At 71.6% G+C, this 57,516-nt stretch carries 44 protein-coding genes (1 of these 44 only partly in view); 17 read left to right on the forward strand and 27 right to left on the reverse strand.

Annotated features, from left to right (window positions below):
• Positions 1–578: 578 nt before the first annotated feature.
• Positions 579–2,501: an ABC transporter ATP-binding protein gene (locus ACK4UM_RS05600; protein WP_409796687.1), complete on the reverse strand. Its 1,923-nt coding sequence runs from the start codon at positions 2,499–2,501 to the stop codon at positions 579–581.
• A gap of 132 nt (positions 2,502–2,633) precedes the next feature.
• On the opposite strand from ACK4UM_RS05600, the gene ACK4UM_RS05605 reads away from it, so the two are divergent.
• From ACK4UM_RS05605 to ACK4UM_RS05645, 9 genes are all read left to right on the forward strand, one after another.
• Positions 2,634–3,530, forward strand: coding sequence for a protein-L-isoaspartate O-methyltransferase family protein (locus tag ACK4UM_RS05605; RefSeq protein ID WP_409796689.1), 897 nt, complete (start codon positions 2,634–2,636; stop codon positions 3,528–3,530).
• 99 nt (positions 3,531–3,629) lie between these two features.
• Positions 3,630–4,631: a LacI family DNA-binding transcriptional regulator gene (locus ACK4UM_RS05610; protein WP_409796892.1), complete on the forward strand. Its 1,002-nt coding sequence runs from the start codon at positions 3,630–3,632 to the stop codon at positions 4,629–4,631.
• A gap of 165 nt (positions 4,632–4,796) precedes the next feature.
• Positions 4,797–6,122 (forward strand): ABC transporter substrate-binding protein, encoded by a 1,326-nt coding sequence (locus tag ACK4UM_RS05615; protein ID WP_409796691.1) that lies wholly within the window; start codon positions 4,797–4,799, stop codon positions 6,120–6,122.
• A gap of 66 nt (positions 6,123–6,188) precedes the next feature.
• A complete protein-coding gene (locus tag ACK4UM_RS05620) occupies positions 6,189–7,136 on the forward strand; it encodes a carbohydrate ABC transporter permease (RefSeq protein ID WP_409796693.1) in 948 nt (315 codons plus the stop codon).
• A complete protein-coding gene (locus tag ACK4UM_RS05625; protein ID WP_409796695.1) occupies positions 7,133–8,071 on the forward strand; it encodes a carbohydrate ABC transporter permease in 939 nt (312 codons plus the stop codon). Before ACK4UM_RS05620 ends, ACK4UM_RS05625 begins: the two co-directional genes overlap by 4 nt.
• Positions 8,068–8,256, forward strand: coding sequence for a hypothetical protein (locus ACK4UM_RS05630; RefSeq protein WP_409796697.1), 189 nt, complete (start codon positions 8,068–8,070; stop codon positions 8,254–8,256). Before ACK4UM_RS05625 ends, ACK4UM_RS05630 begins: the two co-directional genes overlap by 4 nt.
• A gap of 2 nt (positions 8,257–8,258) precedes the next feature.
• Positions 8,259–9,356: an ABC transporter ATP-binding protein gene (locus ACK4UM_RS05635; protein WP_409796699.1), complete on the forward strand. Its 1,098-nt coding sequence runs from the start codon at positions 8,259–8,261 to the stop codon at positions 9,354–9,356.
• The gene (locus tag ACK4UM_RS05640) at positions 9,349–10,359 is read left to right on the forward strand and encodes an ABC transporter ATP-binding protein (RefSeq protein ID WP_409796701.1); all 1,011 of its coding nucleotides are present in this window, start codon (positions 9,349–9,351) and stop codon (positions 10,357–10,359) included. The genes ACK4UM_RS05635 and ACK4UM_RS05640 overlap by 8 nt, the downstream gene beginning before the upstream one ends.
• A complete protein-coding gene (locus tag ACK4UM_RS05645; RefSeq protein WP_409796703.1) occupies positions 10,356–11,993 on the forward strand; it encodes a dihydroxyacetone kinase subunit DhaK in 1,638 nt (545 codons plus the stop codon). Before ACK4UM_RS05640 ends, ACK4UM_RS05645 begins: the two co-directional genes overlap by 4 nt.
• Positions 11,994–12,274: 281 nt before the next feature.
• Here ACK4UM_RS05645 and ACK4UM_RS05650 read toward each other — a convergent pair whose 3' ends face one another.
• From ACK4UM_RS05650 to ACK4UM_RS05665, 4 genes are read right to left on the reverse strand one after another with little or no spacing between them, the layout of a single operon-like run.
• The gene (locus tag ACK4UM_RS05650) at positions 12,275–13,036 is read right to left on the reverse strand and encodes an NUDIX hydrolase (RefSeq protein WP_409796705.1); all 762 of its coding nucleotides are present in this window, start codon (positions 13,034–13,036) and stop codon (positions 12,275–12,277) included.
• A 15-nt stretch (positions 13,037–13,051) separates the two neighbouring features.
• Positions 13,052–14,122 carry an ABC transporter ATP-binding protein gene (locus ACK4UM_RS05655; RefSeq protein ID WP_409796706.1) on the reverse strand — a complete coding sequence of 357 codons (1,071 nt, stop codon included), beginning with the start codon at positions 14,120–14,122 and terminating at the stop codon, positions 13,052–13,054.
• Positions 14,122–15,897 carry an ABC transporter permease gene (locus ACK4UM_RS05660; protein WP_409796708.1) on the reverse strand — a complete coding sequence of 592 codons (1,776 nt, stop codon included), beginning with the start codon at positions 15,895–15,897 and terminating at the stop codon, positions 14,122–14,124. The genes ACK4UM_RS05655 and ACK4UM_RS05660 overlap by 1 nt, the downstream gene beginning before the upstream one ends.
• Before the next feature lie 18 nt (positions 15,898–15,915).
• Positions 15,916–17,952 carry an extracellular solute-binding protein gene (locus ACK4UM_RS05665; RefSeq protein ID WP_409796710.1) on the reverse strand — a complete coding sequence of 679 codons (2,037 nt, stop codon included), beginning with the start codon at positions 17,950–17,952 and terminating at the stop codon, positions 15,916–15,918.
• Positions 17,953–18,138: 186 nt separating this feature from the next.
• Between ACK4UM_RS05665 and ACK4UM_RS05670 the strand changes: the two genes are divergently transcribed.
• The 3 genes from ACK4UM_RS05670 to ACK4UM_RS05680 all read left to right on the forward strand — a co-directional run bounded on the left by ACK4UM_RS05670 (position 18,139) and on the right by ACK4UM_RS05680 (position 22,596).
• Positions 18,139–19,158 carry an ABC transporter substrate-binding protein gene (locus ACK4UM_RS05670; protein ID WP_409796712.1) on the forward strand — a complete coding sequence of 340 codons (1,020 nt, stop codon included), beginning with the start codon at positions 18,139–18,141 and terminating at the stop codon, positions 19,156–19,158.
• Complete coding sequence (locus ACK4UM_RS05675; RefSeq protein ID WP_409796714.1) at positions 19,155–21,356, forward strand: ABC transporter permease; 2,202 nt, start codon at positions 19,155–19,157, stop codon at positions 21,354–21,356. Before ACK4UM_RS05670 ends, ACK4UM_RS05675 begins: the two co-directional genes overlap by 4 nt.
• A 226-nt stretch (positions 21,357–21,582) precedes the next feature.
• Positions 21,583–22,596: an ABC transporter ATP-binding protein gene (locus ACK4UM_RS05680; RefSeq protein WP_409796716.1), complete on the forward strand. Its 1,014-nt coding sequence runs from the start codon at positions 21,583–21,585 to the stop codon at positions 22,594–22,596.
• 10 nt (positions 22,597–22,606) lie between these two features.
• On the opposite strand, the gene ACK4UM_RS05685 is transcribed toward ACK4UM_RS05680, so the two are convergent.
• The 4 genes from ACK4UM_RS05685 to ACK4UM_RS05700 all read right to left on the reverse strand — a co-directional run bounded on the left by ACK4UM_RS05685 (position 22,607) and on the right by ACK4UM_RS05700 (position 27,157).
• Positions 22,607–24,253 (reverse strand): ABC transporter permease, encoded by a 1,647-nt coding sequence (locus ACK4UM_RS05685; RefSeq protein WP_409796718.1) that lies wholly within the window; start codon positions 24,251–24,253, stop codon positions 22,607–22,609.
• A gap of 45 nt (positions 24,254–24,298) precedes the next feature.
• Positions 24,299–25,255 carry an ABC transporter substrate-binding protein gene (locus ACK4UM_RS05690; RefSeq protein WP_409796720.1) on the reverse strand — a complete coding sequence of 319 codons (957 nt, stop codon included), beginning with the start codon at positions 25,253–25,255 and terminating at the stop codon, positions 24,299–24,301.
• A gap of 3 nt (positions 25,256–25,258) precedes the next feature.
• Positions 25,259–26,341, reverse strand: coding sequence for an ABC transporter ATP-binding protein (locus ACK4UM_RS05695; protein WP_409796722.1), 1,083 nt, complete (start codon positions 26,339–26,341; stop codon positions 25,259–25,261).
• A 66-nt stretch (positions 26,342–26,407) separates the two neighbouring features.
• Positions 26,408–27,157, reverse strand: coding sequence for a hypothetical protein (locus tag ACK4UM_RS05700; protein WP_409796724.1), 750 nt, complete (start codon positions 27,155–27,157; stop codon positions 26,408–26,410).
• Between the two features lie 173 nt (positions 27,158–27,330).
• Here ACK4UM_RS05700 and ACK4UM_RS05705 point away from each other — a divergent pair, with 173 nt between their 5' ends.
• Entirely contained in the window at positions 27,331–28,692 is a 1,362-nt protein-coding gene (locus ACK4UM_RS05705; protein ID WP_409796726.1) for a polysaccharide biosynthesis/export family protein, read from the forward strand.
• On the forward strand, positions 28,689–29,657 hold the full coding sequence (locus ACK4UM_RS05710) for a glycosyltransferase family 2 protein (protein ID WP_409796728.1): 969 nt from the start codon (positions 28,689–28,691) through the stop codon (positions 29,655–29,657). The genes ACK4UM_RS05705 and ACK4UM_RS05710 overlap by 4 nt, the downstream gene beginning before the upstream one ends.
• A 329-nt stretch (positions 29,658–29,986) precedes the next feature.
• Here ACK4UM_RS05710 and ACK4UM_RS05715 read toward each other — a convergent pair whose 3' ends face one another.
• From ACK4UM_RS05715 to ACK4UM_RS05730, 4 genes are all read right to left on the reverse strand, one after another.
• Positions 29,987–31,426, reverse strand: a complete 1,440-nt coding sequence (locus ACK4UM_RS05715) for an undecaprenyl-phosphate glucose phosphotransferase (protein WP_409796730.1) — start codon at positions 31,424–31,426, stop codon at positions 29,987–29,989.
• Between the two features lie 331 nt (positions 31,427–31,757).
• A complete protein-coding gene (locus ACK4UM_RS05720) occupies positions 31,758–33,020 on the reverse strand; it encodes an O-antigen ligase family protein (protein WP_409796732.1) in 1,263 nt (420 codons plus the stop codon).
• Complete coding sequence (locus ACK4UM_RS05725) at positions 33,017–34,003, reverse strand: glycosyltransferase family 2 protein (protein WP_409796734.1); 987 nt, start codon at positions 34,001–34,003, stop codon at positions 33,017–33,019. The genes ACK4UM_RS05720 and ACK4UM_RS05725 overlap by 4 nt, the downstream gene beginning before the upstream one ends.
• Positions 34,000–35,145 carry a glycosyltransferase family 2 protein gene (locus ACK4UM_RS05730; RefSeq protein ID WP_409796736.1) on the reverse strand — a complete coding sequence of 382 codons (1,146 nt, stop codon included), beginning with the start codon at positions 35,143–35,145 and terminating at the stop codon, positions 34,000–34,002. The genes ACK4UM_RS05725 and ACK4UM_RS05730 overlap by 4 nt, the downstream gene beginning before the upstream one ends.
• Positions 35,146–35,360: 215 nt before the next feature.
• Here ACK4UM_RS05730 and ACK4UM_RS05735 point away from each other — a divergent pair, with 215 nt between their 5' ends.
• From ACK4UM_RS05735 to ACK4UM_RS05745, 3 genes are read left to right on the forward strand one after another with little or no spacing between them, the layout of a single operon-like run.
• Positions 35,361–36,167 carry a family 16 glycosylhydrolase gene (locus tag ACK4UM_RS05735; RefSeq protein ID WP_409796738.1) on the forward strand — a complete coding sequence of 269 codons (807 nt, stop codon included), beginning with the start codon at positions 35,361–35,363 and terminating at the stop codon, positions 36,165–36,167.
• Entirely contained in the window at positions 36,164–37,171 is a 1,008-nt protein-coding gene (locus ACK4UM_RS05740; protein ID WP_409796740.1) for a glycosyltransferase family 2 protein, read from the forward strand. Before ACK4UM_RS05735 ends, ACK4UM_RS05740 begins: the two co-directional genes overlap by 4 nt.
• Positions 37,168–38,358: a glucosyl transferase gene (locus ACK4UM_RS05745; RefSeq protein WP_409796742.1), complete on the forward strand. Its 1,191-nt coding sequence runs from the start codon at positions 37,168–37,170 to the stop codon at positions 38,356–38,358. Before ACK4UM_RS05740 ends, ACK4UM_RS05745 begins: the two co-directional genes overlap by 4 nt.
• Before the next feature lie 338 nt (positions 38,359–38,696).
• Here ACK4UM_RS05745 and ACK4UM_RS05750 read toward each other — a convergent pair whose 3' ends face one another.
• The 14 genes from ACK4UM_RS05750 to ACK4UM_RS05815 all read right to left on the reverse strand — a co-directional run.
• A complete protein-coding gene (locus ACK4UM_RS05750) occupies positions 38,697–40,901 on the reverse strand; it encodes a GumC family protein (RefSeq protein ID WP_409796744.1) in 2,205 nt (734 codons plus the stop codon).
• 188 nt (positions 40,902–41,089) lie between these two features.
• Positions 41,090–42,217, reverse strand: coding sequence for a glycosyltransferase (locus ACK4UM_RS05755; RefSeq protein ID WP_409796746.1), 1,128 nt, complete (start codon positions 42,215–42,217; stop codon positions 41,090–41,092).
• Between the two features lie 229 nt (positions 42,218–42,446).
• The gene (locus tag ACK4UM_RS05760; protein ID WP_409796748.1) at positions 42,447–43,460 is read right to left on the reverse strand and encodes a phosphoribosyltransferase family protein; all 1,014 of its coding nucleotides are present in this window, start codon (positions 43,458–43,460) and stop codon (positions 42,447–42,449) included.
• Positions 43,460–44,974 (reverse strand): lipopolysaccharide biosynthesis protein, encoded by a 1,515-nt coding sequence (locus ACK4UM_RS05765; RefSeq protein WP_409796750.1) that lies wholly within the window; start codon positions 44,972–44,974, stop codon positions 43,460–43,462. Before ACK4UM_RS05765 ends, ACK4UM_RS05760 begins: the two co-directional genes overlap by 1 nt.
• A 403-nt stretch (positions 44,975–45,377) precedes the next feature.
• On the reverse strand, positions 45,378–47,198 hold the full coding sequence (locus ACK4UM_RS05770) for an ABC transporter ATP-binding protein (RefSeq protein WP_409796752.1): 1,821 nt from the start codon (positions 47,196–47,198) through the stop codon (positions 45,378–45,380).
• Positions 47,195–48,337 (reverse strand): glycosyltransferase family 2 protein, encoded by a 1,143-nt coding sequence (locus ACK4UM_RS05775; protein WP_409796754.1) that lies wholly within the window; start codon positions 48,335–48,337, stop codon positions 47,195–47,197. Before ACK4UM_RS05775 ends, ACK4UM_RS05770 begins: the two co-directional genes overlap by 4 nt.
• The gene (locus tag ACK4UM_RS05780; protein ID WP_409796756.1) at positions 48,334–49,254 is read right to left on the reverse strand and encodes a glycosyltransferase family 2 protein; all 921 of its coding nucleotides are present in this window, start codon (positions 49,252–49,254) and stop codon (positions 48,334–48,336) included. Before ACK4UM_RS05780 ends, ACK4UM_RS05775 begins: the two co-directional genes overlap by 4 nt.
• A gap of 14 nt (positions 49,255–49,268) precedes the next feature.
• Positions 49,269–50,318, reverse strand: a complete 1,050-nt coding sequence (locus ACK4UM_RS05785) for a polysaccharide deacetylase family protein (protein ID WP_409796758.1) — start codon at positions 50,316–50,318, stop codon at positions 49,269–49,271.
• Positions 50,315–51,940 carry a glycosyltransferase gene (locus ACK4UM_RS05790; RefSeq protein WP_409796760.1) on the reverse strand — a complete coding sequence of 542 codons (1,626 nt, stop codon included), beginning with the start codon at positions 51,938–51,940 and terminating at the stop codon, positions 50,315–50,317. The genes ACK4UM_RS05785 and ACK4UM_RS05790 overlap by 4 nt, the downstream gene beginning before the upstream one ends.
• A 34-nt stretch (positions 51,941–51,974) precedes the next feature.
• Entirely contained in the window at positions 51,975–52,952 is a 978-nt protein-coding gene (locus ACK4UM_RS05795; protein ID WP_409796762.1) for a glycosyltransferase family 8 protein, read from the reverse strand.
• 304 nt (positions 52,953–53,256) lie between these two features.
• Positions 53,257–53,721, reverse strand: coding sequence for a hypothetical protein (locus ACK4UM_RS05800; protein WP_409796764.1), 465 nt, complete (start codon positions 53,719–53,721; stop codon positions 53,257–53,259).
• Positions 53,718–55,184, reverse strand: coding sequence for a GMC oxidoreductase (locus tag ACK4UM_RS05805; protein ID WP_409796766.1), 1,467 nt, complete (start codon positions 55,182–55,184; stop codon positions 53,718–53,720). Before ACK4UM_RS05805 ends, ACK4UM_RS05800 begins: the two co-directional genes overlap by 4 nt.
• Positions 55,185–55,260: 76 nt before the next feature.
• Positions 55,261–56,169 (reverse strand): diacylglycerol/lipid kinase family protein, encoded by a 909-nt coding sequence (locus ACK4UM_RS05810; RefSeq protein ID WP_409796768.1) that lies wholly within the window; start codon positions 56,167–56,169, stop codon positions 55,261–55,263.
• Between the two features lie 129 nt (positions 56,170–56,298).
• Positions 56,299–57,516, reverse strand: partial view of a short-chain fatty acid transporter gene (locus tag ACK4UM_RS05815; protein WP_409796770.1) — the 3' portion only. 93 nt of this gene lie beyond the right edge of the window; the window shows 1,218 of its 1,311 coding nt (coding positions 94–1,311); its start codon lies beyond the right edge, outside the window — the gene reads right to left on this strand; the stop codon is at positions 56,299–56,301.

Consider the following 57,516-nt stretch of genomic DNA (forward strand, 5'->3'; position numbering starts at 1 on the left):
GCGCCGCCGTCGGCGCGGCGGTCGGCGACACCCGCGGCGCCCTCGTCGGCGGCGCGCTCGGCGCCGGCGCCGGTGCCGTGATCGGCGCGGGCACCGCTCCGACGACCGCGGGCGCCTGCCCGGCGGGCTACTTCCTCGCCCGCGACGGCTTCTGCTACCCGCGCTGAGCGCCCGCTCGCGAGAGCGACGAAAGAAGAGCCCGGGACCCCGCGTCCCGGGCTTTTTCGCGCCCGCGCGCGGAGCGGGACGGCACGAGCGCGAGGCGAAGACGCCGCCGCTCTCCTTCCCCCGAGAGTCTGTGAATCGTTCGGAAGGCTGTCATCCCGGGCCGCGAAGCGGACCCGGGACCCATAACCTCGACGATTGTCCGAGCGCGCATGCCGCGCTCGCTGCTCGACCTTTGCGCAGCTTTCGTTTGAGAAACGCAGCCTACAGGCTGCGACTGACACGTCGTGGGTATGGGTCCCGGATCGCCTTCGGCGTCCGGGATGACACCGCAACGAAAAATTTTCAAACTCCGAGGGGAAGGAGAGGGCCGTCGCGTCGCGTCCGCCCCGGAATGACGGAGTGGGAAGCGATCAGCGCGGCTCGTTCGGCCCGGAAAGCGCCTCCTCCGGCAAAAAACCCCGGGACTGGCGCTCCCACAGGCGGGCGTAGACGCCGCCGCGCGCGAGGAGCGCCGCATGGCCGCCCTCCTCGACGATGCGGCCGCGATCGAGCACGATCAGCCGGTCGAGCGCGGAGATCGTCGAGAGGCGGTGGGCGATGGCAATGACGGTGCGCCCCTCCATCAGCCGCACGAGCGCCGCCTGGATCGCCGCCTCGGTCTCCGAATCGAGCGCGGAGGTCGCCTCGTCGAGGACGAGGATCGGCGCGTCCTTGAGGAGCACGCGGGCGATCGCGATCCGCTGCCGCTGCCCGCCCGAGAGCTTGATGCCGCGCTCGCCGACATGGGCGTCGTAGCCTCTGCGCCCGCTCGAATCGACGAGATCCTCGATGAACGCGTGGGCGTGCGCCGCGCGCGCCGCCGCCTCGATCTCGGAGGGGCTCGCGCCGGGGCGGCCATAGGCGATGTTGTCGGCGACCGAGCGGTGGAGCAGCGAGACGTCCTGCGTGACGACGCCGATCTGCGCGCGCAGGCTGTCCTGGGTGACGCGGGCGATGTCCTGCCCGTCGACGAGGATGCGCCCGCCCTCGAGATCGTGCAGGCGCAGGAGGAGCGAGACGATCGTCGACTTGCCCGCGCCCGAGGGCCCGACGAGGCCGATCCGCTCGCCCGCGGCCACGTCGAGCCGGAACCGCTCCAGCACCTGCGTCTCCCCGCCGTAGCGGAAGGTGACGTCCTCGAAGCGGATCGCGCCGCCGCCGCGCGGCACCACGAGCGGCACTGCGTCAGGCCGATCGACGACGGTGCGGGGCGCGGCGACCGTGCGCATCGCCTCCTTGAGCGTGCCGACATTCTCGAAGAGCGCGTGCATCTGCATCATCACGCCGCCCGCGATCGAGGTGAGACGCAGCGCGAGCGCCAGCGCGGCCGCGGCGCCGCCGGGGGTGAGCGCGCCGTCGCGCCACAGGAGGAGCGCCGTCGCCGCGAGGCCGGCGACGAGGAGGCCGTTGAGCAGGGACAGGATTCCGAAGGTGCCCGTCACGAGCCAGCTCGCGTCGAGCCCCGCGCGCAGCGAGCGCTCGAGCGCCGCACGCACCCGGTCGCGCTCGAGCTCGCCGCGGGCGAAGAGCTTGAGCGTGGAGACGTTCGCCACCGTGTCCACCACCTGCGCGGTGAGGTTCGAGCGCGCCGCCGAGCGCCGCTCCGACACCGCCATCGCGCGCGGAACGAACAGCCGCGCGAGGACGAGGAAGCCTGCCGCCCACAGGACGATCGGCACGAGAAGGAGGGGGGCGAGCGCGGCGAGCAGCGCCGCCGTCGAGACCACGAAGATGCCGATCGTCACGAGGGAATCGAGCACCGTCATGACGATGCCGCGCAAGGTGCCGCCCACCTGCAGGATGCGCTGGGAGACGCGCCCGGCGAGATCGCTCTGGAAATAGCCGAGCGCGTGGCCCATCGCGTAGCGGTAGGATTGCCATTGCATCCCTGCCACGAATTGCGGCGTCACCACCTGCGAGGAGACCACGCTGCGGGCGAGCTGCAGAGCCGGCTGGAGCACGATCACGAACAGGCCGAGCGCGACGAGCGTGCCCGCATGGCCAGACAGCCCGGCTTCGGGCGGCGTCTGCGCGAGGAGATCGACGAAGGCGCCGATCGCGATCATCAGGAGCGCGTCGGCGATGCCCACCAGCATCGAGAGCCCGGCGAGGAGAAGGAGCCAGGGCCGCGCCGGCCGGCTCGCCCGCCACACGAAGAGCGGCAGCGACATCCCCGGCTCGACGAGCGCCCCGGGCGGCTGCGCGAACGGATCGATCCGCGTCTCGACGAGGCGGCGCAGGCGGGAGGGGGGAGGGGAGGGCGAGGGATCGTCGTCGGGGCGGGGCGCGGGCATGAGGACAGACGACCGGAGCTTTGCGGCAGGGATGAGACGATCCCCCGAGATTGATCTATGTTGCTTGCGGCAATCTCGGCGGGCGCGTTAGTCTCGGCGCAACGGTGCGCTCTTCGGCCAGGATCCTTGCCCATGACCCCTAACGCCCCCCAAACCCGCCCCCCGCTCCCCGCCACCCCCGACGAGATGGCCTTCCTGCGGCGCGCCTTCGCGCGCCTCGTCGTCGCGAAGGTTGGCGTCGACGATCCCCGCATCGAGGCGGCGTTCGCGGCGGTGCCGCGGGAGGCCTTCCTCGGGCGCAGGCCTTGGCATCTGCCGACGCGCGGCGCGCCGGTGATGCTGCCGCCCGATCCGGTGCTCGCCTATCAGGACGCGGTGATCGCGCTCCTGCCGGGGCGGGGCATCAACAACGGCGAGCCGTCGCTGCATGCGCGGATGATCGCGGCGCTCGGCCTGCGCGAAGGCGAGCGCGTCGCGCATCTCGGCGCGGGGACGGGCTATTTCAGCGCGATCCTCGCCCGGCTCGTCGGCGAGAGCGGGCACGTGCTCGCGGTCGAGCACGAGGCCGGGCTCGCCGGCCATGCCGAGCGGACGCTCGCGGGCGATCCCCAGGTGCGCGCGATCGCCGGCGACGGTCTGGCGCTCGATCTCGAGGGCTTCGACGCGGTCTATGTCAGCTTCGCGGTGGAGGATTACCCGAAGACGTGGCTCGCGGCGCTCGCGCGCGGCACCCGCATCCTCGCGCCGCTCGGGGCGCGCACGGACGGGCCGGGGCACACCTTCGCCACGGGCGCGGCCTATCTCCTCGCGCCGGGCGAGGGGGGCGTCGCCGCGCGCTTCGTCTCGCCGGCCTTCTTCATCTGCGCGGAGGGCGCCGAGCCCGTCGCGCCGGACCATCGCGCCCGCCTCGCCCGCGCCTTCGCCGAGGGCCGCCCCCGCGACGTCTCGCGGCTCGTGCTCGGGAGCGCGGTCGCGGAGGGGGAGGGGGACGTCTTCTTCGCGGGGGAGGATTGGGCGCTGTGCCGGTGAGGGCTCGGCCGGGCGGCGTGCGCGCCGATTGACGTACCTCGGGGCGGCCTTTATCCAGATCCGGAGGAGGGTGCCGCCATCAAGCCCACGATCCACGACATCGCCCGCGAGGCCGGCGTCAGCCTAGCAACCATTGATCGCGTGCTCAATGGCCGCCCCGGCGTGCGTCCGGCGACGATCGAACGCGTCAACGCGGTCGTCGAGCGGATGGGCTACGTGCGCGACACCTCGGCGGCCAATCTCGCGCGGCAGCGGCGCTACACCTTCGCGATCCTCCTGCCGGAAGCCCGGAGCCAATTCGTCGAATCGATCCGCGCCGCCCTGCGCGAAGCCTATGCGAGCCAACTCGCGGATCGCGTCCTCCTGCGCGTCGTCTCGGTGCCCGCGCAAGATCCCCACGCGATCGTGCGGGCGCTGCGCGCGCTCGATCCGAAAGCGCTCGACGGCATCGCGCTGATGGTGCCCGAGAGCCCGCAGGTGCGCGACCAGGTGGCGCGGATCAAGCAGAGCGGGCTCCCCGTCGTCGCGCTCGCCTCCGACCTGCCGAACTCGCCGCGCGACTATTTCGTCGGCATCGACAACGTCAAGGCGGGCCGCACCGCGGCGCTCCTGATGGGCAAGTTCCTGAGGCGCGACGGGGAGATCCTCGTCGTCACGAACTCGATCCGCGCCCGCGACAGCCTCGAGCGGCGGCTCGGCTTCGACGCGGTCATGCAGAGCGATTTCCCGCTCCACGCCGTCCTGCCCACCGTCGAATCCTTCGACGATCCCGCGCGCATGGAGGACGTCGTCTTCGGCCAGCTGATCCGGCGCCCGCGCCTCGTCGGCATCTACTCGATGGGCGCGGGCAACCAGCAGGTTCTCAACGCCCTGCGCCGGAGCGCGCGGGCGGCCGAGGTCTCGGTGATCGTGCACGAGCTCACCCCGCCGACGCGCGCCGGGCTCCTCTCGGGGGAGATCGACGCGGTGATCGCGCAGAATGCGGGCCATCTCGTGCGCGGGACGCTGCGGGTGCTGCGCAGCCTCAGCGACGGGCTGCCGATCTTCGAGCCGCAGGAGCGGATCCGGATCGAGATCGTCACGCGCGAGAACCTACCCTGAATTGAGACGCCGACCGGCTCCCGCGGCCGCTCGCTCCGGCGCAGGCGCGGGGTCCATCACGATTTCCTTGCAATGAGGTACGTACATCATTTAAGTGGAGAGGCTGCCGATCCGCACAAGGCAGCCGGTGCCGCCTGAAGGCGGCGGGAAAGACGGGAGGATACGATGTCCGGAGCAAGCAAGCTTCTGGCCGCGACGGCGCTCGCCGGTGCCCTCGGGCTCGGCGCCACGAACGCGCAGGCCGCCACACTCACCCTCTGCTGGGCGGCCTGGGACCCCGCCAACGCGCTGATCGAGCTCTCGCGCGACTTCGAGGCGAAGACCGGCAACACGATGCGGTTCGAGTTCGTACCCTGGCCGAACTTCGCCGACCGCATGCTGAACGAGCTCAATTCGCGCGGCCAGCTCTGCGACCTGATGATCGGCGACAGCCAGTGGATCGGTCTCGCGGCCGAGTCCGGACATTACGTCAAGCTGAACGAGTTCTTCGAGGCGGAAGGCATCAGCATGGATGCCTTCATCCCCGCCACCGTCACCGGCTATGCCGAATGGCCGAAGGGCACGCCGAATTACTGGGCGCTTCCCGCCTTCGCGGACGTGGTCGGCTGGACCTATCGGCGCGACTGGTTCGCGCGCCCCGAGCTGCGCGAGGAGTTCCGCGCCAAGCACGGCCGCGAGCTCGAGGCGCCGAACACGCTCGCCGAGCTCAAGGACATCGCGCAGTTCTTCCAGGGCCGCGAGATCGACGGGCGCACCGTCTACGGCGCCGCGATCTATACCGAGCGCGGCTCGGAAGGCATCACGATGGGCGTGACGAACGTCCTCTACAATTACGGCTTCACCTACGGCAGCCCCGATAACCCCTACGACCTCGAGGGCTACGTCAACTCGCCGGGCGCGGTCGAGGGGCTCGAATTCTACCGGGCGCTCTACGAATGCTGCACGCCGCCGGGCTCGTCCGACTGGTACATGTCCGAGACGATCGACGCCTTCCGCTCCGGCCAGGTCGCGCTGCAGATGAACTTCGCCTTCATCTGGCCCGGCGTCGACCAGGATCCGAACGTCGGCGGGGATCGCTCGGGCTATTTCCCGAACCCGGCGGGACCTGCGGGGCATTTCGCCCAGCTCGGCGGCCAGGGCATCTCGGTCGTGTCCTATTCGCAGAACCGCGAGGCGGCGCTCGAATACATCAAGTGGTTCGCCCAGCCCGAGATCCAGCAGCGCTGGTGGGAGCTCGGCGGCTTCTCGGCGCTCAACGCCGTCGTCGAGGCGGACGGCTTCGCGCAGAGCCAGCCCTACGCGCAGACCTTCCTCGATTCGATGGCGATCGTGAAGGATTTCTGGGCCGAGCCCACTTATGCCGAGCTTCTGCTCGCCATGCAGAACCGCGTCCACCGCTACGTCGTCGCCGGCGAGGGCACGGCGCAGGAAGCGCTCGACGCGCTCGTGCGCGACTGGACCGAGATCTTCGAGGACGACGGCAAGCTGTAACGGGATTGCGGGCGCCCCGTCGCGGGCGCCCGCCACCGCCGTACACGAGATCCGAAGGATAACGGCATGCTGCACGCAACGGCGGCACGCGTCGCGGAGGCGACCCCTCCGCGCATCGCGCGCAAGGTCCGCGGGCTCTCCGACCGCGCGATCGCGTGGGTCTTCATCGCCCCCACCATCGTTCTTCTCCTGGCCGTCAACATCTTTCCGCTGATCTGGACGATCTATCTCAGCTTCACGAACTACCGCGCCAACCGGCCGAACGCCGAGGTGCAATGGGTCGGGCTGCAGAACTACCAACGCATCCTCACCGATCCCGAGATCTGGCAGACGATGCAGGCAACGGCGCATTTCCTCGCCTGGACGCTCGTCCTGCAGGTGCTGATCGGCTTCGCGCTCGCGTGGCTGATCAACTCGAGATTCCGCGGCAACGACCTGTGGACGACGATCATCGTCTTGCCGATGATGCTCTCGCCCGCCGTCGTGGGCAATTTCTGGACGCTGCTCTACCAGCCGCAGATCGGCATCTTCAACCACGTCGTCTCGTTCTTCACGGGCGCCGACCCGACGAGCTTCAGCATGATCGGCGACGTGCGGCTCGCGCCCTGGTCGATCGTCATCGTCGACACCTGGATGTGGACGCCGTTCGTGATGCTGATCTGCCTCGCGGGCCTGCGCTCGATCCCGGATTCGATCTACGAGGCCGCCGAATGCGACCGCGCGTCGAAATGGCGGCAATTCTGGACGATCACGGTGCCGATGGTGCTGCCCTTCCTGATGCTCGCGGTTTTGTTCCGCGGCATCGAGAACTTCAAGATGTTCGATCTCGTGGTGCAGCTGACCGGCGGCGGTCCGGGCTCCACGACCGAGCTCACATCGATCAACCTCAAGCGCGAAGCCTTCGAGAAATGGCGCACGGGCTTCGCGTCGGCCTATGCGGTGATCCTGTTCGTCACCGTCTTCGGGCTCGCCTCCATCTACGTCAAGGCGCTCAACCGGGTGAAGAGCCGATGAGCACGCATTCCATCACCGAGCCCTCCGCGCGGCTGAAATGGATCGCCGGCACCCTTGTGGTGGCCTATGCGCTCGTCACGCTGATGCCGCTCCTGTGGATCGTGGCGACGGGCTTCAAGTCCTCGACCGACGCGATCGCCTATCCGCCGAAGGTGCTGTTCGAGCCGACGCTCGAGGGCTACGTGAACCTGTTCACGACCCAGAACCGGGCGAGCGCCGAGCAGCTCGCCCAGAACCCGCCGCAGACCTGGTACGAACGGATCGTCCACGAGAAGGGCATGGTCGTCAGCGGGCCGTCGCGCTTCGGCGAGCGGTTCATGAACTCGGTGATCATCGGGTTCGGCTCGACCTTCCTCTCCGTCTTCCTCGGCACGCTCGCGGCCTATGCCTTCTCGCGCTACCGGGTGCCGCTCAAGGACGATCTCCTGTTCTTCATCCTCTCGACCCGGATGATGCCGCCGATCGCGGTGGCGATCCCGATCTTCCTCATGTTCCGCGCCGCCGGCCTGTCGGACACGCATGCGGGGATGATCCTTCTCTACACGGCGGTGAATCTCTCGCTCGCGGTCTGGCTGCTCAAGGGCTTCATCGACGAGATCCCGCGCGAATACGAGGAGGCGGCGCTCATCGACGGCTATACCCGCTTCCAGGCCTTCGTGAAGGTGGTCCTGCCGCAGGCGGCGACCGGCATCGCCTCGACCGCGATCTTCTGCCTGATCTTCGCCTGGAACGAATACGCCTTCGCCGTGCTGCTGACCTCCGGCACGGCCCAGACGGCGCCGCCCTTCATCCCGACCATCATCGGGGTCGGCGGGCGCGACTGGCCGGCGGTGGCGGCGGGCGCGACGATCTTCCTCGTGCCGGTGATGGTCTTCACGATCCTCCTGCGCCGCCACCTCCTGCGCGGCATCACCTTCGGGGCGGTGCGCAAATGACGGGCTTCTGGAACGGTCTCCTCGGCTTGCGGCGCGGCCCCTGGGAGCGCGTCGCCTCCCTCACGATCGCGCTCGGCGTGGTCATGCTGATGCAGCCATTCGTTCTGTGGGCCTTCACCTGGTCCTTCGTCGTGACGCTGACGGGCACGGTAATGTTCGTCGTCGTCAGCCACTTTCGGGAATGATCATGGCCGAGATCGTGGTCCAGAACCTGCGCAAGGAATTCGGCACCTTCACCGCCGTGAAGTCGTCGAGCTTCCGCATCGAGGACGGCGAGTTCTTCATGCTGCTGGGGCCTTCCGGCTGCGGGAAGACGACGACGCTCCGGATGATCGCCGGGCTCGAATTGCCGACGTCCGGCGAGATCTTCATCGACGGCGAGGAGGTCGGCCGCAAGCCCGCGCGCGAGCGCGACATCGCCTTCGTGTTCCAGATGTTCGCGCTCTATCCGCACATGAACGTGCGCCGCAACATCGCCTATCCCCTCGCGAGCCAGGGCCTGGCGCGCGCCGCCATCCGCGAGAAGGTGGCCGAGGTCGCGCGCATTCTCGACATCGAGGCGATCCTCGACCGGCCCGTCGGCGGCCTCTCGGGCGGGGACCGGCAGCGCGTCGCGCTCGCCCGGGCGATCGTGCGCAATCCGAAGTGCTTTCTCATGGACGAGCCGCTCGGCGCGCTCGATGCCGAGTTCCGCGAGCGGATGGCCGAGGAATTGCGCGCGCTGCACGACCGCATGGGCGCCACGACGGTCTACGTCACCCACGATCAGCTCGAGGCCATGCAGATGGGCGACAAGATCGTGGTGATGAACCACGGCGTCATCGAGCAGATCGCGACGCCGCAGGACATCTACGACAAGCCCGCGACGCTCTTCGTCGCGAGCTTCATCGGCTCGCCGCCGATGAATTTCGTGCGCTTCCACGGCAAGGTGCGTCCCGGCGACAGCCGGGTCGACCTGCAGCATCACGCGGTCGGCGTGCCGAGCATGCGCGAGGCCTTCGAGGGCGACATGGTCTTCGGCGTGCGCCCCGAGCACGTGCGGCTGACCGACGACGCGCCCCATCGCGGCCGCGTCATCGCGACCGAATATCTCGGCACGACGCAGATCGTCACGATCGAGACGGCGGGCGGGCAGATCAAGGCGCGCATCGCCTCCGATCGCCCCGCGCGGGTCGACGAGACGATCGGCCTCGCCTTCGACCCCGGCACGATCACGCTCTTCGACGCGCAGACGGGACACGCTCTGCGCTCGGAGCTCAACGAGGGTGTGCTGCGCCATGGCTGACGTGCGGCTCGAGAACGTCACGAAGTCCTTCGGCGCGGTCACGGCCGTCGCAGGCATGTCGCTCGCCGTCGCGGATCGGGAGTTCGTGGTGCTGCTCGGCCCGACCGGCGCCGGCAAGACCACGACCCTGCGGCTCATCGCCGGGCTCGAGCGGCCGGACGAGGGGGACATCCGCATCGACGGCCGCTCCGTGCTCGCGGAGACGCCCGCGCAGCGCGACGTCGCGATGGTCTTCCAGCAATATTCGCTCTACCCGCATATGAGCGTGCGCCAGAACCTCGCATTCCCGTTGCGCTCGCCGGTGCTGCGCACGCCCGAGGACGAGATCCGGCGCAAGGTGCAGGAGGTCGCGGAAGTCCTCCACATCGCCCACAAGCTCGACAACAAGGCGACCGCGCTCTCGGGCGGCGAGATGCAGCGCGTCTCGATCGGCCGCGCCCTCGTGCGCGACCCCGCGATCCACCTGATGGACGAGCCCCTGAGCTCGCTCGACGCGAAGCTGCGGGCGGATCTGCGCGTCGAGCTCAAGCGCATCCACGCCGATCTCGGCGCTACCTTCCTCTACGTCACGCACGACCATACGGAAGCCATGACCATGGCGACCCGCATCGGCGTCCTCGACGAGGGTCGGCTCGTGCAGGTGGGCACGCCGCGGGAGGTCTACGAGGATCCGGTGAGCGTCGAGGTCGCGGCGCGGCTCGGCCAGCCGCGCATCAACATCCTCCCCGCCGATCTCTTCGCCGGCGGCCCCGGCCGGGCGCGCTTCATGGGGCTTCGTCCCGAGCATATCGCGCAAGGTTCGGGGCGGCCGAGCGCGGTCGTGCGCGTCGAGCGGCTCGGCGACCAGACCCGGCTCCACCTGCGCCTCGACGGGCACGAGATCGTGACGCTCGCCGAGGTCCACACCGCGCTCGCGCCCGGCGACACGCTGCTCGTCGAGCCCCGCAAGCCTCTGTTCTTCGACGCCGACGGCGCCCGCCTTTCCTCAGGAGGAACCCCATGAGGCAGTTCATCAACGCCAAGGAAACCCTCGTCACCGAAGCGCTGGACGGTCTCCTGCGCACGGCCGGCGGGCGGCTCGCGCGGCTCGACGGCTATCCGCACATCAAGGTCGTGGTGCGCAGCGATTGGGACCGCTCGCGCGTGGCGCTCGTGTCGGGCGGCGGCTCGGGGCACGAGCCGAGCCATGCGGGCTTCGTCGGGCGCGGCATGCTCACGGCGGCCGTCTGCGGCGAGGTCTTCGCCTCGCCCTCGGTCGACGCCGTGCTCGCCGGCATCCTCGCCGTGACGGGCAAGGCGGGGTGTCTGCTCATCGTCAAGAACTATACCGGCGATCGTCTCAATTTCGGGCTCGCCGCCGAGCGCGCCCGCGCGCAAGGGATGCGGGTGTCGATGGTGGTCGTCGACGACGACGTGGCGCTGCCCGATCTGCCGCAGGCGCGCGGGGTCGCGGGGACCTTGTTCGTGCACAAGATCGTCGGCGCGCTCGCCGAGGCGGGCGCCGATCTCGACACGCTGACGGCCGAGGCGCAGCGCGTCATCTCCGGCGTCGTCTCGATCGGCATGTCGCTCGACACCTGCACGATCCCCGGCTCGCCGAAGGAGGACCGCATCGCGCAGGGCAAGGCGGAGCTCGGGCTCGGCATCCACGGCGAGGCGGGGATCGAGCAGGTGGAGTTCGCGGGCGCGCGCGACGCGATGGAGAAGGTCGTCGCCCGGCTCGCGCCCGAGATCGGCGAGGGCCCGCACGTGGCGCTCCTCAACAATCTCGGCGGGGCGACGCCGCTCGAGATGGCGGTCCTCGCCGAGGAGCTGGTGCGCTCGCGCATCGGCGAGCGCATCCGCTGGATGGTCGGCCCCGCGCCCCTGATGACCTCGCTCGACATGAAGGGTTTTTCGGTCTCGCTCCTGCCGGCGACGAAGGCTGACGAGGACGCGTTGCGCGCGCCCGTCGCGCCCTGGGCCTGGCCGGGCTGCCTGCCGGTGGGCGAGATCGAGGTCCACGAGCTGCCCGACGGGCTGACCCCGATCAAGCCGATCCCGTCGGCGCACGACGGGACCCGCGCGATTCTCGAGGAATGCTGCCGCGGGCTGATCGCGGCGGAGGCGGACCTGAACGCGCTCGACGCCAAATCCGGCGACGGCGACACCGGCTCGACGCTCGCGACCGCGGCGCGGGCGCTGACGAAGGCGCTCGACAGGCTGCCGCTCGCCGATCACACGCAGCTCTACCGCGCGATCGGGATCGAACTCAGCCAGACCATGGGCGGCTCCTCCGGCGTGCTCCTCGCGATCTTCTTCGCGGCGGCGGGCGACGCGTCCGCGAGCGGCGCGACCGCCATCGACGCGCTGCGGGCGGGGCTCGACCGGGTGCAGCAGGTCGGCGGCGCGCAGGCGGGCGACCGGACGCTGATCGATGCCCTCGAGCCCGCCCTGCGCGCGCTTCCGGACGGCCTCGCCGTCGCTGCCGCAGCCGCGCGGGAGGGCGCCGATGCCACCGCCCGGATGCGCCGCGCACGGGCGGGCCGGGCGAGCTATCTCGCGGAAGGCACGATGCTCGGCTACAACGACCCCGGCGCGGAAGCCGTCGCCCGCCTCCTCGAGCACCTCGTCGCGAAAGGGCGCGTCGGGGGGTGAGGGGGGAATACCCTTTCCTCGGGAGCTTGTAATTCAACACGGCGGTGTCATCCCGGGCCGCGAAGCGGACCCGGGACCCATGACCGCGACGATCGACCGAGCGCGCATGCCGCGCTCGCTCCTCCACGGGACCTTTGCGGCCGTCGGCGAAACGCAGCCTACAGGCTGCGACTGACACGTCGTGGGTCTGGGTCCCGGATCGCCTTCGGCGTCCGGGATGACACCGCAACGCAAGACACCCAAAATGCGAGTCTGAGGGGAAGGAAATTCCCCGTCGGCGATCAGCGCATCGCATCGAGCCTCGCCACGAGGTCCTGCGTCACGAGGCGCGAGGAGAGCTTGAAGCGGGTGCCGTCGGCGAGGGCGGCGCGCAGGGCGGGGAGGGGGAACAGGCGGGCGGATTCGATCTCGCCGTCGTGGCAGACGGGGGCGAAGCGCGGATCGAGCGTCAGATCGTGGATCGCGATCAGCTCCTGGTGGAAGCCGCGCTCGCTCACGTATTGCACGCTCATCGTGCGCACGAAGACCGCCCGCGCGCAGGCGGCGCCGTCGATCCCGGCCTCCTCGAAGGCCTCCTTGCGCAGCGTCTCCGCGCGGCTCGTATCGCAGGGGCGCCCGCCCGCGACGAGCGTGTCCCAGGCGAGCGGGTTCGAGGGGGCCGTGCGGGCGCGCAGCGACAGCCAGATCCGCGGCGGCCCGCCGGCTTCGTCCGGCACGAGCCCGTTGAGATGGACCTTCTCCGCCCACAGCCCCAACGCGCGCAGGGCGCTGCGGTCGATGCGGGCGATCTCCGGCCCCTCGCAGCCGGGGCGCACCGGCATCGGCTCGTCGCGCGGCGGGCCGATGAGGCCGGCTGCGGCGAGGCTCTCGCGCACGTCCTCGAGGCGGTCGGTGAGGCTCGCGGACGGCGCGAGGGCGATGCCCGTCTCGACGGGCACCGCGAGGCCTACGCGGGCGAGCCGATCGGCGATGGGGAACGCGACTGCGCCGATCGGGCCGGGCGCGTCGGGGACGTGGAAGGGGACGAAGGCGCTGTCGTGCATGCTTCTCGAAACGTCTCACGCGGGGAAGAGGACCGCCGCCTCGGGGCGGAAGGCGAGGTGGGTGGGGGCGCCGACGGGGAGCGGGGCCGGCGCGGTCGCGCTCACCGCCTCGCCCGCGACATCGACGATCACGCGCCAGTCGCGCCCCTCGAACAGGATGCGCGCGACCTCCCCCGCGAGGCGGATCTCGCCGGGTGCCGCCGCCTCCTCCGCGGCGAGGAGGCGCACGCGGCCGGGCTGGAGCATCAGCACGACCCCATCCCCCGCAGCGAGCGCGCCCGCCGCCGCCTCGCGCGAGACGGGAACCGTCTGCGTGCCGATACGCAGCGAGACCGCGTCCGCGTCGAGCGCGTCGACGCGCGCCGACAGCCGCGTCTCGTAGCCGGCGAGCGTCGCGATCCAGGCCGAGCGGGGCCGCGCGAAGAGGCTCTGCGGGCTGCCGGCCTGCTCGATGGTGCCTGCGCGCATCACGACGAGGAGATCGGCGAAGGAGGCGGCTTCGAGCGGGTCGTGAGTCACGTAGAGGACGGTCTTGCCGAGGCGCCGGAAGAGATCGGCGAGCTCGACGCGCATGGTCAGCCGCAGCTGCACGTCGAGATTCGACAAGGGCTCGTCTAGGAGGAGCACGTCCGGATCGGTCGCGAGCGCGCGGGCGATGGCGACGCGCTGCTGCTGCCCGCCGGAGATCTGCGCGGGCAGGCGATCGGCGAGCGCCTCGATGCGCATCGCGGCCATGAGCGCGTCGACACGCTGCGTGCGCGCCTTCGCCGGCAGATGCGAGAGGCCGTAGCCGACGATCGCGCGCACGCGCATGTGCGGCCACAGCGCGTAATCCTGGAAGACCATGTTGAGCCGCCGCTTCTCCGGAGCGAGCGCCCAGCCGGCGTCCGAGATCGTCTGCCCGCGCAGGCGGATCTGCCCGCCGTCCGGCCGATCGAGCCCCGCGACGAGGCGCAGGAGCGTCGACTTCCCGCAGCCGGAGGGGCCGACGATGCAGGCGACCTGCCCCTCGGCGATCGCGAGATCGACGCCGTCCAGCACGGTGCTCGCGCCGAAGCGGCGGGTGAGGCGCTCGATGGCGAGCATCACGACGTCTCCTTCTCTGCGGATGGGGGAGCGAGGACGCGGCGCAGGGCGCTTTTGGCGAGCGCGTCGATGCCGGCGACGAGCGCGACAGTGGCGCCGCCCGCGACGAGCGTCGCCGCCGTCGCCGCGCCGAACGCGCCCTGCTCGAAGGCGCGGTTGACGTAGACCGGCAGCACGTCGAGGCGCGGCGGGCGCAGGATCGCGTTGATTGCGAGATCGAACACCGCCGAGCCGAAGGCGGTCAGCGTCGCGGCGACGAGGGCGGCGGCGACGAGGGGGATCACGATCGTCAGGATGCGCCGCGCGAGCCCCGCCCCCTGCAGGGCTGCGGCCGAGAGCTGGCTCGCGGGCACCTGCGCCATCGCGCCGAGCAGAACCCGCACCGCGATCGGGATCGCGCCCGCCATGCCGGCCAGCACCAGGATATGCCAGGTGCCGTACAGCGACAGCCCGGCCTGCGCGAGCGCGGGCGCGTTCCAGACGAAGATGTAGCCGATGCCGAGGACGACGCCCGGAACCGCGAGGCTCAACGTGCAGGTGAGGTCGATGAGGCGGTTGAGGCGGAAATCGGAGAAGGTCATCACATAGGCCGCCGCCGCCGCGACCGATGCGCTGCCGAGCGCTGCGAGCGCCGCGATGCCCATGGAATTCGAGAGCGCCCTCAGGAAGGCGCCGCCCGTCTCCAGCACGAAGGCGTAGTGGCGCAAGGTGAGATTGTCGAGAGTGAAGCCGCCGTGCAGCCGGTCGGCGATCGAGACGAGGAAGCTCGAGCCGATCGGCAGGACGAGCGCGACGAGGAGCGCGAGCGCCGCGACCGCGTCCGGCCAGCCGATCCGCCCGCGCGCGGGCGCCTCGGCGATCCGGGCGCGCGCGCCGAGGAAGTCGTAGCGGCGCCGACGCAGGATCCAGAAATAGGCGCAGACCGCGACGAGCATGATGACCGTCACGTAGAAGGCGAGCACGCCCGCGAGATCGAAGCGGATGGGCGATTGGTTGATCGCGACGTAGATCGCGTAGGTCAGCGTCGGGAAGCGGTAGGTGGTGGCGAGCGCGGCGGGCAGGCCGAAATCGCCGATGACGTCGATGAAGATGAGCACCGCGCCCGCGAGCACGGCCGGCATCAGCATCGGGATGCGCACGCTCGCGAGAACGCGCAGCGGCGAGGCGCCGCACAGGCGCGCGGCGGCGACGTAATCGTCCATCCGCCAATGCAGGGCCGCGCAGACCGTGATGTAGGCGTAAGGGAAGGCCTTGAGGCTCATCACCCAAGCGAGACCCCATGGGTTGAACACGAGGTCGGGCACGAAGGAGAGCCCGAGCCATCGATCGGCGATGCCGCCGCGGCTCGCGAACAGGATCCAGCCCTGCGCCACGATGAAGGAGGGCAGGATCAGGATCGCCCAGGCGGCGGCGTCGAGCGCGCGGCCGATGACGAGCCCGGTCGTGTGGCGCAGGATCGCCAGCCCCGTCCCGAGCGCGCAGCCGACGAGGGCGGCGACGCTCGCGAGGAAGAGCGAGTTCTCGAGCGCCCGCCGCCAGAGCGGACGCTCGAAGATCTCGAGGAGGCCCGTGAAGCCGACACGGCTCGCCTGGCCGCTGAACAGGCCCGGCACGAAGGCCTGGACGACGACGCTCGCCATCGGCGCGAGCACGAGGATCGTCAGCGCCGCCACGACCAGGAGCCCGAGCCCGTCCTCCGCCCGCAGCGCGCGGCGGGGGAGGGGAGGCGTCCGCGTCGCGGCGGGTGCCGTTGCGGTGGCGGCTGCGTCGGCCATGGTCTCGCTCGCCCGCGCTCAGTTCAGCGCCTGATCGGCGAACCAGGTCTTGATCGCCTCCTCGTGCTCGACGGCGAAGGCGTCCGGCGCGACGCGGTAGACCGCGCCCGCGGGCGGGCCGTCGGCGCGGCGCACGGCGCCGGTGACGGTCGGCTCGAACAGCCCGTCCGCGGGCACGGCCTCGGCCAGGAAGCTCTGCGTCGCGGGCTCGAGCAGCCATTCGACGAAGGCCGTCGCCCCCTCGGGGCGCGCCGTGCTCGCCTGGATCGCGACGCCGCGCACCGAGCCGGGAGCGCCGCTCTGAGGCCAGACCACCTCGACCGGGGCGCCCGTGGCCTCGAGCGAATAGGCGACCTGCGAGGTGATCAGCGCGACCGAGATGTCGCCCGAGGCGATGGCGCGGCCGACCGGGCCGTTCGTGCGGAACACGCGCAGCCCGTTCTCGAACAGGCTCGTGAACAGGCCCTGCGCCTCCTCGAAGCCGCGCTCGTGGAAGAATTGCGCGACGCAGGGATAAGCGGGCGCGGCGACCGCGGGATCGGCCATGCCGACCATGCCGTTGAAGCGCGCATCCGCGAGATCCTCGAAGGAGGCGGGCGGGGTCTCCACGAGGTCGGTGCGGTAGAGCATCACGCAGGAGGCGGACAGGCCGATCGGGAACCAGGCGAGGTTATCGGGCAGGAAAGAGCGGCCGAGCGCGTCGAGATTGTCGAGATTGGCGGGCGTCACGTCGCGCTTGAGCTGGCCCTGCAGGTCGAGACCGTGCATGACGTAGGAGCCGTTGAAGATCAGCACGTCCCATTGCGGGTTCGACGCCTCGGCCGCGATGCGGGCGAGAAGCTCGCCGCCGCTCATCTGGACGACGTCGATCTCGCGGCCGGTATCGGCCTCGAAGCGCTCGGTGATCACGCCTTCGAAATCGTTCGTGTAGAGCACGAGCGGGCCGTCGGCGTCCTGCGCGAGCGCGCCGCCCGCGAGACCTGTGGAGAGGGCGGCGGCGCCCACGGCTCTGAGGATCGGATTCATGGTCGTCTCTGCCTCCGGGTCGAGCCCGTCCTCCGCGACGGGCACGACCGGGGTAGGCGCCGCCGATGACGGTTCGACAACAGAACGGGGGTGCGGAACCGGGACCGGGGATCCCATCCGCGGAACACCCCGACCGAGCGCCGCTTCCTTGACGGCCTCCGCGAGGCGATCGGCGACGAGCCGCGTCGTCGCGCTCATGAGGCGGCGCGGCGGGGAGAGCAGCGTCAGGGCGACGCTCGGGCCCGCGAAGGCGGGGAGCACGCGCACGAGCCGGCCCGAAGCGAGATCCTCGCGCACCGCCAGCTCGGGCAGGAGCGCGAGGCCCGCCCCCGCGAGCGCCGCCTCGCGCAGGATCGGCACGGACGCGGTGAGGAGGCGCGGGGCGAGCGCGAGGCTCTGCTCCTCCCCTCGCGCGTCGCGAAAAGCGATGGGCGCCGCTCCGGGCAGGCCGAAGGCGAGGGTGTCCGTATCGAGGAGATCCGCGGGCGATTCGGGTCGACCTTTGCGCGCGAGGCGTTCGGGGCTCGCGACGACGACGATCGGATTGCGCGCGACGCGCCGCTGGACGAGGGCGGAATCGCGCAGGCTCCAATGATGCGCCCGTAGGACGAGATCGAAGCCGTCGCCGATCCGGTCCGCGTCGCGCTCGGCGATCTCGACGGCGAGCGACAGGCGCGGATGCTCGGCCGCGAGATCGGCGACGAGCGCGGGCAGGAGCGGCGCGAGGAGGCTCGAGGCGGAGAGGCTGACGCTGCCGCCGATCGCCCGGCGCGCATCCAAGAGGCGCTCCTCCGCCCGGCTCGCCGCCTCGACCATGGCGAGGCCGAGCGCATAGACCTCCGCCCCCTTCGGCGTCAGCGCGAAATCCTCCCCCGCGCGCACGATGAGCCGGTCCCGGAGGCTCTCCTCGAGCGCCGCGAGCCGCCGGCTGATCGTCGATTTCGGCAGTGAGAGCGCCCGGGCGGCGCGCAGGATGCCCTGGTGGTCGACGATGTGGACGAACAGGCGCAGGTCGTTGAGATCGAGCATGCGGAGGGCGCGCGATTCCGGGGAGGGGAGGCGCGGTCATCATGTGTCGGTTCGATGACGCCTTCGTGTCGGCTCCGCGTCGGTCCCTTGACAGGTGTCGTCCGACTGTCATGGTCGGGTGCTAGGCGGCCGAAGAGCTGCAATGCCGACAGGTGCGGCAGGAAACGACCCAGAGGAGACGACCCGATGAACAAGATCATCCTCACCGCGGCGGCGACGGCCGTGCTCGCGGCCGCGGCGCCCGCGCCGGCCCTCGCCCAGGGCGAGCTCGTGTTCTATTGCTCGGCCGAGGAGAATTGGTGCCGCACGATGTCGGAGGCGTTCCAGCGCGAGACCGGCGTCAACGTGCTGATGACGCGCCGCTCCTCCGGCGAGACCTTCGCGCAGTTGATGGCGGAGGCCGGGCAGCCGCGCGGCGACGTGTGGTGGGGCGGCACGGGCGATCCCCATCTCCAGGCGGCCCAGGAGGGGCTGACCGTCGAGTACCGCTCGCCGATGCTCGACGAATTGCAGGATTGGGCGGTGCGCCAGGCCGAGACCTCGGGCTTCCGCACGGTCGGCATCTATGCCGGCGCGCTCGGCTTCGGCTACAATTCGGATCTCGTCGACGAGAACCCGCCCTCCTGCTGGGCGGACCTGCTCGACGAGCGCTTCCGCGACGACATCCAGGTGGCGAACCCCAATTCGTCCGGCACCGCCTACACGATGCTCGCGACCTTCGTGCAGCTCTTCGGCGAGGACGAGGCGTTCGCGTTCATGGCGGACCTGCACGCGAACGTGAGCCAGTACACGCAGTCCGGCAGCGCGCCGATCCGCGCGGCTGCGACCGGCGAGACCGCGATCGGGATCGTCTTCATGCACGACGCCGTCGCCCAGGCCGTCCAGGGCGCGCCGATCGTCACGGTCGCGCCCTGCGAGGGCACCGGCTACGAGGTCGGCTCGATGTCGCTGATCGAGGGCGGCCCGAACCCGGACAACGCGCGGGCCTTCTACGATTGGGCGCTCACCGCCGCGGCCCAGGAGCTCGGCGCGCAGGCGAACAGCTTCCAGGTGCCCTCGAACCGCAACGCGGCCACGCCCGAGCAGGCGCCGAACCTCGATCAGATCAGGCTGATCGACTACGACTTCGCCCGCTTCGGCTCGTCCGAGGAGCGCTCGCGCCTCCTCGCGCGCTGGGATGCCGAGATCGGCTCGGCTCCGCGGTGATCGCAGCCCGCGCGACAGCCGCGCCGGTTCTGCGCCGAGCCGGGATCGCCTGGCTCGGCCTCCTCCTCGCGGCGCTCCTCCTCCTGCCGTGGTTCCGCGACGCGGCGCTCCTCGACGGGCCCGGCGCGTCCGCGCTCGCGCACGGGCTCGCGGGGCGCGTCTGGCTCCTGCCCCCGATCGCGATCGCGCTCGTCCTCGCGGCGATGGCGGCGCGCGGCGGCGATTTCCGCCGCCATCCGGCCGCGGGACCGCTCGTCGTCGCCGCGCTCGGCTGGATCGTCGCCCAGGGTTTCGCCATCGGTTTGCGCGGGCCCTCGCTCCCGGGGCTCGAGACCCTCTTTCCCGCCGCCGCCGCGGGGCAGCCCGGCTTCGGCTGGGGCGGCTTCCTCGCCGCGATCGCGCTCGTGGGCCTCGTCGCGGAGGTCGCGGCGGCGCGCGGCTTCTGCCGGGGCGACCGGTTCGCCTCGCTGTGCGTGACCATGATCGTGGCGCTCCTCGCCACCTTCGTCTTCTTCCCCATCATCAAGCTCGGGCTTACCGCGTTCATCGCGCCGGACGGCAGCTTCGCCCTCGCGCAATTCGGCGAGCGGCTTTCCGCGCCCGCGCTGTGGCGGCTCGACTGCCTGACAGGCGGCGGGCGCTGCGGCGTCGTGATCAACACGCTCGTCCTCGGCATCCTCGCCGCGACGCTGTCGACGCTGCTCGGCCTCGCGCTGGCGCTCCTCGTCGCGCGCGCCGATTTCCGCTTCAAGCAGACGCTGCGGGCGATCTCGATCCTGCCGATCATCACCCCGCCCTTCGTCGTGGGCGTCGCGATCATCGTGCTGTTCGGGCGCACGGGCGTGCTGACGCAGTTCGGCGCCGAGCTCCTCGACGTGCGCCCGACGCGCTGGGTCTACGGCCTGCCCGGCATCCTGATGGCGCAGGTGCTCGCCTTCTCGCCGATCACCTTCCTCGTCCTCCTCTCGACGTTGGAAGCCATCAACCCGACGCTCGAAGAGGCCTCGAAGACGCTCGGCGCGCGGCCCCTCACCACCTTCCGCACCGTGACCTGGCCGCTGCTGCGCCCCGGCCTCGCCGCCGCCTTCCTCATCGCCTTCATCGAGAGCCTCGCCGATTTCGGCAACCCGATCGTCCTCGGCGGCGGCTACGAGGTCCTCTCGACGCGCATCTATTTCGCGGTCGTCGGCGCGCGCTACGATCTCGGCAATGCGGCGACGATGGCGATGGTGCTCCTGTCGCTGACGCTCGTCGCCTTCTGGCTGCAGATGCGCTGGCTCGGGCGGCGCAGCTACGTCACCGTCACGGGCAAGTCCGACAACGGGCTCGCCGCCCCGCTGCCGGGTTTCGTGAAGGTGCTCGCCGTCGCGATCGCGATCCCCTGGGTGCTGTTCACCGTCGGCGTCTACGCGATCGTGGCCGCGGGCGGGTTCGTCGCCGATATCGGGCGCTTCGACCTGACGCCGACCTTCCGCCACCTCGTCACGGCCTTCAATTTCGAGATCGGCGCGGGCGGGTTGCAGCTCTACGGCTCGGCCTGGAACTCGATGATCACGACGCTCTGGGTCTCGGCGATCGCGGCGCCGCTGACGACGCTCGTCGGCATCCTCACCGCCTGGCTCGTCGCGCGGCAGGATTTCGCGGGCAAGCGCGCCTTCGAGTTCGGCACGATGCTGAGCTTCGCCATCCCGGGCACCGTCGTCGGCGTCTCCTACGTCGCGGCCTTCAACGTGCCGCCGATCGACATCACCGGCACCATGGCGATCCTCGTGATCTGCTTCGTCTTCCGCAACATGCCGGTGGGCATGCGCGCCGGCATGGCCGCCCTCGCGCAGATCGACCGCTCGATGGAGGAGGCGAGCCAGACGATCGGGGCCGGCGGCGCGACGACCCTGCGCAAGGTGGTGCTGCCGCTCGTGCGGCCGGCGATCTTCACCGCGCTCGTCTATTCCTTCGTGACGGCGATGACGGCGGTCTCGGCGGTGATCTTCCTCGTCTCGGCGCGCCACAACATGGCCACCGCCTACATCATGGGGCGCGTCGAGAACGGCGAATTCGCGCTCGCGATCGCCTATTCCGCCGTCCTGATGCTCGTGATGATCGTGTGCGTCGCGGCGATCCAGATGATGGTGGGCGAGCGCAGGCTCGGGCGCCGCCGCGAGGCGCGCGGGCAGCCCGCCTACGCGCCCGCGGAGTGAGCGATCCGATCAACCCATCTTGTCCACTAGGAGTTTTCGAGGTTTGCGCAGTGCTCGACGGTCTCGCTCCCCCTTGCGGCTACGGGGCGCACATATCGCAGTTCATGCATGCGCACGACGTGAAACGGCGCGCTCCTTCTCCTTCCCCTGAGGGGAAGGAGAAGGGCGGCGCTCGTCCGAGGGGCGCAGCGAGATTTTCGAACGGGATTCGCGGAGTGAGGATGCCATGTCGGATGTTGCGATCGCGTTCGAGAAGGTGACGAAGCGCTACGGCAGCGCGGTGGCGGTGGATGCGGCCGACCTCGTCATCCGGCGCGGCGAGCTCGTGACCTTCCTCGGCCCTTCGGGCTGCGGCAAGACGACGAGCCTGCGCCTCATCGCGGGCCTCGAACTGCCGACGAGCGGGCGCGTGATCATCGCCGGGCGGGACGTCAGCCGCGATCCCGCGAGCGAGCGCAATGTGGGCATGGTCTTCCAGTCCTACGCGCTCTTCCCCCACATGAGCGTCCTCGACAACGTCGCCTACGGCCCCACCATCCGCGGCGAGCCGAAGAAGCAGGCCCACCAGAAGGCGCACGCCATTCTCGAGCAGATCGGCCTTTCGGGCCTCGGGCACCGCCTGCCGGCCGAGCTCTCCGGCGGGCAGCAGCAGCGCGTCGCGGTCGCGCGCGCCATCGTCCAGCAGCCCGACGTCCTCCTCTTCGACGAGCCGCTCTCGAACGTCGACGCCAAGTTGCGGCGCAAGGTGCGCGCGGAGATCCGCGACCTCCAACGCCGCTTCGGGCTCACCGTCGTCTACGTCACGCACGACCAGGAGGAAGCGCTCGCGGTGTCCGATCGGATCGTCGTGATGCGCGACGGCCGCATCGCCCAGATCGGCACGCCGCAGGACCTCTACGACCGCCCGAGCGACCGGTTCGTCGCCGATTTCATCGGGGACGCGAACCTGATCGAGGGCAGCGTCTCGGCGGGCCGCTTCCTCGCGCCCGATTTCGACCTCCCCCTCGAAGGGCCCGACGGGCCCGCCGCGATCACGATCCGCCCGGAGCGGATCGGCCTTTCGCCGGGCGGGCCCGCACGCGTCGTCTCGGCGACCTATCTGGGGAGCCGGCGGGAATACGTGGTCGCGACCGCGTCGGGCGAGCTCCTCGTCTCCCGCCCGATCGGCGAGCCCGTTCTCGAGCCGGGCGCCGCCGTCGCCCTCGCGATCGCGCCCGGGGACCCGATCCGGGTGGGGTGAGGCGCCTCGTTCAGAAGTCCACCGCGCCGCGTCGGCGCATCGCGAGGATCACGAGGACGGGGATCGTCGTCGTGACGAGGATCGCGAGCGCGCTCATCGCCATGCCGAGCCCGAGCGAGCCCTGCTCGAATTGCCGCCAGATGAAGGTCGCGACGGTGGGCATCCCGACGGGCGCGACGAGGAGCGAGGCGACGAGCTCGCGCGAGGCGATCGCGAAGACGATCAGCATCGCCGCGATCATGCTCGGCGCGACGAGCGGCAGGAGGATGCGGCGGAACACCGTGACCGGCGAGGCGCCCGCGACGCGCGCCGCGTCCTCCACGCTCGTCCCGATCTGCCGGAAGGCGGCGTTCGCGTAGCGCACGGTGTAGGGCAGGAGGATGCAGGTATAGGCGAGGAGCAGGATCGCGGGCGTGTTGTAGGGGCTCGCCGGCCAGAGCGGGTTGTTCCAGGCGAGTATGAGGCCCACCGCCACGACGATGCTCGGCATCGCGTTCGGCATCAAGGTGAGCGCATCGAGCGCCGCACCTCCGCGCAGCCGCGCGCGCACCACCTGGTAGGAGGCGGCCGCACCGAGTATGCCCGCGAGCAGCGCCGTGCCGATGCCGAGCGCGAGCGAGTTCGTCAGAGCGCGCAGGGCGCCCGACCGGTTCTCGGCGATCGCCGCGAAATGCTGGAGGCCGAGATTGGAGAGCGCGAGCCCGCCCGAGATCGTGTTCTGGAGGCCCGCCGTCACGATTGCGAAGAGCGGCAGCCCGGTGCCGAGGAGCGCGGCGAGGAGGAAATAGGCGAGAACCGGCCATCGCCAGCGGCCGAGCGGGCGCGGCACGGCCGGCTGCGGCTTGCCCGAGACCGTCTCGAAGGAGCGGCGCGCGACGATGCGCAGCTGCAGCCAGAAGGCGCCGACCGAGAGGAGAACGAGCACGAGCGAGAGGATCGCCGCGCCCGGCAGATCGATCGGCCAGTCCGAGACGCGCGTGTCGATGCCCGTCACGAGCACGAAGAACCCCGCCCGCGCGCCCAGCGCGGCCGGCGTGCCGTATTCCTCGATCGCCATGGCGAAGACGAGTAGCAGGCTCGCCGCGAGCCCCGGCGTCGCGAGCGGCAGCGTGATGCGGCGGAAGGCGGTGGCGGGGTCCGCGCCGAAGACGCGCGCGATCTCGCCGTAGCGTCCGCCGACGATCGCGAGCGTGCGCGAGGTCGCGAAATAGACGACGGGGAAGACGTTGAGCACCATCACGAACACGCCGCCCCAGAACGAGAACAGGAACGGGGCGAGGTGGAAGCCGGCGATCTGGTGCAGATAGCCGCGCGGCTGCAGCATCATGATCCAGCCGAGCGCCGCGATGTAGGGCGGGATCATGAAGGGGGTCAGGAAGACGACGTCGAAGACGCGCGCGAAGGGCACCGCGAACAAAGCCCGCAGCGCGCCGAGCGGCACCGCGAGAATCGCCGCGCCGATCACGCAGGCGATGCCGAGGAGGAGCGTGTTGCCGGTGAGCCGCACGAGATCCGGGTCGGCGAGGACGGGGAGCACCCGCGAGAGGGGCTCGGCCAGGGAGCCCCTCCCGATGAAGGGGAAGATCGCCTGGAGGACGACGAAGGCGAGCGGCAGCGCCACGATCACGACGAGCGCCGCGACCGTGACGTTGCGCATGAGTGTCGCCGATCCGCCGCCTCCGGGAGACACGCGCCGGGCCCCTTATTGGCCGAGCGCGGCGCGGAAATCGCGCAGGATCTCCTCGCGCGCGGCATAGGCCGCCTGCGTGTCGAGCTCGACGAGCGCGAGATCGGCCATCAGCGGGCGATCGGCGGCGATGTCGCTGCGGGCGGGGATCATGAAGACGTCCGCGACCATCGCCTGGCCCTCGTCGGAGAGGACGTAGTCGACGAAGGCCTCCGCGCCGGCGCGGTTGCGCGCCCAGGAGGTGATCATCATCGGGCGCGGCGCGATCACCGTGCCGGAGGCGGGGAAGATCACCTCGACGGTCTCGCCCGCCGCGGCGCGGCCCATGGCGATGTAGTCGACCGCGCCGAACACGGCGGCCTTGGCGCCCTGGAGGACGGGGTTGAGCGCCTGCGCGTTGGCGCCGGGCACTTCGAGGCCGTTCTCGGCGAGCCGCTCGAACAGATCCATGCCGCCCTGCGCCGCCGCGAGCGCCGCGACGAGCTCGAAGGCCGAGCCGGACTGGGCGGGATCGGGCATGGTCACGAGATCGCGAAAAGCCTCGTCGGCGAGGTCCGACCAGTCGGCGGGGCGCGGCGTGCCGCTCCGGCTGTTCCAGACGAGGGCGAGCGCGGAGACGCCCTGGGCGACCGCGTGCTCGGTCTTGAGGAAGTCCGGCACGGTCTCGGCATTGGGCGAGGTGTAGGCGACGGTCCAGCCGCGGCTCTCGAAATCCTCCGCCGTCTCCCAGGAGGCGGAGATGACGACGTCGACGACGGGGTTCGCCGCCTCGGCCTCGATGCGGGCCATCACCTGCCCGGTCGTCGCCTGGAAGACGTCGACCGCGATGCCGGTCTGCGCGGTGAAGCCCTCGGCGAGGCGCTCGATGAGGTTCGCGGGGCCGGCCGTGTAGACGGTGATGCGATCCTGCGCGAGCGCGGGCGCGCCGGCGAGGAGGAGGGCGGCGCCGGCCGCCAGCAGGGTCTTGAGCATGGGTCAGGTCCTTTCGTTGCGGGGAAAGAAGCGCAGCCGCTCGGGCGCGACGGCGAGGGAGACGATCGTCCCCGGCGCGAGGCGCGCGGAGACCGGCAGGGAGACGACGGGGCCGCCATCGCCGGCGCCGATCCGCAGGCTCGCGAGGTGTCCGTCGCCGCGAAAGCGCGCCGCCTCGACGCGCGCGGGGATCGCTGCTGCGGGGGAGGGGGCATCGCCGATCGCGAGCGCCGCGCGCGGCAGGAGGAGGCGGCCCTCCACGGGCGGCGCGTCGCAGGGGGCGGGGAGCGCGGTGCCGTCGGCGAGCCGGTAGGAACCGCCCTCCCGCCGCGCATCGACGAGCGGCCCGAGCTTGAGGAAGTCGCAGACGGCCTCGCAGGAGGGCTCGCTGCAGACCTCCTCCGGCGTGCCGATCTGGAGGACGCGACCGCCGGCGAGGATCACGACGCGGTCGGCGAGCGCGAAGGCCTCCGCGTGATCGTGGGTGACGTAGACGCCCGAGAGGCAGAGCGCGCGCAGGAGGTCGCCGATCTCCTCGACGAGCTGCTCGCGCAGCTCCCGGTCGAGATTCGACAAAGGTTCGTCGAACAGGACGAGCCGCGGCTCGGCGACGATGGCGCGGGCGATCGCGACGCGCTGCTGCTGCCCGCCGGACAGGGCGCCGGGCGCGCGCTCCGCGAAGGGGCCGAGCGCGACGCGGTCGAGGGCGGCGGCGACGCGCCGCGCGATCTCCTCGCGCGGCAGGCGGCGCATCTCGAGCGGGAAGGCCACGTTGCGCGCCACGCTCATGTGCGGCCACAGCCCGTAATCCTGGAAGACCATGCCGAGATCGCGCCGCTCGGGCGGCACGAGCACGCCCGCGCCCGCCACGACATGGCCCGAGATCGAGACCCGCCCGCGCGTCGGCGCGAGAAGCCCCGCGAGGATGCGCAGGAGCGTCGTCTTGCCCGAGCCGGAGGCGCCGAGGAGCGCGACCACCTCGCCCTGCGCGACGCTCAGCGAGACGGTGTCGAGGATCGGCTCGCGGGCATAGGCGAAGGCGAGGTCGTCGACGGCGATTGCCGGTGCGTCAGGCGTCGTCTGCATCGCCCGGCCGATAAAGACGGCCCATGACGGCGGTGTGACATCGCGACGCGCGCGGGCGGGAGGCGGCTAGCGCGCCCCCGACCGATGGTCGCGCACGGCCTGCGCCACGAGGGCGGCCGCGCCGAGGAGGCTCAGCGCGACGAGGCTCCAGGCCTCGCCTCGATTGGCGACCGCGACGGCGACGAGCGCCCAGACCATCGCGAGCGTGTAGAGCGGGATGCGGCGCAGCCGCCATTGCACGAGCCCCGCCGCGACGAGCGCGCCGAGGAGCGCCGCGACGGCCCAGCCCGTCTGCCCGAAGAGGAGGCCGTAGCCCGCCCCCGTCAGCCCGAGCGACACGAACGAGGCCGCCGTCAGCCAGCCCGCATAGAGCGCGATCGGCGCGCGCAGGAGCCAGCGATCCGCGCTCGGCGTGCGCGAGAGGGCGACGAGCGCGAGGAGGAGCATCGCGAAGATGAGCACCGTCGCCAGAACCGGGCTCGTCTGCGCCACCGGCAGCCAGGCCGCGCCGATCGCGAGGCTCGCCACGAGCGGCCAGCGCGGGGCGTCCCAGGCCGGCACCTCGGCGCGCGCGAACAGGCCGAACACGGCGGAGACGACGAGCCAGGCATAGATCGGCCCCCAGATCCCGAAGGCGTAGCCGGCTGGCTGGACCGGCGGATCGTCCTGCGGCACCGGGAAGAGGCCCGGGTCGAAGCCGTCGAAGGGCACCATGAAGGGCACGATCGCGAACGTGACGGCCGTCATGACGACGAGGATCGCCTTCATGCGGCGGGTATCGTCCGCGCGATCGCGCGGGGGTCCGGGTTCGGCCATGAGGTCTCCTGTTCGCGTCTCCTCCCCAATGTCGCCCCTCGAGGGCGCCGACGCCAGCCGCACGAGGACGGAGACGGGCCGTGGATACATGCGCCGCCCTGCGCGTTGATGCAGCGCGGCGAGACGGGTCCGCGCCCGATCCCGCGCGCCCGTGCACGTTCGAAGGTATATCGATGACCGGCCATTCGCGCTTCCGTTCGCTCGCTTTCCTCCCGTTCCTCCTCGCCGCCTTCCTCGTGCCCCCCGAGGCGGCGGCGATGCCCGTCGGCGCGCCCGAGATCGGCCCCGGCGACACCCTGCGCATCCGCGTGCTCGAATGGCGCCCCTCGACCGGCGAGCCCTTCGCCTGGGAGGCGCTCGAGGGCGACTACGTCGTCGGACCGGACGGGATGATCGCGCTGCCGCTGATCGGGACGATCGAGGCGCAGGGGCAGGATCGCACGGCGATCGGCGCGGCGATCGGCGAGCGGTTGAAGGAGAGCGCGAGCCTGTTGCAGGCGCCGAGCGCCGTGGTCGAGGTGGCCGAGTGGCGCCCGGTCTTCGTCGCCGGCGCCGTCGACAGGCCGGGGGCCTATCCGTTTCGCCCGCCGCTGACCGTCCTCCAGGCGGTGAGCCTCGCGGGCGGCATGCGCCGCTCGGCCGACCCGTTCGCGCGGATCGAGCGCGATTCGATCACCGGACGCGGGCAGCTGCGCGTCGTCGCGCTCGAGCTCGATCAGCTCGGCGCGCGCCGCGCTCGGCTGGAGGCGGAGCTCGCCGGGGCCGACGCGATCGACTTTCCCGAGGAGCTCCTGGAGCGCCGCGCCGATCCGGCGATCGGCCGTCTGCTGCGCGAGGAGGAGCTGATCTTCGTCTCGCGGGGCGAGGCGCTCGAGCAGGAGGTCGCCGCGAACCAACGCCTCGAGACGCTGCTGCGCGAACAGGTCGAGCAGCTCGAGGAGCAGGTGGCGCTCAAGGAGCGCCAGCTCGAGTCGCTGCGGGAAGAGACCGAGAGCGTGCGCGACCTCGTCCAGCGCGGCCTGACCACCGCGACGCGCCTCTCCGACCTGGAGCGGCGCCTGACGGGCTACGAATCCGACCGCGGCGACATCATCCGCTCGATCATCCGGGCGCAGGTCGACATCAACCAGGCGGAGCGCAACGTCATCGCGCTGCGCGCCTCCCACCGCCGCGAAATCTCGCGCGAATTGCGCGACACGCAAGGGGCGATCGAGGAGCTGCACGAGCGTTTCGCGACGGCGAGCGCCCTTGTCCAGGAGGCGGAGGTGATCGCCCCCGCCCGCAGCCTCGCGCGCGAGCGCCAGAGCGAGCAGGAGCCGATCTTCACCGTCATCCGCATGGTCGACGGCGCCCCGACCGAGATGGACGCCGACGAGAAGACGCTCGTCCTGCCCGGCGACACGGTCCGGGCCGTCCTGCCGCTGCCCGACATCGGCGCCTTCGGCATCGGCCCCTCCGCCTCCCGGCCCGCGCCGGCCGCCACTCCGGCGAGCCTCGCCGCGACCGATCGTCGAGACAGCGCGGCGCGGCCATGAGCGAGACCGACGGCGCGATCGACGTGAGCTACCTCGTCCCCGCCTTCCGCGCGGGGGACACGATCGAGGACGCCCTGCGTTCGGCGCTGGCCCAGGAGGGGGCGCGGGTCGAGGCGATCGTCGTGGACGACGCCTCCGACGACGACACCGCGGAGCGCGTCGCGCGCCTCGCGGAGAACGAGCCGCGCATCCGGCTGATCCGGCTCGCGCGGAACGGCGGGCCGTCGGGCGCCCGCAACGCGGCGATCGCCGCCGCCGCCGGGCGTTTCCTCGCGGTGCTCGACGCCGACGACACGCTCGAGCCGACCCGCACCCGCGACCTTCTCGACCTCGCCCGCCTCACGGGGGCAGACATCGTGGCCGACGATCTCCTGCGCCTCGATCATGCGGGGCGGCCGGTCTCGCGCGCGCTGCCGCCCGGCCCCGCGCCGTACGGCTTCGCGCTCGATCCGGTCTCCTATTGCGCCGACAACGTGCCGATGGCGGGACGTTTCGGCACGGGCTACCTCAAGCCGATGGTGCGCGCGCGCTTCGTCGCGGATCACCGGCTCGCCTACGATCCCGCCGTGCGCGTGGGTGAGGATTTCCTGTTCTGGCTCGAGGCGCTCCTCGCCGGAGCGCGCTACGTCGTCTCCTCGCGCGCCGGATATCGCTACAGCGCCCGCCCGGGCTCGCTCTCGCACCGGATCGCGGCGGCGCGGCTCGACGAGCTCGCGGCCGGGCTCGATCGGCTCGTCGCCCGCCGCCCCGACGCCGCGTCCGAGCCCGAGACGGCGCGCGCGCTCGCGCGATACCGCGCCGGCCTGTCGCGGGCGCGCGGCTTTCTCGATGCGGTGGACGATGCGAAGGCCGGGCGCCGCCGCGAGGCCGCCTCGCGCCTCGGCCGAGACCCCGCCACCTGGCCGCTCGCCCTCCGCTACGGCGGAGAGGCGGTCGCGAACCGCCTGCGGCGGCGCGGGGCGTGACGGGCGCTCCGGCTTGTTCCTGAGGATTTCGAGAATACACCGTTGCGGTGTCATCCCGGACGCCGGAGGCGATCCGGGACCCATATCCGCGACGTTTCAGTCGCAGCCTGTAGGCTGCGATTCTTCGACGATCGATGCGGCAAAGGAGCGGAGCGAGCGCGGCATGCGCGCTCGGACGATCCTCGTGGGTATGGGTCCCGGGTCCGCTTCGCGGCCCGGGATGACAACCTCCGAAGGACTCACGCGCTCCGAGGGCAAGGAGATCGCGTCGGCGGGTCGCTCCTGCGATCGTCGCGGAGATCGCGATCCGGCCGTGGCACGCCCCCGACTCAATACGCGTTCCGATCGCGCACCACGAGCAGAGCGGTGCGGAAGATGATGCGGATGTCGAGCCAGAGGGACCAATTGTCGATGTACCACAGATCGTGCTCGACGCGGGCCTGCATGTGGCCGACCTCCGGCGTCGCGCCGCGATGGCCGTTGACCTGCGCCCAGCCGGTCAGGCCGGGCTTGACGTGGTGGCGGTCCGCATAGGTCTCGATGAGCCGGGTGTAGTACTCGTCGTGCGCGACCGCGTGCGGGCGGGGGCCGACGAGCGACATCTGGCCGAGGAGCACGTTCAGGAGCTGCGGCAGCTCGTCGATGCTCGACGCGCGCAGGAAGCGGCCGATCGCCGTCGTCCGGTCGTCGTCGCGCGAGGCCTGGCGCACCACCGGGCCGTCCTCGGCGCAGCGCATCGAGCGGAATTTCAGGATCTGGAACGGGCGGCCCGAAAAACCCCGCCGCGTCTGCCGAAAGAAGACGGGTCCGGGCGAATCGAGCTTCACCGCGAGGGCCACGCACAGGAAGAGCGGCGCGAGGACGACGAGCATGGTCGCCGAGACGACGACGTCGAGGACGCGCTTCAGGAATCGGTCGAGCGTGTCGAGCGGCGCCCGCTGGATCTCGTAGCCGCGCGCGAAGCCGGCATCGATGCTGGGGCTGCGCAGGACCTCGGAGGCGTGGTCGTCGGGGAAGAGGTAGACCGGCACAGGCAGCTTGCGCAGCTGCGAGCGCAGGCTGCGGAAGCGCGGCGCGTCCCGCCAGGGGGTGAAGAGATAGACGGCCTCCGCCTTGCGCTCGGCGAGCGTCTGCCGGCACGCCGCCACGAGCCGATTGTCCGGCCCGGAGCTGTAGCGAAGCGTCGCGATCGCATCGACCCCGTTCTGCCGCAGGCTCGCCCGGAAGCGGCGGGCGGCGCCCTCGTCGCCGTCGTGGATCACGACGACGCGGCGCACCGCGAGACGCATGGCGCGGACCTGACGCTGATAGGCGGCGAGAACGGCGTGGCGGATGGGGAGCATCACGAGAATGCCGATGACGAAGGCGAGCGTCACGCTCCCGCGCGAAGCCTCCGTCGTCACCTGCGTCATGAAGGCGATCCAGCCGAGCACGAAGAAGGCGGCGAGCCAGGCGCGCAGATAGGAGAGGGCGCTCTCGACGGAGCGCTGCAGGGCGGCCGCCGCATAGCTGCGCATGAGCGCACCGGCCGCCACGACCAGCACGCCGACCTGCGCGCCGATGAGCGCCGCCTCGACGGGCTCCGCCCCGCGATCGCTCAGGAACGTGTGGAAGAGGACGTCGGCGACGCCGAAGGCGCCGACGGCCAGCAGCATGTCGAGAGTGGCGAAGAGGATCGCGGCGAGGGAGTGCGGCAGGTAGGCGGGCGCCGCCAGCACGTCCGCGACGTTCGAGACCGGTGCATTCCGCCGGTCGATATCTGTCGACATGGATAACCTCTTGGAGCGTGCTCTGGGAGCCGTGGCGATCGCGCTGCGACCGCCGTCGACCCGCCCGCCGCCGCCGCGCGGCCGAAGGGTCTCCGCCTCCGAACGCGAAAGCCCCTGAGGTGTTCCGATGCGAATCCTGCTTTTCTTGTGATTGGGGAAGAGTTCTTTCGCGGGTTCCCTGGAACGGCGTGGCAATACGCCAGCAAATCCGGGCAATCGCCCCCTCTCTACGGCCGAGCTCCGCGTTGATCTGCGTGTAAAATCAGCTTCGTTGCCTAAGAAGCGCCCAAATCGACTAGTGAGCGGGCAACCGAATCGCCATCAATCTCTATTAATTGCCTCGTGTGCTCGCGACGCCCGTGCTCGTGCGCCGCGCGAGCGTCGCGTGGACGAGCGCGTAGAGGAAGAGGCCCAGCGCGTATTCGCCCGTGAAGTCCACCTCCAGCGCCGAGCGCAGCGCGAGATAGGCGAACACGGCGACGATCCCGGTGTCGACGGCGCCCAGCGCCTCGCGCGCGATGCCGCGGCCGAAGAGGAGGAGGATGCGCCCCAGCAGCAGCGCATGGGCCGTCACGCCGAGGAGGCCCGTCCCCGCGAGGATGTCGAAGAAGGCGTTGTGGTGGTGCCAGGCGGCGTCCGGCGGCATGTGGAAGAAGGCGAGCACCTCCGCGGCCGGCGGATAATGGGGCACGAAATAGCCCCTGTAGCCGACGCCAAGAAGCGGTCGTTCGAGGAAGCTGCGCCAGGCGAGATCCCACAGGACGGTCCGCCCCGTCAGCGTCGGATCGCGGCCGAGATCGACCATCCGGCTGGCGATGAGGTGGAATTCCGCGGCGATCCAGATGCCGATCGCGAGTGCGAGGGTCGTCGCGAAGAGGATCGTCGGCCCGATCACGGAGCGGTTGAACATGCGCGTCCCGAGAAACAGGACCGCCAGTCCCACCGCCGCGCTCGCCGCGACGATCGCCCCGAGCGAGCGCCCGCCGACGAGGAAGGCGAAGCCGATCGCGACGAAGGCGAGCCCCATCGCGCGCCCGATCGGCCCTCCCGCCGCGCATTGCCCGGCCCCGAGCACCACGAGGACGCCGACGATCAGCGAGTAGTTGTTCTTGCTCGTGAAGATGCCGACGAAGGCGATCTCGCCCGTGTGGCCGACATGGTGGTACTCCCCGTAGAGGAGGCTCATCACGAGCCCGAGGCAGATCGCGAGGCTCGCCATCCGCATGGCGACGAGCGGCGGCACGGACAGGACGAGCGCGTAGAAGACGAGCGCGCTCACCGCATACTGACCGCCGAACCACAGCGTCTCCTGCGGGTGCAGCGACGTGACCGCCGAGAGGATCGCCACCAGAGGCGGCAGCATGAACAGGGTGGCGTCGCCGGCGAATGCCGAGAGGCGATCGCGCGCGAGGAACACGATGCCCATCCCCGCGCCGAGGAAGGCGACGGCCGCCAGGCGCTCGAGCATCGGCAGGAGCACCGTCGCCGCGAGGACGACGGAACCGAGCACGACGACGGCATGGGTTCGCGTGAGGACGAAGACGAGGCCGTCGTCGCGCGGCCTCTCGACGGCGCCCGCGGGCGCGCCGCTCATCGGCCGGCTCCCGTCCCGGTGGAGGCTGCGCGGCGGGGCAGCCGCGGCAGGCCGCGCTCGCGCAGGTGGCCGAGACATTGCGCGGCGACGTGCCGGAGCGTGTCGGCGTCGGCGCACGCGGCGCGCAGCGCACCGCGCAGGGCGCCGGCCTTGTAGTCCTCGACGAAGCGCGCCCAGGCGGCCCGGCGCCGAACGCCGGAGAGATGCATGCCGAGCGCCTCGCGCGTCCCGCGGGGGCAATCCGGGCCGAGCCGCGCGAGCGCGGCGACGTCCGCCGCGCACAAGGCTTCGAGATCGGCGGCGCCGTGGCGGGCGGTGAGCGAGCGGCCGTGGACGGCGTAGCGGTAGAGCGGAGCGCCGATCGTGCGCCAGCGCGCGCCCGCGATCAGGCAGGCGAGCGCGAAGGCGTAATCCTCCGCGAAACGCATCGTCTCCGGATAGGAGAGGCCGTGGCGGCCGAGGAAATCGCGCGACACGACCGGCTTGAGGAAGCCCGAGCCGCGCCGCGGCGCGCGCGGGTCCGGCAGGTCGGCGAGCGCGAAGGCGGCGAGGTCGAGATCGGCCGGCAGGCCGGCATCGCCGAACATCGGGCCGAGCTCCTCCCCCGTATCGCCGTCGACGAGGAGGAGGTCGTCGCAGGCGATCTCCGCGCCGGTTTCGTCGAGGACGGCGAGGAGCGCCTCGAGGCGGGTCGGCGCGAAGGCATCGTCCGCGTCGAGCACCGCGACGAAGCGCCCGCGCGCCTGCGCGATCCCTTCGTTGCGCGCGCCGGCCGGACCGCGATTGCGGTCGAGCGCGACGATGCGCAGCCGCGGATCGCCCGCGGCCGCCTGCGTCGCGGCGGCGACGGTGTCGTCGCCCGAGGCGTCGTCGACGACGATCACCTCGACATCCGAGAGGCTCTGGCCGAGCGCGGAGGAGACCGCCGCGCCGATCGTGGCGGACGCGTCGTGGGCGGCGACGATGACGCTGACCGCCGTCACGCCGTGCGCTCCTTCTCGTCGGGCATCCCGAGATCCGCCTGCGTCCGCGAGCCCTGCCAGGAGACGAAGCGGCGACCGGCGCAGGCGCGCGCGACGCCCCATCCGGAGGCGATGAGGAAGACGACGAGGACCACGGCCCGGCGCACCCGCTCGCTCGCCTGGGCCGCGAGCGTCAGCACGGCGAGGCCGAGGACGGTCGTTCCGAGGAAAGCCTGCAGGCCCATCGCCCGCCACAGGATCACGGAGAGGAGGAGGCCGAGCAGCGCGAGCTGGAAGGGGAGCAGCCAGCGCAGGTACTTGTGGAAGACGTAGAACAGTTTCAGCCGCCAGGGCAGCACGTGCAGCCGCTCGCGGAAATGCAGGTGGGCGCAGAAGGAATTGCAGGCGACGCGGACCTTGCGCGCGATCTCCGAGCGCAGGCTCGTGCGCCCGATCTCGTAGGCCGCCCGCTCGGGATGGAGCACGATCCGGCCGCCGTCGAGCAGCACGTCGAAGGCGATCGCCTGATCGTCCGCCATCCCCGGCTCCAGCCGGCGCAGGTGCTTCGTCCTCACCGCGCAGGCGCTGCCGTCGAGATGCACCATCGAGCCGAGCCGCGATTCGAGGGCGGAGGTCTCGAGATCGGAGCGCGCGTAGCCGCCGAGCGCTCCAGCGAGCTCGGAGACCTCCTGCCGGTTCTCGACGACGAGCTGGATGGCGCCGATCTCCGGATCGCCGAAGTGCCGCGCCGCCTCGCGCACGGGCTCGGGATCGAGGAAGACGTTGACGTCGCTCATCACGGCGACCTCGGCGCGCGCCTCCGAGAGAAGCCGGTTGAGCCCCTCGATCTTGCCGACGCGACGCCGGGAGGAGAGGATCTCCACTCCCTCGGGCGCGCCCGCCGGCGGCTCGCCGCCGTCGACGAAGAGCAGCGCGCGGCTGCCCGGCGCCGCTGCGCGGCAGGCGGCGAGATTGGCGAGCTTGTCGTCGATGAGGGCCTCGTCGGCGCGGGTGCAGGTGAGGAAGGCGACGGGCGGTACGCGGCGCCGCTCGGGGGCGCGGATCTCCGGCGTCCCCTCGGCGAGGCGCCGCAGCGCGAGGCGATACAGCGAGATCGTGGAGGCCGCGGCGAGCGCGACGAAGAGTGCGGCGATTTCGAGCACGAAGCGCTCCCCGGTGGCAGTCGTCGATCGGTGATGATCACGCGGTGGCATCTGCAGACCACGGACGGGAGCCGAAACGTCGACCTGCCGGAATGGTTCGCCTGACGCGGAAACAGGGGAATCGCCGCGGGATCGAAACGCCGCCTCTCACGTTTTGCCGATGCGCTGCGCCTTCCGGCGGCATTTTCCCTTGTTTTCGAATGGAGACGGACTGCATGCGAATCCCGATCTCGCGTACGACCTGCCTCGCGCTCGCGCTCGTCACCGTCGTCTCCGCCCCGGCTCTCGCCCGCGACGAAGCGACGCGCACGGGCGGCTCCTTCCTCGAGACCTTCGCGGACGAGCGGCTCGATCGGGAGCGTTGGTTCGTCGCGGACGGGTGGGTGGACACGCCCGATTTCGATTGCGCCTGGAGCGCCGACGCGCTGCGCAAGGTGGGCGACACGCTCGAATTCCGCATCGAGCGCAGGCCGACCGCCGAGCGCGAATTCATGTGCGCGCAGGTCCAGTCGGTCGAGCTCTTCCACCACGGCGTCTTCGAGGCGCGCCTGCGCGCCGCCGAAGGCAGCGGCCTGATGAGCGCCTTCTTCACCTATACGGGTCCTTATTTCGGCGACCCACACGACGAGATCGACATCGAGTTGCCCGGCGCGCGCACCCGCACGGTCGAACTCAACAGCTGGCGGGACGGCTCGGACGGCGACGGCGCGATCAGGCTCGACGTCGATTTCGACGTCTCCGCCGAGTTCCGCGACTACGCCTTCGAGTGGACGCAGGACGCCGTCCGCTTCTTCGTCGACGGCGAGCAGGTGGGCGAGATCACGGACGCGGCGCGCATCCCGCAGGCGCCGGGCAAGATCTACATCGTCCTCTACAGCGGCCGCGCCCGCTACGATCCCTGGCTCGGCCGCTTCGAGGAACAGGACACGCCGCCGACGATGGTGGTGGAGCGCGTCGCCTTCACGGCGCCCGGCGACGATTGCCAGTTCCCGGAATCGATCGTGTGCGGGCGCGAGCGATGAGCGGGGCCGCCTGCGCGCCGCGCTCGGTCGCGATCTGCGTGTGCAGCTACGAGCGCCCGCAGAGCCTCGCGCGCTGCCTCGCCTCGCTCGAGCGGCTCGAGACGCCGGGACTGCCCGACGCGGCCGTCCGGATCGTCGTCGTCGACAATGCCGCGAGCGCCTCGGCGCACCCCGTCGTCGCGGCTCACGCGGCGACGAGCCGGTTTCGGGTGACCTGCGTGCACGAGCCGGCGAAGGGTCTCTCGCGCGCCCGCAACGCGGCGCTCGCCGCCGCCCGCGCGGGCGGCGAGGAGGCGATCGCCTTCATCGACGACGACGAGGTCGCGACGCCCTCCTGGCTCGCGGGCTTGCGCGCCGCGCTCGTGCGCACCGGCGCGCCCGCGGCGATCGGGCCCGTCCATCCGCTCTTCGAGGAGCGCCCGCCCGAATGGGCCCTGCGCGGCGGCTTCTTCGCCGATTGCGACCCGCCCGACGCCGAATTCGCCGCCGAGGGCCGCACCAACAACGTGATCCTCGTAAGCGCGGCGCTCTTCGCGGAGGGCGTCGTCTTCGATCCCGCCTACGACGAGCTCGGCGGGGAGGACACCGCCTTGTTCCGGGCGCTGAAGGCGCGCGGCTGGCGGATCGCGATCGCGCACGACGCGATCGTCCACGAATGGGTGCCCGCCCGCCGCGTCGCGCTCGCCTGGCTCGTGCGGCGCTGGTACCGGACCGGCGCCCTCGAGGCCCGCACCCAGGCGAGCGCCTACGGCTCGCCGAGGGGCCGCGCGACGGCGCTCGCGCGCGGTCTCGTGCGGATCGGCGGAGGCGGGGCGCGTCTCGCCGGCACGGGGCTCGCGGGGGGCTGGCGCGACAGGAGCCGGCTCGTCGCGCGCCTGTTCACGATCGCGCGCGGCGCGGGCCTCGTCGCCAGCGCCTTCGGCCACGAGGCGCGCGAATACGCCGCGCCGCGGATCGAGACGCCGCGCGTCGCCGATCCGGCCCGATCGGAGCCCGGCCGATGAGCGGGAAGGCGCCGATCGTCGCGGTCTTCGCGCACGACGCGCACGAGAGCACCGTGCGCAAGCGCATCGCGGGCTTTCGCGACGCCGGTCGCCACGTCGTCGGCTTCACCTTCGCGCGACCGCGCCCGGAGGACGCGCGGGCGCCGGAGATCATCTGGCAGGACGTGCCCCTCGGCACGACGCGCGATCGCAACTACGCGCGCCGGCTGCCCCGGCTCGCGGCGGCGCTGCCGCGGATCCTGCGCCACGCGAAGGCTCTGCGCGAGGCGCGGGTGATCTATGCGCGCAACATCGACATGATGGCGCTCGCGCTCGCGGCCAAACGCCTGACGGGCTCGCGGGCGACGCTGGCCTACGAGGTGCTCGACGTGCAGCGCGTCTTCCTGCGCGAGGACGCGGTGGGGCGCGCCTTCCGCGCCGCCGAGCGCCGGGCGCTCGCGCATTCGGATTGCCTCGTGGTGAGCGCGCCGGCCTTCGTCTCGCGCTATTTCGAGCCGGTCCAGGACTATCGCGGGCCCTGGCGGCTCCTCGAGAACAAGATCCCGGCCTCTCGCATCGCGGCGGCCCCGGAGCGGTTCGCACGCATCCTGCGCCATCCGCCGCTCGAGGGGCCGGTCGTCATCGGCTGGTTCGGCGTGCTGCGCTGCGCGCGCAGCCTCGATCTCCTCGAGGAGATCGCCGCGCGGCTCGGGCCGCGGGTGCGCATCCTGCTGCGCGGCAAGCTCGCCGAGGAGGACATCTCCCGCGAGCGCCTCGCCGCCGCCCAGGCGCGCTGCGCGAACCTCGTCTTCGAGGGCCCCTATGCGAGCCCAGACGACCTCGCCGATCTCTATGGCGGCGTCCACTACACCTGGGCGCTCGACTATACCGATGCAGGCGCGAATTCCGATTGGCTCCTCCCCAACCGCCTCTACGAAGGCGGCTATTTCGGTGCGCCGACGCTCGCGCGAGAGGGTACGGAGGTCGGGCGCCGGGTGGTCGCCGACGATCTGGGGCTCGTGCTGCCCGAGCCGCCGATCGAGGCCGCCTGCGCCCTCGTCGAGGGCTTCGACCCCGCCGCCTACGTCGCCCGGCGCGAGCGCCTCCTCGCCCGCCCGCCCGGCGCCTTCGTCGACCAGGACGACACGCGCACGCTGCTGGAGACGCTCGAGCAGGCCGGAGAGGCCCGCGCCGCGAAGCCGGCGTGAGGGCTCGTGCGGGTCCATAAGGCCCCACGGTCGTCATCGAGTCAGTCGCGCCGACAGGGGTACGACACGGGTGAGCGGCTCCAGGGGTGTCATCCCCGGCCGGAGGACGCTTGCGCCCGGAGGGGAAGGGGACCCAGCACGAGAATCGCTTGCGCAGCAAGCACTTATCGGGGCGCCAAGCCGCCTGGTCGGCGGCACGATAGTGTGCTCCGCACACGTCTTGATGCTGGGTCCCCTTCCCCTGCGCACGCTGCGCGTGCTCCGGCCGGGAATGACACGCAGGAGTGCCTCAGCGGACGTGCCGCCTGTTTGCCGGCGACAGGAGCGCCGTCGCTCCCTCAGGCGGCCTTGCTTGCGGGGTATTGGCCGTAGCCCTGGTCGGTCGGGCGGTAGCCGTGGGCGCGCATGGCGCGCAGGCGCGCCTTGTTGAGGATGCCGCCGGCGATGGTGGCGCCGTTGCGGCGCAGGCCGTCGGCGGCTTCCGCGAGCGCGGGACGGCTGGTGCGGCCCCAATCCGTCACCAGGATCATCGAATCGAGGAGCGGCGCCACCGCGTTGGCGTCCGGCACCGCCTCGAGCGCCGGAAGGTCGAGGATGACCACCTCGTTGCGCTTGCGGGCGTCGTCGAGGAAGGCACGCATGCGCTGCGAGGCGAACAGGTCGGCGGCGCTCGGGGTGGCGTTCGGGTCGTTCTCGGTCGGGTCCCACAGCCGCTTGATCAGGTCCTCGCTGCCCAAAGCGGAGAGGCGGCGCATCGGCTCGTCCTCGGCCTCGGCGCTGGACAGCGTGCGCGTGTGCAGGTTGGCGTCGACGAGAAGCGTCACGTGGCCGCCGAGCGCGAACAGCCGCCCGAGATTGCCCGCGATCGTCGAGGTGCCTTCGCCCGGCGTGAGCGAGGCGACGCCGATCACGGTGCCCCGGCCGGTCGGCAGGTCGCGGGCGATCTCCGCCTTCACCCGTCGGAGCCCGTTCGCGAAGGGCGTGCCCGGTGCCGCGACGGCGTAGCCGAGGCCGCTCGTCGCGGCGCCGACGAAGCCCTTGTCGCGCGCGACCGCCGGCACGACGCCGAGCGGCGCGATCCCCGCCGCCGCGAGATGGGCCGGCAGACGCACCGAGCGGTCGAGGCTCTCGGCGACGATCGCGAGGGCGAGGCCGAGCCCGCCGCCGATCAGGGTGGCGAGGATCAGGATCAGCGCCCGGCGCGGACTCGACGGCGCCGTCGGCACGAGCGCGGGGGAGATGACGCGCGCGGTGAGGAAGGGCGCGCTCTGCTGCTGGATGACCTCGGTATAGCGGCGCAGATAGCTCTCGAGCGCCGCTTGCAGCACCTCCGCCTCGCTCTCGAGCTGCTGGAGGAGCACGCTCGCCTCGTCGGTCTGGTGCACGCGGGCGATGAGACGGGCGAGCTCGTCCTGGAGGTCCTGCTGGCGCGCGCGCGCCACCTCGGCCTCGGTCGCGAGGCGCGAGCCGACCCGGCGCAGCTCGGCGCGGATCGCCTCCTCCGTGCGCAGGCGATCGCGGCGGATCGCCTCGAGCGCGGGGCTGCCTTCGGCGAGCCGCGTCGCGCGATCGGCTTCCTCGCCGGCGAGCTCGATCCAGCGCGCGCGCAATTCGGCGACGAGGGCGCTCTCGCCCGCATCGAGCGCGTCGACGGCGAGGTTCTCGCTCTGCAGGGCGGCCTCGACGCGCGCGACCCGCGCCTGCGCCTCGGCGGCCTGGGACGCCGCCGCGACGAGGCGCTGGTTCACCTCCGAGAGGGCCTGCTGGGTGACGAGGCCGCGCCCGCCGCCCGTGTCGATGATCTGGTTCTCGGCGCGGAAGGCCTGGACCTGCCGGGCCGTCTCGCCGAAGCGGGCCTGCAGCTCGGAGATGCGGTCGCGCAACCAATCGGCCGCGTTCTCGGCGGCGTCGAAGCGCGCGGAGACGCGATTGCGGACATAGGCCTCGGACAGGGCGTTGGCGATCGCCGCCGACATTTCGGGATGGGTGCCGAGATAGCGCACCTCGACCGCGCGCGAGGAGCCGAGCCGATAGACGCTGACGTCCCGGCGGATGGCGAGAGCCGCCTCCTCGCGCGGAGTGAGCGCGGTTCCCTCGCCGCCGCCCTCCGGCTCCGACTGGAACAGGCCGCCGATGCCGGCGACGGCACCGCGCAGGCCGGCGACGGTGCTCGTCAGCGCATCGGGGCGATCGGGCACGAAGCGGGGGTCTTCGAGGAGCTCGAGCGCGTCGACGACGCTGAGCGCCACCTCCTGCGAGCGGATGATCTGGATCTGCGTCTCGATGGCGATCATGCTCTCGGCGGCCGGCGCCGCGCCCGTTCCGAGCTGGCCGGCGTCGTTCTGCGGATCGTCGATGATCAGCCCGGTCACGGCCGTGAACTTGGGCTGCGCCGTGAAGCCGTAGACGAGGCCGAGCCCGATGCAGACGGCCATCGCCGCCGCGATGATCGCCACCCGCCGACGCAGGAAGCCCACGATCGCCGGCACGTCGATCCGCAGGCGGGGCTCGTCTCCGGGGCGGCCTTCGTCGATGAACGGCATGGGTGTCCTTAAAGCGTCGGGTGTCGAGATGCGCAGGATTGCGTGCCGCAGGGGGCGCACGCCTGACGGCGCGCCAGGCGCCGGAGCGTTCGCGGGCCCGAGCGGGACCCTCCCGCACCGCACTCAAACGTCCTGAGGTGCGGGACGTTCCACGGCGGCTCCGCCCGCGACGCTCGCCGCCCGGTCGATCAACGGCCGGCCTGGACCGAGGCGATCCCGCTCGCACGATCGACCGGGGCGCGCGCAAGGGCGGATCCGCCCGCCACCGCCCGCTTGAAATGGGCGATCAGGGTGGCCGCCTGCGTGTCGGCATCGAGCGCGGGGCGCTCGGAATGGCGCAAGGCCGCGGCCGAGAGGTCCGCATAATACGCGCGGTCCTCCCACAGCCGCGTCAGCGCGGCCGCCCACGCGTCCGCCGGCGCGTCGGGCGAGACGAGGATGCCGCCGGGCCCCACCGCCTCCGGCAACCCGCCGATGTCGCTCGCGACGACCGGAATGCCGCTGAACTGGGCTTCCGTCGCGACGCGCCCCCACGCCTCCTCCCAGCGGCTCGGTGCGAGGAGGATGCGCGTCTGCGCATAGATCGTCTTCATGTCGGAGGTCCGGCGCAGGAACGTGACGTTCGTGCCCCGCGTGCGGGCCTCGATCTCGGCCCGCGCCGTCTCGTCGAGCGGCCAGGATTCGACGAATTGGAAGGGGATCTGCGGGCAGCGCTCGGCGATGGCGAAGGCGAGCGGGCTGCCCTTCAGGGGATGGGGATTGATGAAGGTGACGCGTCCCCCCTCCGTGCGCTCGGTGCGGTAGCGGCTCGGATCGAAGAGCGGGGGCACGACGACGCAGTCGAGCCCGAAGGCCTCGGCGAAGCGCGCCGCCGTGAATTCCGAGTTGGCGACGAACACCGCCCCGTCGAGCTCGCGCGGATCGCCGCCGAGCTTGTCGAAATCGACGTCCCTGAAATAGACCGCGGTGGGGATGCCGGCGGCGATGAGCGCGCGCGCCGACGGCACCGGGTTCATCGCCATGACGACCGCGACGTCGGGCGAAAAGCGGTCGGTGACGGCCTCGACGTCCTCCCAAACGCGCCATTTCCTGAAGCAATCGTAGCCGAGCAGCGTGTCGTGAGCGACCTTGCGGCGCAGGAGCTTCATCTGGATGCGGCCGCGCCAGCCGATCCAGCCCTGCCCCCAGAGCGCCGAGAGCACGGCGACGGCATGGCCCTTCCCGGCGAGATGCAGCGCGAGTTCGTGCGTCGAGCTCTGCGACCCGCCGACCATCTGGGGCATGTGCGCGTGCGCGGTGACGAAGAGGATTCTCATCGTTTCGAAACTCCGCGGCCCCGATCCGCGCGAGGCCGTCTGTGTCGCGTGCGGGGCGTGCTCGCTGGCGATGTCGGTGGATGGGCGACCGAGATTCGCGACCGGCATGCGAGCCCGGGGGGCGGACCCACCGGGCATCGGCGCCGCTCGGGTAACCGACGGGTGAGCGATGTGGTTCCCGCCACGGTCTCGACAGGCGCCCGTGGCCGGGATTGCTGCCGGCGCGTTCTCAACCGCCCGCGCGCCCCTTCACCAGCGCCCGCAGCCCGCCATAGGCGCGCTCTCCGAGGAGCGAGCGGACGGCGAGGTTGAGGACGGGCGGGCTCTCGGCGAGGCGGCGGCGGCGCGGCAGGGCGCGCAGCGCCTGTCGGGTCGCGAGCAGCGAGGGCTCCGGCATCACGACATGGTGGGTCTCGATGCACAGGACCGGCTTGCCGGACAGCCGCGCGATCTCCTCCGCCTGTTCCAATTCGCTCTCGATGAACAGGAGCGCGTCGAGCGCGCGGTAGACCTCCCCCTTGAAGCTGCCGTGCGCGCGCGCCTGCCGCCGCGCCTCGGCGCCCGGGAGATCGAGCATGATCAGCTCGCGATAGGAGATCCCGGCCTTCGCCAGCCAGTCCTCGGTCTCGGCGCGGTATTTCTCGAGGCGGCTCGTCACCAGCCAGCCGAGGGGTTTGGACGGCACCAGCATCGGCGCCGTCTCGGCGAGGAAGCGCCGGTAGCGCTCGCCGTCGTCGTTCTCCTCGTGCGTCGGATCGCAGCAGAGCACCCCGTCGATGTCCACGCAGCAATGTTCGAGGCTGGCATGGTGGAAGACGTTCCACTGGAACATCCGCGGCTGCGGCACGGCCTCGAGCACGATGTCGACCGCCGGATGGCTCGTCTCGTTGCCGTAGACGGCGCAATAGGTGATCTCGGCCTCCGGCGCCGCGGCCTCGATGCGTCGGCGCACCTCCTCCATGGCGTTGCCGCGATAGATGCTGTCGTCGATCACGAGGACGCGCTTGAGCGCGGCGGGGTCGCGGTCGAGGCGCGCGGTGCGGCGCGTCTTGCCGGCGGCGAGGACGCGGCCCTCGAGAAAGCCCTCGACGTCGGTCAGCGCGATGTTGAGCGCGAGGCACAGGAGATTGCCGGCGAGCAGCCCGCTGCGCGGCACGCCCACGACGAGATCGATGTCGCGCGGCAGGCGCGGCAGGTTGCGCATGATCGTGTCGTTCATGTCGGCGATGGAGCGGTAGTTCATCACGACCTCCGGCGTGGTCTCGTCGTCGTTCGTTCGGGAATGGCGCGTGCCGAAGAGCCCCGCCGCGCCAGCGCCGCGCGCGCTCGGCCGAAGAGCTCGGCGAGGAGGCGCCTCTTGGCGGGAAAGACGAGGAGCGTGGCGCCATAGGCGAGGTAGGAGAGGATCGTCAGCGCGACGAGCGCCTCGATCCCGATGACCGAGAGCTGCGCGTCCGCGGCGAACAGGACCCCGGCCGCGACGAGGAGCGCGATCAGATGCGGGCCGAAGCTCGCGATCAGATGGCGCGTGCGCACCGGCCCGCTGCGTCCGGCGATCGCGAGGATGAGCGGGACCTTGAGCACGAGCTCGGAGATCGCGTAGGCGGTCGCGACCCCGAGCGGCCCGCCGGGCAGCCCGACCACGATCGCGCCCACCGTGATCGCCGAGCCGAGCGCGCCGAGCACGAGATAATCGCGCCCGCGCGCCTGGCTCAGGAACAGCCAGCCGGCCGTCTGGGTCGCGGCCTGGTGCAGGCCCGCGAGGCCGAGCCATTGGAAGATCGGCGCCGCCTCGACCCATTGCGGCCCGAGCACCACGGCGAAGGCCGCGGGCGCGAACACGATCGCGGTCAGCACCCCCGGGTGCACGAGGAGGAGGAGCGCGCCGACGCAGTCGAAATAGCCGCGCCGATAGCCCTCCGGATCCGATTGCCGCCGCGAGAGCAGGGGGACCATCACCCGCGCGAGCGGGATCGTGACCTGCTGGAGCGGGAACAGGAGGAGCTTGTAGGCGCGCTCGTAGAGGCCGAGCGCGGCCGGCCCGTGCACGCGCCCGATGAGCACCGCATCGAGATTGCGGGCGAAGAAGTTCATGAAGTTGAAGCCGGAGACGCTGCCGCCGAATTGCAGCTGGCGCTTCAACGTCCCGCTGCCCTGCGGGCGGGTGGGGCGGAAGCGGCTCGCGATCCAGCTCCCCGCCGCGGTCGTGAACGCGACGCACAGAGCGGCGGCGAAGAGCGCCCAATAGGTGCGCCAGACATAGGCGATCGCGATGCCTACGGCGAAGCCAGCGAGCGCCGCGCCGATGTCGATCGCCGCGAGCGCCTTGAAGCGCATGTGCCGCGTCAGGAGCGCGACCGGCTGCGAGCTGACGCCCCAGACGACGACGAGGCCCGAGAAGGCGAGGAGGAGCGGCATCGCCCGCGGCTCGCCGTAGAACTGCGCCACGAAGGACGCGCTCGCCGCGATGCCCCCCGCGAGGAGGACGCTGACGAGGAGGCCGATCCAGAAGAGGGTCGACACCTCGCTGTTCTCGATGCGCTCGGCCTGGATCGTCACCTGCGAGAGGCCGAAATCCTGAGCGAGCATCGCGAGCGCCACGACCGGCATGACCATCGCGACGAGCCCGAAATCCTCGGGCGCGAGGAGGCGCGTCAGGAGAACGGTCGACATGAAGCCGAGCGTGACCTTCACCGCCTGCGCAACGCTCGTATAGGCGATCCCGCCGATGGCACGCCCAGCGTGCTCGCCACTCATGAAGATCGCCCCCTCGGTCGCTCGGCTGCTCGGCGCGGAACCCCTGTCCAATGCGCGATCGGGGCAAAGGTTGCAGCGCACGCGCGAGCGGGCGGATGCGTCGCGTCGTCCGGGGCGTCGGTCGGAACGTCGCTTCTCGCGACGCCGCGCGCGGATCGCCATCGCGTTCCTCGGCTCACACCTTGAAAATCTTACGTTGCGGTGTCATCCCGGACGCCGAAGGCGATCCGGGACCCATAACCACCACGTCTCGGTCGCAGCCTGTAGGCTGCGTTTCTCGAACGAAAGCTGCGCAAAGGTCGCGGAACGAGCGCGGCATGCGCGCTCGAACGGTCGTCGAGGTTATGGGTCCCATGTCCGCTTCGCGGCCCGGGATGACAACCTTCGAAAGATTCACAGGCTCTCAGCCGCGGCTCGGGGCGAAGGCGTCGGTCTGGAGGCGCCACATCCGCGCGAGCACGCTCCCCGGCCGGGCGAGGAGGTCCTGCGGCGACCCCTCTTCGACGACGCGCCCGCCCTGGAGCACCACGACGTGGTCCGCGTTGCGGATCGTGCTCAGGCGGTGGGCGACGACCACCATCGTGATCGCGCCGGCGAGCTCGGCGAGCGCGGCCTGGATGTGGTGCTCGGAGATCGCGTCGAGCGCGCTCGTCGCCTCGTCGAGCACGAGCACGGAGGGCTCGCGGACGAGGGCGCGCGCGAGGCCGAGGCGCTGGCGCTGGCCGGCGGAGAGCTGCAGCCCGCCCTCGCCGATCGGCGTGTCGTAGCCCTGCGGCAAGCGCCGGATGAATTCCTCCGCATGGGCCCGCCGCGCCGCCTTCTCCACCGCGCGTGCGTCGGCCTGCGGATGCCCGAAGGAGATCGCGTCGCGGATCGTCTCGCCGACGATCTCCGCGTCCTGCCCCGCGAAGGCGAGGCGTCCGCGCCAGGCGGCGAGATCGAGGCGCTGCAGCGGCCGTCCGTCGACGAGAATGCGCCCGCTCGTCGGATCGTAGAGCCGGAAGAGGAGGTTCAGAAGGGTGCTCTTGCCCGACCCCGATTCCCCGACGAGCGCCGTCGTGCGATCGGCGGGGATGACGAGGTCGATCTCCTCCACCGCCCGCCCGCGCTCCGCATGGCCGCTCTCGTAGGCGAAGCCGACGCGCTCGAAGCGGATCTCGCGCTCGAGCCGCTCGAACGGCGCGTCGCCCGACGGCACGAAGGGCTTGCCCTCGCGCCGCAGGAGGTCGACCACCTGATCCACCATCGGCATCATACCGGCGATCTCGACGCGGATCTGGTCGAGCCGGCGCACGTGCGGCTGCAGGCGGTAGAGGAGGACGAGGAAGCCGATCAGCGTCGCGAGGTCGAGCCCCGAGGCCCAGGCGCCGATCAGGATGCCGAGGAAGATCGGGACGTAGGCGAGTTCGGTCGCCGGCTGGATCGCCGCGCCGATGACCCCGAGCCTGCGGGCGGCGACGCGGTCCTTCTCGGAGACGGCGTCGAGGCGGGCGAAGGCGCGGTCCTCCTGGCCGAAGAGGCGGATGACGCGCATGTTGCGCAAGGCCGCGATCACCACGCCGGACAGGGCATTGCCGACCGCCACCGCCTCGTCGCCGATCGGCCGCACGCGCTTCGTCACGCGGTGGATGACGAGCGCGACGACGCCGGCGCCGATCGCCGCGAAGAGCGTGAGCATGGGCGAGATCAGCATGAGCAGCAGCGTGAACACGGCGATCGTGCACAGGCTGATCAGCGCGCGCGAGGCATGCGCCACCGCCTCGCTGACGATCCAGGTGCGCCCGCGCACGATCTCGAACAGGGCGCCGGTCTCCTTGTCGCCGAAATAGGCGTAGCCGACGTCGAGCAGCCGGCGGAAGAGGCTGCGATGCAGGCGGTGGACGAGGAGGCCGCCGAACCAGACCGACACGGCATCGTAGGAGAATTGGATCAGCGCGCGGGCGACGACGAGGACGAGCACGATGGCGACGAGAACGCGCACGCGCTCCTCCTCGCTCATCCCCGCGCCGAGGCCGCCGAGGAACGCGCCTGCGGTCTCGGATCCCGCGCCCGATCCGAACATCGTCGCGAAGAGCGGGATCAGGAGGCCGATGCCGATGCCCTCCGTGAGCGCGGCGAGGATGCCGAGCACGACGAGGACGGGGATCGTCCACCACCGGTCCCGCATCACGGGAGCGAGCGTGCGGATCGCCTGCGCGAAGGAGGAGGGCTCGGGGCGGCTCATGACGCGGTCCCGAGCGCCGCGCGCGGCCGCGCCGTCCGCCAACGCGCCGCCTGCGCGCAACGGCGGGCGAGGGCGGGCGGGAGGCCCGGGCCGGTGGGGCGCAGATCGGGATCGACCTCGAGGAAGGGGCGCCCGACGGTGGGATCCGTCCCGTCGCCGGGCGGCGTCTCGCCGGGCGCCTCGTGCGCGGGTACCATCGTGCGGGCGGATCGCCCGAGCCGCTCGGCGAGGCTGCGGCGCAGCGCGATCGCCAGCGCATGCGCCGTGCGCGGCCGCAGCACCGCGCCCGGATCGACGGCGCCGGCGCGGCGCAGGAGGCGCAGGCCGGCACCCCAATCGCCGTCGTAGAGCGCCTCCGTCCCGAGATAGGCGCGCCCCTCGCCCGCCGCCCAGCGGAACAGGCGCGGGGGCAGTTCGGGATGGCGGGCGCGGGCGTCCGCGACGACGTAGTCGCTCGAGCGCGCCATCGCCTCGGTCGCCGTCGACATCGTCCCGGTCATGCGGCGATAGCCGAGGAGGTAGGCGTCGGCGAGGTCCCAATCCCAGCGCTCGGCCATCCTGAGGAAGAGCATCGTGTCCTCCGCCCCGGGCCCGCCGAGCCGGGTGACGTCCGGGTCGAATCCGCCGACGGCGATCAGGCGATCGCGCCGCATCAGGGCGGAGCTGCCCCCGCCGAGGAAGTTGAAGAGCACGAGGGCGCCGTAGACGTCCCCGCGCGGCGGCTCGAACGAGGGGCTGCGCAGCACGCGGCCCGCCTCGTCGATCTCGCGGTAGCGGCAATAGACGATGCCGAGATCGCCGCCATGGCGCGCGAGCACCTCGACCTGACGGGCGATCTTGTGCGGATGCCAGAGATCATCGGCGTCGAGGATCGCGACGAGCTCGCCCCGCGCCGCCTCGATGCCGGTATTGCGCGCGGCCGCGACGCCGGCATTCGCCTTGCGCACGAGCCGGACCCGGTCGTCGCGGGCCGCGATCGCCGCCACGATCGCGGCCGTGCCGTCCCGCGAGCCGTCGTCGACGACGACGATCTCGAGCCGCGGGTAGGTCTGGGCGCATGCCGCGCGCAGCGTCTCGCCGACGAAGCGCGCGGCGTCGTAGGCGGGCACGACGACGGTGACGAGCGGCGTCTGCGTCATGACGCGACCATGCGCACGATCCGATCGCGCAGCCCACGCGTGACGCGCCGCCCGAAGCGGATCGTGCGATCGCGCAGCGGATGGCGATAGGGGCGCAGCGCCTCGCGCAGGAGCGCGGCGATGCGGGCATTCGGCATGCCGGCTCCCGCAAGACGGGCCTCGAGCCATTCGAGGAAGCGCAGCCGCGCCTCGTGGTACCCGCCGCCGCGCAATTCGCTGGCGCAGATCGAGCCGGGCCTCTGCCGGTAGCGGTCGAAGACATGGCTCGAAACGAAGGCTTTCGTGCACAGATAGAGCTTCGTCAGCAGCGCCTGATCGTCGTAGCCGGACCTGAAGCGGTCCTCCCAGCCGCCCACGGCGTCGAGCAGCCGCGTGCGCACCAGGACGCCGTTCATCGAGGGCGCGGCGCCCGGACCGAGCGGGTAGAGGAGCTCCAGCAGGCGCGGCGGCTCGTACACCGTCTCCGGGGGCGCGCCGACGAGGATCACCTCGTCGCGGGCGGCGTCCTCGGCGCGGCCCCTCCAGCCGTGCCAATAGAGCGAGGCGCCCATCATCAGCCCGACCTCCGGATGCGTCTGCGCGATCGCCATCTGCAGCGCGAGCTTGTTCGGGTACCAGACGTCGTCCGCGTCGAGATAGGCGATCCATTCCCCGCGCGCGACCTGCCGCCCGGCATTGCGCGAGGCGCTGCTGCCGAGATTGGCGTGGCCGGCATGTTCGATGGCGACGATCCGCCCGGGATGGCGTGCGGCGTAGGCGCGGGCGATCTCGGAGGAGCCGTCCTGCGAGCCGTCGTCGACGAGGATCAGCTCCCAGTCCGAGACGCTCTGGGCGAGCACGCTCTCGATCGCCTCGGCGAGATAGGGCGCGACGTCGAGATAGGGGGTGATCACCGAAATCAGCGGTCGAGAGGTCATCGGGTCAGCCTCCCTCAGAAGAAATCGCCGGCGGCGAGCCGCCGCTCGAGCTCGGCTCCGGTCCAGTCGAGCATCTGAACCCGCGGCAGGCGAAACGGATCCGCGCGCGGCCGGAAGGGCGCGGCCTGCGTCGTGCACGCGCTCGCGAATCCCGCCTCCCGCACGAGCGCGCAGGTCGCCTCCGTATGGTCGCCGAAGGGATAGGAGAAGCTCGCCATGCGCCGGCCGGCGATCGCCTCGCAGGCCGCCTTGCCGCCTTCGATCTCGGCGCGCTGGTGCGCCGCGCCATGGGCGGGGAGCGAGGGATGGGTGAGCGTGTGCGCGCCGATCTCGACGAGCCCGCCCGCGGCGAGCCGGGCCGCCTCCTCGCGATCGAGCGGCCGGTCGTCGTCGGCTCCTCTCACGAGGGCGGGCGGCGAGGCCCAGTCCGAGAGCGCGGCGAGCGCCTCGGCCTGCGCGGAGCGGGGGAGGGGGCGCAGAGCGCTCCACAGAGCGAGGTAGAGCGCCTGGCGTGCGGTCGCGGGCGGGTCCCAGGCGCGCCAATCCGGATCGTCCGCCGCCGCAGCGTCCGCCTCGGGAGCGCTCCAGCGGAAGGTCGCGCCGCCGATCGCGAGGTCGAGGGCGCGCGGCAGGGTCTCGGGCGTCCAGACGATGCGCGCGAGGGCGTCCCACCAGAACGGCGTGCGGCCGTCGAGGAGATCGGGCGCGAGGAAGAAGGTGGCCGGCGCGTCGTGGCGCTCGAGCAGGGGCTTGGCCGTCGCGAGATTGTCCGCATAGCCGTCGTCGAAGGTGATCGCGATCGCCCGGCGCGGCAGCCGCCCCTCGTTGCCCGCCGCCACCATGTCGCCGAGGCGCATCAGCGTGCCGTACCGGCGCAGCACCGAAAGCTGCTCGTCGAAGCGCTCCGGCGCGACGGCGAGCGCCCACGGGTCGCGGTCGGGCGTCGCGACGCGGTGATAGACGAAGACGATCCGGACTCCCGCGAGCCGGTTCGCCAGGCGGCGCCGCAGCCCCCGCCCGGCGCGCGCCGCGCGGCCGAGCGCGCCTCTCAAGCCGCTCCTCACGGCGTCGCCTCCGCCGCCTTCGCCGCGCGGGCGGCGACGATCATCGGGTAGGCGGGATCGTGCGCGGCGAGCTCCTCGGGCGTCAGCTCGTGCGCGGCGAGGCCGTAGAGGAAGGCGCTCGCGGCGAGCACGTTGCCGTGCGTCTCGACCGCGGTCGGCGACCAGCCCTCGCCGAGGAGCCGGCGCACGGCCGCGCCCGTGAGCGACCAGTACCAGGTGTCGCCCCACTCGCCGCGATCGACCTGGCTGATGCCGGGCACCGTCAGGAGGAGGATTCCGCCCGGCTTCAGGATGCGGTGGAGCGTCGCCACCGCCTTTCGCATGTCGAAGACGAGATGCAGGGTCTGGGTGAGGACGATGCAGTCGAACGTGTCGCTCGCGATGTGCTCGGCGTTCTCCAGATCGCCGACGATGGTCGCCTCCGGCGCGTCTTCGTGCACGTGCAGCACGTCGCTGTGCGTCACCCGCTCGCCGCCGAAGCGCTTCGTATAGGCGGCGTCGCCGATCTCCAGCACGCGCCCGGCGATCGCGTCCGCGTTGCGCGCGAGAAAGCCCTCGATGTAGTGGCGATCGATCGGCAGGCCGCGGGCGAAGCCGAAATCGGGATCGATCGGGGTGGTGCGCCGGAGGTCGCCGAACCGCACCGGGCGCGCCGCGCCCGCGAGCGGCTCGCGCCCCGCGAGCCGCCGTGCGAGATGGCCGACAGGCGCGGGCAGGGCGCGCACGAGCGCCTTCGCGGCCCGTGCGCCGCGCTCGCGGCCGGTGTCGCGCAAAGCGTGCGCGAAGCTGCGCGGGGCGAGGCGCCTTGCCTCCGCGAGCCGCGCCAGCGCCTGCGCGCGCCGCTCGCGCACCACGAGATCGCGCAAGCCCTTGCGCACGAGAGGCCCGCCGTAGAAGGCCTCGACGACGCCGATCCCGCGCCGCAGGGCCGCGCGATCCTCGAGCGAATCGGCGACGAACGGCTCCTGGCGGGCGAGCACCTTCAGGCAGGCGCGGAGCATCCGGGAGGGATCCTCGGACATGTTGCCGTCGTGGCGCCGGTACTCCGCCGCGATCGTGTCGTGGGAGCCGAAGGAATGGCGCCTCGCCAGACGCAGGTAGACGTCGTAATCCTCCGCCGCTTCGAGCCCGACGTCGAAGCCGCCCGCGCGCTCGAGGAGATCGCGGCGGTAGACCACGGTCGCGTGCATGCCGATGAAATTCGCCTCGAGGAGCCCGCGATAGCTCTCCCGCGCCCGCTCGGGATGCGTCTCCCAGAGCGGTGTGCGATCCGCGAGCACCCCGACGTGACCCGCATAGACGAAGCCCCAATCGGGGTTCGCGTCGAGAGCCGCCACGCCCTGCGCGATCGCATCGGGCCGCAGCAGGTCGTCGGCGTCGAGGAAGCAGACGTATTCCCCCGTCGCGACGGCGAGTCCGGCGTTTCGGGCAGCCGAGAGGCCGCGATTGTCCTGGCGGACGTAGCGGATCTCGGGATGGGCCGCGCAAACGCCGGCCGTGTCGTCCTGCGAGCCGTCGTCGACGACGATCGTCTCGATGCTCCCGTAGGTCTGCGCGCGGACGCTGGCGATCGCCTCGCCGAGCCAGCGGGCCTGGTTGTAGCAGGGGATGACGATGCTCACGCGGGGGCCCTCGCGCGCGGGCGTCGTCCCTCGATCAGCGGTCTGCGGTGCTGCCATGGCGGGCTCCCGGTGAGAGTTCGTGTCCGGTGGGCCGCTCGCGCGCGCTCCGGTCGTCTGGGGAACGCGCGGCCCCGCTCGATCGGCGACGCAGATGCGCTCTCATGCAGCGCAGCTCGTGCCGGGCCCGTCGCACGCGCCAGCGCAAGGCGACGGTGTGCGTGAGCCCGCCTTCGTGTCGGATCTCGTCCGCGAAGGGGGTGTTCGCGAGATAGACGAGGTAATCGTACGCGCGCGGGTGCCATTCGGCGCTCGACCACGGCTTCAGATCGTCGGTGAAATGGAGGATAGCGGGGGGCGTCTCCGGCGTGCGTTCGCGATAGAAGGCATTGCGCTGGACGTTCCAGCGCGGCGCGAGCGCGAGGGCGTCGCCCCAGAAGCAGATGTTGAGGATGTCCTGGTCGCCGTAGGAGAAGCGCCCGCCCTCCGCCGCCTCCCGTGCCCGCGCGAGGCTGCCCCGCGTCCGGATCGCCTCGAGATCCATCACCATCACGCCCGCATTGAAGTAGAGGCCGGGCCCCCCGAGGCCGTACGTGCTCGCGAATTCTCGCGGATCGACGCCGGGATCGGCGACGGCCCCGACGGAGCGGCCCTGGAGGTCGATCGACGCGATCCGCGCGATGTCGTCGAGCACCAGCACGTCGACGTCGAGATAGACGACCCGCGTCACCTCGGGCGGCACCACCGTGTCGGCGACGAGGCGCAGGAAGGACGCGCTGGACACGTGCGGGAGGTAGACGTCGAGCCCGAGGAGCGGGTTCTGGGGCTCGGCATGCCAGAGGCAGGCCGCACGCCCCTCGACATAGGCGGCGATGGCCTCCCGCGTCGGCCTCGCGATCGCCGCATGCACGATGTGGAAGGTGACGGGTGCCCGCGCATGCCTCAGAATAGAGTTCATAGCAACCGGCAGATGTCGTGCGTAGGCCTCGTCCACGACGAACAAGATGTGCGCCACGACATTCTCCACGCCACTGCTGAAAGGGAGGACACGACCGGAACCGAGGTGCGCCTCTACTTCGGAGCAGCGCGCGCCACCGGAACGCCCGAGCGGCGCCCTCCGTTTCATGGGGCATGCAATGAAGTCGCGGCCGGCCCGCGTGCGAGCGCGCGGGGGTGCTCGTTCCGCAACTCCATGCATCGGATGCGTCGTCGGACGCAGCCTACAGGCTGCTCATCGGACCTCGGGAGTCTGGGTTCCGGGCTCGCTTCGCGCCCCGGAATGACGGCGTCGAGGTCCCGTGCGCAGATTTTTCGAACTCTCACGCGCCTTGCGGCGGCGTGAGGTCGGCGTAGGGGTTCGCGCAGCCGACGGGGCCGAGATAATGCACCGGAGCGTCGGGATCCTCGCGCGTGGCGAGGAAGTCGGTCGTCGTCACGAAGCTCGTCAGGAGCTCGCGCTCGAAGCGCTCCATGCGCGCGGCGACGCCGGGCGGGGCGAAGCGCTCGACGAGCGGCGCGCCGCCGAGCGCTTCCGCGGCCCGGATCGGGGTCGCGCGCGCCGAGCCGAAGACGTAGGCGGTCTCGCGGAACCCCTCCGCGAAGGCCTCGAATTCCGTCTCCTCCATGCGGAAGGGGCCGACGAGCCGGTGCAGCGTGTCGCGGATGAAGCTCTGGTCCGTCAGCCGCGCGCCCGCCGCGCCGCCGATCGCGAGCGCGCCGACGATCCCGGTCGCCGAGAAAAGGACGGTGCGGCGGCTCGGGCCGCGTTCGGAGCGGTTCGTCATCGCAGGCCTCCGTGCAGGCGCTCGGCCGCACGCAGCGAGAGCGCCGCGACGGTGAGGCTCGGGTTGGCGGTCGCGCAGGTGGTGAAGGCGGCCGAGCCGACGCAGACGAGGTTGCGCCAGCGATGGTGGATCATGTCGGCGTCGATCACGGAGGTCTGCGGATCGTGGCCCATGCGCAGCGTCCCCTGCAGATGCGATTCGGTCGGCCGCTCGAAGACGAAGCGGATCGCCTCGACGGGAAGCGGCGCCAGGATCTCCGGCAGGCGCTCCTCGACGGCGACAATCCCGGCGCGGGCGTAATCCGAGAAGCCGGGGAAGACGACGTGCGGCTCGCCGTCGTCGCCGAGGAGGACGCGGGATTCGTCGGAGGGAAGATCCTCGGTGACGACCATCAGAGGCAGCGTCTGGCGCCAGCGGCCGGGCTCCCGACGCAGCCCGTGCTTCCAGCGATTCTCGAAGAAGACGAGCGCCGCGCCGTGGCGGGCGCGGAAGTCCCCGTCGGCGAGCGCGTAATTGAGGCCCGTCGTGATCGTGCTGCCGTCGAAATTGTCGAGCCCGTCGAGGAGGACCTCGTATTCCACGCCGTGCGTCTCGTGCAGGCCGCGCCCGGTGAGGCCCCCGCCCATGCCGGAGGCCTCGAGGATGGCGGGCGCGTGGATCGCGTTGGCGCCGAGCACCACGAGATCGGCGCTCGCCCGGTGCTCGCGCCCGTCCGCCTCGAAGACGACCGCCGACACGAGCCCGCCCGACGTTTCGAGCCGGGTCACCCGCGCGTCGCAGACGAGCGTGACGCGCGGATCCCCGAACACGTGCGCGAGCCCGTTCTGCGCGGTGAACTTGGCGTCGGCCGGGCAGATCTGACAGCGCAGCGACGCGCAGCAGGCCGGACGCGTCGGGGTCGCGATCCGCGCGCGGGCGGTGGGCATGATGAAATGGTGGTCGGGCTGGGCTGCCTTCATCAGCCGATCGATCGCCGAGCCGCGATGGGGCGGCTGGGGGAACGGGGCCGAGCGCGGCAGGACGCGTCCCATGTCGGCGTCGCCCGAGATCGCCATGATCTCCTCGGCCGTCTGGTAATGCGGCTCGAGATCGTCGTAGCCGATCGGCCAATCCTCGCCGACGCCGTAGAGGGAGCGCAGGCGGAAATCGTTCGGGTGCATGCGCGGCGTCTGCGCGAACCAGCAATTCATGCCGCCGCCGAAGCCGATGGTGAAGTTCCAGGGCTTCTCGGAGGCGCGCGAATAGGTGCTCTCGTGGTCGGTCGCACTGTTTCTCGCGTTCTCGATCTGCCAGGCGTGGTCGTGCAGGCCGCCGCGCTCCAGGACGAGGATGCGCGTGCGTTCGGGGGCGCGCGCGAGGATGCCGGCGAGGAAGAACGCCGATCCGAACCCGCTGCCCACGACGACCATGTCGAAACGGCCGCCGCTCGCGGCCGCGGCGGCTTCAGTCGTGATCGCAGTCATGATGTCGTATCCCGGGCGCTGCATCGGAAGGCCGGGGACAATGGGCGAGGCCGAGGATCGTTCCCGGCCCGAGTTCTCATGTCTGCGCGTCGTCGACCTCGCCCGGCCGGCCGGAGGCGGGGCCGACGAGGATCGTCACCGCGTCCGGCTCGACCTCGAGCTCGACCGTCGCCGGGCACGCCTCCGAGGGCGGGATGTCGTCGTCGACGTGCAGCGGCGTTCCCTCCCAGGCGAGCGCGATCCTGCGGCCGCGCCGCGTCGTCAGAGGCGGCTTCTCGCCGGGATCGCCGGATTTCAGCCAGCGGAGCATGTCCTTGCGCCGGGATGGCTCCAGCACGACGACGTCGAACATCCCGTCGCCGGGGTCGGCATCGGGCGCGAGCCGCAGGCGCGGCCCGCCGCAGGGGATGTTGAGCACCTCGAGGAGAAGATGGTCCTCCGGCATCGGCTCGTCGTCGACGAGCACCCGCACGCGGTCCGCGTCGCTCTTCTCGACCTCCTGCCGGATCGCCTTCGCGGCCGCCTTGAGACGGGCGTCGCGACCAGTATCGGGCTTGCCGAGGCGCTTGGCGCTGCGCACGAGGGCGCCGAGGCCGATCCCTTCGACGACCCGCGCGCAACCCCAGGGGCCCCGCGCCATGCCGACGTCGAGGCGCCGCCGCTCGGCGTCTCGCAACGCGTGCAGGATGTCCTCGAGGCTCCCGCCGATGCCGAACGAGGCGGCGATGTTGTTGGCGGTGCCGAGCGGCAGGATCGCGATCGGGACCGAGCGGTCCGGCATCTGCGTGATCGCCTTGGCGACCGTCCCGTCCCCGCCTGCGACGATGACGACGTCGCAGGGCTCCGACAGGGCCGCGGTCAGCTCGCCGACCTTGCTCGACTGGTAGCGCGCGGTGATCTTCGCGTCGCGCAGCAGGGACCGCAATCTTTCGCCGCTGGTCTCGCCGTCGCCGGCGCCGGGGTTGTGAACGAGAAGAGCTTTCATGGAGCCGGTCGCCTCGCCGATCTGCCGCCCCCTCGAGGCGCGATCCTTACAAGTCCACACGGCCGAGCCGGGTTCCGGACGAGGCCGGGGGGCGCTCCGGGCGCCCCCCTTTCCGCGTGCGTGCGCGCCTCACAGAACCGTCAGCAGGGTGCCGACGACGGCGCCGACGACGACGAGGTGCACGAGGCAGAAGCCCATGATGTCCTTGGCCTTCAACCCGGCGATCCCGAGCATCGGCAGCGCCCAGAAGGGCTGCAGGAGGTTCGTCCACGCGTCGCCCCAGGCGACCGCCATCGCCACGCGCGCGACGTCCGCGCCGAGCGCCTCCGCCGCCGGCAGCACGACCGGCGCCTGCACCGCCCATTGGCCGCCGCCGGAGGGCACGAACAGGTTGACGAGGCCCGCGCTCAGGAAGGTCCAGAACGGCAGCGTCGCGGCGCTCGAGATCGAGACGAAGAAGTGCGACATGCTCGCCGCGAGGCCGGATTGGGTCATGATCGCCATGATGCCCGCATAGAACGGGAACTGGATCACGATCCCCGCCCCGCCCTTCACGCCCTCCTGGAGGGCGGCGAGGAGGTTGCGCGCGGTGCCGTGGAGCACGATCCCCAGCATCAGGAACAGGTAGTTGACGATGTTGAGGTTCAGCCCCTCGCCGCGCACCGCGAAATAGTGGACGAGGAAGACGAGGCCAGGCACGCCGACGAGCCACATCAGGATGCGGCTGTTCTCGAGATGGTCGGCGGGGCGCGCGGGCGCGAAGTCCTCGGCCTGCTTCTCGCCGAGCTGCTCGCGGCTCACGTAGACGCTCTCGTCCTCGCGCGGCAGCATGAGCCGGTTGAGGAGCGGGATGGTGACGAACAGGACCGCGACGATGATCAGGTTGAACGGGGCGAAGATCGTCGCGTCCGTGCCGACGAGCCCGATCTGCCCTTCCGCGAAATGGCCCGGCGTCGCGATGGTGAGCGGGACCGAGCCCGCGAGCCCCGCGTGCCAGACGACGAAGCCGGAATAGGCCGAGGCGACGAGGAGGCGGTAGTCGACGCGCACGTGGCGCGCGACCTCCTTGGCGAAGAGCGCGCCCACCACGAGGCCGAAACCCCAATTGATCCACGCCGCTACCATCGAGACCAGGGTGACGAGCACGATCGCCGCGCCGGCGCTCCGCGCGAGCCCCGCGAGAGCCCCGAGGATCCGGCGCACCGGCGGGGACGAGGCCAGGATGAATCCCGTCACGAGGACGAGGAGCATCTGCATCGAGAAGGCGAGGAGCCCCCAGAACCCGTCGCCCCACATCTCGACGACCTCGAGAGGGCCGGCCCCTTCGAAGGCGATGGCGGACGCCGC

This window comes from Salinarimonas sp. (assembly GCF_046292825.1).
Classification (GTDB): domain Bacteria; phylum Pseudomonadota; class Alphaproteobacteria; order Rhizobiales; family Beijerinckiaceae; genus Salinarimonas.

What these genes read in the sequence shown, in the direction of transcription:
- ACK4UM_RS05710 (WP_409796728.1), top strand. Translation starts at nt 28,689, where the DNA reads ATGAGCGAGACCGACGGCGCGATCGACGTGAGCTACCTCGTCCCCGCC.
- ACK4UM_RS05650 (WP_409796705.1), bottom strand. Translation starts at nt 13,036, where the DNA reads ATGCACGACAGCGCCTTCGTCCCCTTCCACGTCCCCGACGCGCCCGGC.
- ACK4UM_RS05760 (WP_409796748.1), bottom strand. Translation starts at nt 43,460, where the DNA reads ATGAACTACCGCTCCATCGCCGACATGAACGACACGATCATGCGCAAC.
- ACK4UM_RS05750 (WP_409796744.1), bottom strand. Translation starts at nt 40,901, where the DNA reads ATGCCGTTCATCGACGAAGGCCGCCCCGGAGACGAGCCCCGCCTGCGG.
- ACK4UM_RS05705 (WP_409796726.1), top strand. Translation starts at nt 27,331, where the DNA reads ATGACCGGCCATTCGCGCTTCCGTTCGCTCGCTTTCCTCCCGTTCCTC.
- ACK4UM_RS05700 (WP_409796724.1), bottom strand. Translation starts at nt 27,157, where the DNA reads ATGGCCGAACCCGGACCCCCGCGCGATCGCGCGGACGATACCCGCCGC.
- ACK4UM_RS05665 (WP_409796710.1), bottom strand. Translation starts at nt 17,952, where the DNA reads ATGCTCGATCTCAACGACCTGCGCCTGTTCGTCCACATCGTCGACCAC.
- ACK4UM_RS05765 (WP_409796750.1), bottom strand. Translation starts at nt 44,974, where the DNA reads ATGAGTGGCGAGCACGCTGGGCGTGCCATCGGCGGGATCGCCTATACG.
- ACK4UM_RS05695 (WP_409796722.1), bottom strand. Translation starts at nt 26,341, where the DNA reads ATGCAGACGACGCCTGACGCACCGGCAATCGCCGTCGACGACCTCGCC.
- ACK4UM_RS05655 (WP_409796706.1), bottom strand. Translation starts at nt 14,122, where the DNA reads ATGCTCGCCATCGAGCGCCTCACCCGCCGCTTCGGCGCGAGCACCGTG.
- ACK4UM_RS05770 (WP_409796752.1), bottom strand. Translation starts at nt 47,198, where the DNA reads ATGAGCCGCCCCGAGCCCTCCTCCTTCGCGCAGGCGATCCGCACGCTC.
- ACK4UM_RS05690 (WP_409796720.1), bottom strand. Translation starts at nt 25,255, where the DNA reads ATGCTCAAGACCCTGCTGGCGGCCGGCGCCGCCCTCCTCCTCGCCGGC.
- ACK4UM_RS05605 (WP_409796689.1), top strand. Translation starts at nt 2,634, where the DNA reads ATGACCCCTAACGCCCCCCAAACCCGCCCCCCGCTCCCCGCCACCCCC.
- ACK4UM_RS05630 (WP_409796697.1), top strand. Translation starts at nt 8,068, where the DNA reads ATGACGGGCTTCTGGAACGGTCTCCTCGGCTTGCGGCGCGGCCCCTGG.
- ACK4UM_RS05810 (WP_409796768.1), bottom strand. Translation starts at nt 56,169, where the DNA reads ATGAAAGCTCTTCTCGTTCACAACCCCGGCGCCGGCGACGGCGAGACC.
- ACK4UM_RS05635 (WP_409796699.1), top strand. Translation starts at nt 8,259, where the DNA reads ATGGCCGAGATCGTGGTCCAGAACCTGCGCAAGGAATTCGGCACCTTC.
- ACK4UM_RS05615 (WP_409796691.1), top strand. Translation starts at nt 4,797, where the DNA reads ATGTCCGGAGCAAGCAAGCTTCTGGCCGCGACGGCGCTCGCCGGTGCC.
- ACK4UM_RS05620 (WP_409796693.1), top strand. Translation starts at nt 6,189, where the DNA reads ATGCTGCACGCAACGGCGGCACGCGTCGCGGAGGCGACCCCTCCGCGC.
- ACK4UM_RS05660 (WP_409796708.1), bottom strand. Translation starts at nt 15,897, where the DNA reads ATGGCCGACGCAGCCGCCACCGCAACGGCACCCGCCGCGACGCGGACG.
- ACK4UM_RS05740 (WP_409796740.1), top strand. Translation starts at nt 36,164, where the DNA reads ATGAGCGGGGCCGCCTGCGCGCCGCGCTCGGTCGCGATCTGCGTGTGC.
- ACK4UM_RS05745 (WP_409796742.1), top strand. Translation starts at nt 37,168, where the DNA reads ATGAGCGGGAAGGCGCCGATCGTCGCGGTCTTCGCGCACGACGCGCAC.
- ACK4UM_RS05715 (WP_409796730.1), bottom strand. Translation starts at nt 31,426, where the DNA reads ATGTCGACAGATATCGACCGGCGGAATGCACCGGTCTCGAACGTCGCG.
- ACK4UM_RS05680 (WP_409796716.1), top strand. Translation starts at nt 21,583, where the DNA reads ATGTCGGATGTTGCGATCGCGTTCGAGAAGGTGACGAAGCGCTACGGC.
- ACK4UM_RS05640 (WP_409796701.1), top strand. Translation starts at nt 9,349, where the DNA reads ATGGCTGACGTGCGGCTCGAGAACGTCACGAAGTCCTTCGGCGCGGTC.
- ACK4UM_RS05625 (WP_409796695.1), top strand. Translation starts at nt 7,133, where the DNA reads ATGAGCACGCATTCCATCACCGAGCCCTCCGCGCGGCTGAAATGGATC.
- ACK4UM_RS05685 (WP_409796718.1), bottom strand. Translation starts at nt 24,253, where the DNA reads ATGCGCAACGTCACGGTCGCGGCGCTCGTCGTGATCGTGGCGCTGCCG.
- ACK4UM_RS05600 (WP_409796687.1), bottom strand. Translation starts at nt 2,501, where the DNA reads ATGCCCGCGCCCCGCCCCGACGACGATCCCTCGCCCTCCCCTCCCCCC.
- ACK4UM_RS05800 (WP_409796764.1), bottom strand. Translation starts at nt 53,721, where the DNA reads ATGACGAACCGCTCCGAACGCGGCCCGAGCCGCCGCACCGTCCTTTTC.
- ACK4UM_RS05805 (WP_409796766.1), bottom strand. Translation starts at nt 55,184, where the DNA reads ATGACTGCGATCACGACTGAAGCCGCCGCGGCCGCGAGCGGCGGCCGT.
- ACK4UM_RS05645 (WP_409796703.1), top strand. Translation starts at nt 10,356, where the DNA reads ATGAGGCAGTTCATCAACGCCAAGGAAACCCTCGTCACCGAAGCGCTG.
- ACK4UM_RS05670 (WP_409796712.1), top strand. Translation starts at nt 18,139, where the DNA reads ATGAACAAGATCATCCTCACCGCGGCGGCGACGGCCGTGCTCGCGGCC.
- ACK4UM_RS05735 (WP_409796738.1), top strand. Translation starts at nt 35,361, where the DNA reads ATGCGAATCCCGATCTCGCGTACGACCTGCCTCGCGCTCGCGCTCGTC.
- ACK4UM_RS05755 (WP_409796746.1), bottom strand. Translation starts at nt 42,217, where the DNA reads ATGAGAATCCTCTTCGTCACCGCGCACGCGCACATGCCCCAGATGGTC.
- ACK4UM_RS05775 (WP_409796754.1), bottom strand. Translation starts at nt 48,337, where the DNA reads ATGACGCAGACGCCGCTCGTCACCGTCGTCGTGCCCGCCTACGACGCC.
- ACK4UM_RS05780 (WP_409796756.1), bottom strand. Translation starts at nt 49,254, where the DNA reads ATGACCTCTCGACCGCTGATTTCGGTGATCACCCCCTATCTCGACGTC.
- ACK4UM_RS05720 (WP_409796732.1), bottom strand. Translation starts at nt 33,020, where the DNA reads ATGAGCGGCGCGCCCGCGGGCGCCGTCGAGAGGCCGCGCGACGACGGC.